The following is a 56214-nucleotide window of genomic DNA, read 5'->3' as shown; positions in this document are numbered from 1 at the left end:
TTCAGCGCTTCGGCGAGCATGACGATGATGCCGCTGGGCCCGCGCACGTAGGAGAGTTTGTAGATGTCCCCGTAGGTGGCCACGCCGCGCAGCGGGTGGCAGCCGTGCTTCGCGGCGATCTCCAGGGCTTTGTCGATGTTGTCCACGGAGAAGGCGACGCGGTGCATGCCGATTTCGTTGGGCAGCGTGGGGGCCGTCTCGATCGCATCGGGGTGGATGTATTCGAAGAGTTCCAGCTGGCCGTGGCCGTCCGGGGTCTGGAGCATCGCGATTTTGGCGTGGTTGCCGTCGAGGCCCACGGCGGTGTCAGTCCAGTCGCCGCTGACCGTATCCCGCCCCACCACCGTGAGGCCGAGATCGGTGAAGAAGGCGATGGTTTCTTCCAGGTCCCGGACGGCGATGCCCACGTTCTCAAGCTTGATGGTCATGGGTGCACGCTACCGAGGCGGGTGGCGCAGGGTCTAGGGGGCGGCAGTATGCGTTGACTTCCCCTTTCGCCGGATAAATGCCCCTGGCCGAACCGTTGATCCGGCGCAATCTGGCATTGTGCGCAGCAGGGGTGTTCATATGGGTGAGACCTACCGGGTAGAAGTCCCGCAGGGGCTCCCGATGATGACAAGGCTCGTTGACGACTCCCCGCCGACATGGTCTACACCGCCGGGATGGTGCAAACCACCGCATCCGTCGACGGAGAACCGCGCAGCTACACCCTCAGCGTCACGCAGGTTTGCCGCGGCGAGGACGGCCAATGGAAAGTCGCTCACCGACACGCAGACACGGTCGTTCCCTGACAGCGGCCCAGCTTACGGAACTATTCCTTGTCGCCATTTTGATTTGGCAAGTAGACGTGGTTCCCGCCAAGAATGCGCACGGGAACCCGAACTCCAGGCTCTTCCCTAGGTCAGGGACTGCCCACGCTGACTTGTTCGGTGTGGCCCTGAGCCTGTTGACGATTTAGGAACGGACGTAGGGCGACTCCGGGGGCGAAGGCGTTGGCTGTGAGTGGAAGAGTCAGAAGCAGGTCGGCCGCTACCATTGCGATCGCGAAACTCCATAACCCCATGAAGATTGCTATACCTGCATGGAACAGTGCCGCGAGTAGGAACAGGTACGGCCGCCATTGAGGTGGGGTCAGAAGGGTTATGGCGAGGGCGAATTCGAGCACTAGCACTGACCACGTCAAGAGGCTGACGCCGAAGGCGTTTTCAAGTAGAGGTCCGAGGAGGTCTCTTACGGGGTCCGAAAAGCCGAACACACCAGATGCGGTGTAGTAGAGGTTGTTGCCGGTCGCCCACTCGGTCTGACTCGTCTTCTCAATACAGGATTGAAGGTAGAGAACCGACATCTGGACTTTGATGCCCAGCACCGCGGCCAAAGCCCACCCCCTCCGCCACTTGGAACGGTCCGGGACTTCCTTGGCAGGGCTCCAATGGTTCAGCCGAGGGTCGGTGATGCAAAGAGGGATCAGGAGAAGAGTCAGCACAGCGGTGATCTGGTCTCCACCGTCAGGGACTGCAATCCCATTGAAAAGCGAAAAGGAGATCCAGTAGTGGAGAAAGGCAGTGACCTGTGGAACATAACCGGACATAACGATAACCAGCACCGCGCACGCCAGTAGCTTCGACCACGGTTCTGTTCCGAAGAGGCAAAACCAGTTAAGCGAGTTGACGCCCACACAGACAGGCTGCATGCCCAGCCCCCACAAGGGCTGGAAAAGGCTCGTAGAGGGAGTAGTGAGCAGCGTCAGAAAACTCGCAAAGGCCAGCAGGGAACGCACTAATCCAACGATCGGCGACCATAACGCCGGAGGTTGCCCAGACGGTTGAAGCCCAAAGTACGTCAGATGCACCTGGCCTCGATTCGAAGTACCCTATCGGCCTGATACCTGGCATCAGTAAGGTCCCTATAGGCCCACGGGGTGGGCACTACCTCTACGACGGTCAGGGAACCGCACAGCGTCGGCGCGTGTTTTTCGTTGCGGACTTCGACGGCTGGAGAATCTATCTCCAAGCAACCTTGAGTCGTAGGGCCACATTTCGACCACGTATCGGGCTCTATGGTGTTGACAATGTTCGCCAGCTCTACAGGCTGTGCGCGACCATATCTACTAAGGCCGAAGTAGTTTTCCGCCTTCACGGTTGGCATCTGCAGGAGTTCCCGGGCCTCCTCCTTTCCGGAGTAAACCAGCAAAAACGGATCTCGGGGGGACTTGGTGAAGAACCCCCAACCCTGCGGAATAACTTTGGAGACACCTTCTTTAACCCCGGCCATTCCGGGCGGATGAAATACCGAGTTGGGTGAGACAGCGAACATAGAGTACCCCAGGGACAACAGCACAATCACCGCGGGAACTACCGTGGCCGCGGAGATGAAGGGGCATTTCCGTCGAAGAGCAGGCAACATTGGTGGAGTTGACGAGGCTACTTAGCGAGGGCTTTGGTCAGCGCCGCGACGATATTTTCCGTTGAAGCGCGTTCGTCGGCCGTGGTGGCAGTCGTTTCAAGGCTCGACGGGCTGCTGACATTGACGGATACTGAGGCGTTGAACCAACCAACGGCATTTACGGCGCCGGCGACGTTTACGACACCCGCGTAGTTCACGACGACGGCGCCGCTCCAAACGGCTACTGCAGCGACCGCAAAGACCCACAAGCAGTTCCCGGATGCACCGCCATCAGCGCGGGCCATGGCCACTTGAGCGGGATATTTTTCCCTGACTACCCTAAGAACGTCCTGGCTGGTGGAGGCCAGAGCTGACTCAACTTTGTAGACGTCCCCGGAGGTGAGCTCCTTCTCGAGTTTCTTCAAATATCCGGGCTTAGAAGCTTCCAGCGCATCCGCAACTTGTCGGGCCATTGCGCGGATATCGGCCTCTTGGCTGCCGTTGTCCAAATATGCTCGAAAGGTCTCGCTCTGGACCTTCTGCCGCAGGTCGGCGGCACGATCACCGGTCGCGAACCAAATCGCTTCAAACAGCGACCGCGCGCTCTTCCCGTCGCTTTTTTGAACCGCGCCTTTGGTGAGCTCTTGCTGGTTCGACATCTGAGTGGCCTGCGCTGAAGCGGGAATACCCGTCAGCAACAGCCCGGATACGAGCGCAGCGCTGAGTGCTTTCTTCATTTTTCCCCCAATATTTATCTGTTTTCTGCTGATTTTTCAGGTGCGCGGCAAGCTCTCGTTAATGCGCGAGGCCACAGAGCCGGGGTTTGGCGCGGAAACGACCCAATTGCGAGTCGTTGTTTCCAACAAGACCGCGGGGCCTCCCACCAGTACACCCTTCGTGTTATTGCCCAAGGCCCGGATCCCGAACCCTTCCGACACTGACGTTGACGGGGCTTCGCGAGCTGTGAGAACACTGGAGAAGCTCAAGGTGGCCGCATAGAAAGGCTTGCACCGAATCACGAGACGGTCAGTTTCGACGTCGATCGTGACAGTCATGCTCATAACCAAATAAGTGAGGGCAACCATCCCGGCGACGATCGCCAACCCCGGCACGGGGATGTTACCCGCTACTGCCGAGATCAGCACCACAACGCAAGAGGCGCCAACTATGCCCCAAATGAGACGCTTCGTCTTACCAGAAAGCTTTGCTTCCGATACCAACATGATTCCCCCAATCACCTGAATGTGACAAGAGTAGTCATATGTCAACTAAAGTTACAAACTGCAGTCCAAGCTATGAAGTGTCCGTATGACCCATTTTTAGTGTGGTTCAAAGTTCCCGCCTGGGACTCGTCAACAGCGCCTCCGTCAGGTCCAGTCCGAGGAGAAGTCGAGCGGCGGCCACCAGCGGGTCCGTGAGTGCACGGGGAACCTGCGGCCGGTGACTTCGGTGGGAGTGATGCGGATCAGGTGGTCTTTGGGTCCCGGCAGCCACGGTTGGCGGTCCGGGTCGGCCAGCTCAACGGGCGCCTCGCCCTCCGGTACCTGACCGGGGATGCCCTTGACCACCACGCTCCACACCTCGGTGCTGTAGGTGCCCAGCCCATCCGTTTCGAAGGCGACAGGCGTGCTGCTGAGCAGGGCGTTGAGCTTCGCGCCGGGGGCCGTGCGGAACAGGATGGTGCGGTCCACGGGCACGAAATTGACCGGGAAGATCTCCGGAACCGCCCGGTTGATCACCGCCAGCCTGCCAATGTACGCGGACTCCAGGTATCGCCAGCACTCGTCCTCGGTGAGGGTCTCTGCTTGCGGCTGCTGCTGTGGGGTGGCCATGGCCGTGATTCTAGGCCGGGGAGCCGCAGCACAACAGGGCCTTGACGCCCCCAAACGCCAGCGGACCAGAAACCGATCAGCCGTTCCCGCCGGGCGGCCGGATAATCCTCCGCTGGGTGGCGGCAGCGATGGCCGCGGTCCGGTTGTCCACGCCGAGTTTGCCGTAGATGTGAACCAGGTGCGTCTTCACTGTCGCCTCGGAAATAAAGACCTGCTTGGCGATGGCCCGGTTGGACAGGCCGGTGGCCAGCAGTTCCAGCAGCTGCACCTCCCGCGGGGTCAGCGACGTGCCGGGGTTGCTGATCCGGTCCATCAGCAGCGCTGCGGCCCTCGGCGCGAGAACCGTGCCGCCGGCCGCAGCCTGCAGGACGGCCTGCCGCAGCTGTTCGGGCGGAGCGTCCTTCAGCATGTAGCCGCTCGCGCCGGCCTCCACAGCCGCGAGGATGTCCGCGTCGGTATCGTACGTGGTCAGGATCAGCACCGGCGGCGGGGCAGCCAGCTTCCGGATCTCGGCGGTGGCGGTGACCCCGTCCATCCCCTGCCCCATCTGAAGGTCCATGAGGACAACGTCCGGCGGCTCCCCCAGCGCGGACAGCCGGTCGAGTTCCTTCAACGCAGCCCGCCCGTCGGACGCCTCGGCGGCTATGGCGATCCCCTCGAAGCCCGACAGCATTGCCCGCAGCCCGGCCCGGACCACGGGATGGTCGTCCACCAGCAGGACCCGGACCTTGCCCGCGGACGTCACCGGTCCTCCAGCGGCAGCCGGATGGCCACCACGGTGCCCTCGCCGGGAGCGGATTCCAGCTCCAGCGAGCCGTTCAGGGCGGCCACGCGTTCCCGCAGCGAGCGCAGCCCAAACCCGCCATCGCCGCCTTGCGCGGCAGCTGCCGCAGCGTCCGGATCAAAGCCCGCGCCGTCGTCGTAAATGTCCATGGTCACCTCCGTGCCCAGGAAGGCCAGGGTCACGACGGCGGTGCGCGCCCCGGCGTGTTCGCGGACGTTGGCGAGGCTCGCCTGGGCCGCGCGCAGCAGGGTGACGCGGACCGGCTGGGGCAGGTCCAGCGGATCGCCGTCCACCTCCACCCGGCAGCGCAGCGGCAACCCGGCCGCTGCGGCGCCGGTCTCGGTGGCGGCGCACAGCCTGCGCAGTGCATCCACCAGGGTGCTCCCCTCCAGCTGCGGCGAGGACAGGCCGCGGACAAAGCTGCGGGCCTCGGCCAGGTTCTCCGCCGCCGTCCGCTGCACAAGGTCCAGCTGCGAGGCAGCCCCGGTGGTGTCGCCACCCGCCAGGGACTGTTCGGCCGCCCGGCCCAGCAGCACGATGCTGGACAGGCCCTGGGCCAGGGTGTCGTGGATTTCGCGGGCCAGCCGCTCCCGCTCCGCCAGCACGCCGGCCTCATGCTGGGACCGGGCCAGCTCCTCGCGGGTCCGGCGCAGCTCATCGGCCGCGCGCCGCTGGTTCAGCGCCTCGCGGTACAGGGCGGCGTAGGCCACGCCCGTGATCACGGCGAAAATGGCGCCGAGTGCGGGCCCCACGACGGCGGCAACGTGCGGAACGGGGGCACCGCTGGCTGCCCACTGGGAGGCGATCACCGCCCCTGTCATCAGCGCTATGGTCCGCAACGCCGCGCGCCGGGGCAACAGGTGCAGGTGCAGGAAGAAAATGGGGAACGCCAGCCAGGCGAAGTCGGCGCTGCCCGCCAGCAGGAAGGCCCACAGCCCCGTCACCAGCACCAGCCACAGGAGGGCGAAGCGGCGCGGATCCATGCTGGCCCGGCCCTCGGCATGGCGCTTCTCGAGAACCGTTCCGGCCAGGTACACCCCGGCGAGAACCACCGCCGTCCCTGCCCAGAGCCAGCGCAGCGGACCGCCAGTCATCAGGATCCGGACCAGGGCCACGCCCAGCAGCACTGCGAACCCCGCGTGGAGGGTGACACGCAGAACTTTCAGGATCGCTGCGGACGACGCATTCTCCACGGCGGCCAGCGGTCCCCGCGTCTGGCTACCGCCCGTTCGGTCCGGGGATGTCGTAGAGGGCGCGGCGGGCATTCCCCCAGCTTATGCCGGGGCTGCCGGTGGCGAATCAATCAAATGGTTGACTCCGGAATCCACCCCATGGCGGCCCGGGATCAACCGTCTCCGCGATGCCCCGGAAAGCGCCCGGCGGGAGAGTGGAATTACTCAATTCCACTCCTGCTGAGAGAAGAACAACGTGTTCCTGGCAATCCGCGATATCCGCTTCGCCAAAGGCCGGTTCGCCATGATGGGCGGCGTCGTAGCCCTGATCACTCTGCTGCTGGTGATGCTGACCGGCCTGACGGCTGGCCTGGCCGAGCAGTCCACGTCCGCCATCGGCAAGCTCGGCGGAGCCGCCGGGTCCAGGCCCGTTGACGCCGTCGCATTCGGCGCGCCGGGTACGGGCACCCCCAAGGCTTCGTACACGGAGAGTTCGGTGACCGCCGGGCAGGTGGAGCGATGGAAGGACCAGCCGGGGGTGTCCGCCGCCGAGCCGCTGGGCATCACGCAGACCCGGCTGCAGACCGCTGACGGTTCCGGGACGGCCAACGTGGCTGTTTTCGGGGTCCCGGCCGGCAGCCCGCTGGCGCCTGCTTCGGTGGCACCCGGGACGGCGGTGCTCGGCGCCTCGGTAGCGGACGCGCTCTCCGTGAAGCAGGGCGACACGGTAGGCATTGGCGGTGTGGAACTCGCCGTCGCCTCGGTGGTCCCGGACCAGTGGTATTCGCACACCAGTGTGGTGTGGACGGACCTTCCCCAGTGGTCCAGGGTGGCGCACGTGTCCGACGGCGGGCAGCTGGCCACGGTTGTTGCCGTCACCTTTGCGGACGGTGCCCACGTGGACGAAACGGCGGCCAACGCCGCGGCGGGCACGGCCAGCGAATCCCGCACCGGATCCTTCCAGGCCTTGGGATCGTACAAGAGCGAGAACGGGTCGCTGACCCTCATGCAGGCGTTCCTCTACGGCATCGCCGCGCTGGTGATCGTGGCGTTCCTGACCGTGTGGACCATCCAGCGGACCCGGGACATCGCCGTACTGAAGGCCATGGGGGCGCCGGCGTCCTACATCCTCCGCGACGCCATCGCCCAGGCCGCCATCGTTCTGGTGGCAGGGGCCGCCGCCGGCGGGGCCGTGGGTGTTGCCGCCGGGACGCTGGCCGCGCAGGCCGCCCCGTTCCTGCTGAACGCCGGCACCACGGTGCTTCCCGTCGTCGGGATCATCGCCCTGGGCCTTGCCGGTGCCGCCCTGGCCGTCCGACGCGCCACCCGCGTGGATGCCCTCCTGGCCCTCGGCGGCAACTGACAACCCCCATTTCCTGAAAGGAAACCCGATGTCTGCTTTCCCTACCTCCGCACCCCTGGACCTGGTTGACGTGACCCTCGAATACCCGGACGGCACCGGAACCACCACCGCCCTGGACCGGGTCAGCCTCACCGCGCACGCCGGGCAGCTGGTGTCACTCGTGGGCCCCTCGGGCTCCGGTAAATCCAGCCTCCTGGCCACCGCCGCCACCCTGGTCCGGCCCACCCGCGGGCAGGTTCTTATCGACGGCACGGACACCACCGGGCTCAAAGATAAGGAGCTGACGGCGCTGCGGCGCAGCAAGATCGGCATCATTTTCCAGCAGCCCAACCTGCTCCCCTCCCTGACCGCCGCGGAGCAGCTGATCATCACCGACCACCTGCGCGGCAAGCCAGCCCGGGCAGCCCGGGAGAGGGCCGCCGGACTGCTGGACGTCGTCGGGCTCTCCGCGAGCGCCGGGAAGCTGCCGCACCAGCTCTCCGGCGGCCAGCGCCAGCGCGTCAACATCGCCCGCGCGCTGATGGGCAGCCCCAAGGTGCTGCTGGTGGATGAGCCGACGGCGGCGCTGGACCATGAGCGCAGCGAGGCCATTGTCCGGCTGCTTCGCCGGGTCACCACGGAATTCTCGGTGGCCACGGTGATGGTCACGCACGATACCGAGTTCCTGCCGCTGACGGACGCCGTGGCCACCATGCGGGACGGATGGCTGGCGGCACCGGTCCTGGCCAGCGCCTGAGCGTGCGGCAACAACGCGAACAGCCCCGGCGGTATCAACTGCCGGGGCTGTTCGCGTCCCTGACGCGGCTGCTGGCTAACCCTTGGGGGTCACCTGCAGCCGGCCGAAGGAGACCTGCTTGCCGTCCTTGTCCAGGACCACCACATCATCGCGGCCGTTCTGGATCCCGGCCGGGAGGATGAACTCCGCGGTGTTGGCGGTGGTGGGGAAGAGCCAGCCGATCCGCTGGCTGCGCTTGTTGACGTAGACGTAGTACCACTGCCCGTAGTCGAGCCCCTCGAGCACCACCTTCTGGCCGTTCCGGTACTTGTCCTGCGTCTTCAGGTCGAACGGCGGCGTCTGGCCATCGAAGTCCTGGACCGTCAGCGCGGGTTCGGACTCCGGCTGGGCGGGCTGCAGGTTGAGCTGGATTGCGCCGCCGCTCACGGAAACGGCGGCGCGTTTGGTGCCGTTGTCCGCGGAAGCACTGAAACCTACTGCGTCCAGCTTCCCGGCAGCGATGTCCGCCGCTGTCAGCACGTAGTCCCGGGTGGCCGTCAGGCTGTTCCCGGCAGCGAGGACCTGTTCGCTGATGCCCGTGTCCGGGGCGGATACCCCGGTCAGGGGCACGTTGCCGGCGTTGCCCAGCGTATAGGTGTACGTGACGGAGTCGCCCGCGGAGGCGTACCGGTCGCCGTCGTTGTCTGTCCACTCAGCCGCAACAGTGCCCTCGAGCCGGGCATCGCGGACCTTGAGGTCAACCTCGCCGCCGTTCACGGCATAGGTCCGGGTGGTTTGGCCGGCGGCGCTGACGTCCCAGCTGGTGTCGGGGACGAAGAAACCCTGGGCTGCCTCATCAGCGGTGACGGTGTGGCGGGGCGTGGCGCAGGTGTAGGACTGTCCGGCGGGCAGGACGCTATAGCGGCAGTTGCCGGGGCCGTCCGGTACGAACGGGCTGAAGTTGCCGGCTGTGGGCACTACCTTCTCCACCAGCGGGCTGGTGTTGGCGACATCGAATTTGTAGGGGAACCCCTCGCCGGCCGTGTAGGGCTGGGTGGCGAGGTCCCGGCCGGCGTCGTTGCGGCTGCCCGTGATGGCGGCAGAAACCAGGCCGTCGCGCAGGGCGACGGCCGCTCCGGTGAACGCCACCGTCCTGGTGAGCGACGGCGTCGCGCTGGCCGTGATGCTGAAGGACGCCTGAGGCACGAAGTAGCCGCGGGCCAGGTCCTCGGCCGTCACCGTGTGCTTAGCCGTGGTGCAGGTATAACTGGCACCGGCGGCCAGGTTGTTGTACCGGCAGTTGGGGGCCGACGGCGGCAGGAACCCGGCGTCGAAGTTCCCGGAAAGGGGCACGGAGTTGGCGGTGACGTTGGCCGTGCTCTTGACGTTGAAGGTGTAGCTGAGCACGTCACCGGCCTTGTACGGGCTGGCGGCGACATCCCGGTCCGGCGCGGACCCGGTGATGGTGAGGCCCACCTGCGGTGCCACCGGAACGGTGGCGGTAAAGGTGGCCTGCGAAACCCGGCCGTCCGCCGTCGTGAAGGCGGCATTGAGGTTCTGCGGACCGCTCGCGTTCGCCGGGGCGGTCAGGTCAACGTTCACGGTGGCGGAGGCGCCGGGCGCGACATCGGGCACGGGGACCGTCGTGGCGGACCAGCCGCTGGGGGTGTAGACGGTGGCGGTGGCGCCGGATAGCGTGGCGGCTTCCTGGTTGGTGACGGTGACGGCCACCTGCTTGGTGGCGCCGGACGCGGTGGTGACTGCAGGGACGGAAAGCGGCGCGCAGGCGTAGTTCAGCCAGGCATCGTCGAAGGCGGCGAACGGCATGTTGTCCGTGTAGTTGCCCTCGTACAGGACGCCGAACCGGCCCTCGTCCAGGCGGGTCACGGTGGAATAGGCGGAGAAGCCGGAACGGATGGTGCGGACCCCGGGCCAGGTGTCGCCGTCGTCGCAGGACACGCGTGCGGAGACGTTTTCACGGCCGGTCTTCGAGTTGGCGTTGGTGAAGATGAGCTTCTTGGCATCAGCAGTGCCTTGCGCGGCGTTGGGGAACATCCGCGCGATGGCGCCGTTGTTGGCGGGGTCCGGCAGTTCGGTGTCCTGCGTGACCGGGCCGTAGGTGGCGCCGCCGTCGGTGGACACCGCAACCTTGCGGTAGCCCTGGTTGGCGTTGTCACGCGAGTTGAGGAGCACGCGCCCGTCGGAGAGTTCCACCGTCTTGTTTTCGTCCATCCGGTCGCCCACGTTGGCGCCCTTGTGCCACGTGGCGCCGTGGTCATCGGAGTAGACGCTGTAGGCCTGGATCCTGTTGCTGCCATCCGCCTGGCGGATGTCCCCGGCGTACTGCTGGATCAGGCGGCCCTTGTGCGGGCCGTATTTGAGCTGGATGCCCTCGCCGGAGGAAGCGAAGTTGGAGCGGACATCGCCGGGGGCCGGGCTGGTCTTGCTGGTGCCCGGCTTGGTGACGTCAGTGATGAGGCGCGGCTGGCTCCAGGTGAGGCCGCCATCGGAGGACTCAATGACCGCGGAGGAGATAACGGACCGGTCCGCGTCGTCGTTGCCGAACTGGCTGCCGCCGAACCCCTGGTCCTTGGAGTACACGAAGAACGCGAAGACCTTCCCGGCCTCGGCGTCCACAACGTAGGACGGATCGCTGTAGCCGTACTTCGGGGCGGCGGCGTCGCCCACATGCCCGGCGGCAATCACCTGCACCGGCCCCCAGGTCCGGCCACCGTCGGTGCTGCGGCGCTGCACGATGGAGTTGGGGTTGGGGGCATCGGCCGAGCTGCCGGGCCTGCCGTCCCAGGCCGCGAGGACCACGCCGTTGCCCAGGTAGGACAATGCCGGAATCCGGTAGAAGAAGTTACTGGCGGTCCTGTCCGCGGCCAGGTTGGCTTCCTGGAAAGCACCGGGAGGAGCGGTGGGGCTGTTGGACGGGATGGGTGCCGCCTGGGCGGGCAACCCGGTTCCGGCGAGCAGGGCCAGGGCGAGGGCGCCTGTGCCCGCAGCCTGCCCCATCGATCTTTTCCTGGTTCTTTTCAAGGTATTTCGCAAACCCATGTCCTTTCTGGACGCCGCGCTGCGGCTCGAATGGAGGTGACGCCGTCATGCTGAACTCATAATGTGATTCCTGCTACATACGACGTCCTACCACCTTAGGCATGGAAAGACCGGAAAGCTAGACTCAACATGTGACGTCCCATCTCCTTCCCCCAAACCCTTCGCCAATGCCTGCTGCCTTACCCGTGGCTGTACTTGCGGTTGAGCATGTCCTCGCCGTCCGGGGCCGCGGGGGCTACCGCCAGTACCGGATCCCGGCGCTCGCCGTTACATCCAGGGGCACAGTCCTGGCCGCCTACGACGGCAGGCCGAACCTCGATGACCTGCCCAGCCCTATCGATCTCCTGGTCCGGCGCAGCACCGATAGCGGGCAGACCTGGAGCGGCCAGGAGGTGGTGCGGAGCGGCACAGGCCTGGAGGGTTTCGGTGATCCGAGCCTGTTGGTGGACGCCGAAACCGGACGCGTCTTCCTCTTCCACGCGGCTGGAACGCGCGCGGGCTTCTTCGAATCAGCCACCGGAATGGCCCCGGACGACCCCACCATCCAGCACACCGACCTCAGCTGGTCCGACGACGACGGCGTCACCTGGCAGCACCGACGCCTCACCGCGGAACTGAAGGGCAGCTCCCCAGCCGGCAGGGACGTCACCGGCATCTTTGCCGCCGCCGGACAGGGCATCCAAATCCACGCCGGCCCCTTCACGGGCCGGCTGGTGCAGCAGTTCGTGCTCCTGTGCGGAGGCGAAATCATGGCCGCCTCCGCCTACAGCGACGACCACGGCGAGCGCTGGACACTGGGGGAATTCATCAGTGCCGGAACCCATGGCGCGGCGCCCAACGAGAACAAGGTGGTTGCCTTGGACGACGGCCGGCTGCTGCTCCACAGCCGGGCAACGCCCCGGCGCCTGGCCGCCACCTCCACGGACGGCGGCCACAGCTGGAGCCCGCTGGCACCCGTCGAGGACCTCCCGGATCCCAGCGACAACGGCTCACTGGCCCGCTTCGACGGGCTGCCGTCCGTCATGGATTACGCCGGCCCGGCAACGGACCAATGGCTGCTGGCCACCAACAACCGGGACACCGCGCTGCGCCGCAACACCGTCCTGAGCCTCTCGCCGGACAACGGCAGCACCTGGCCTGCCGGGCTGGTGCTCTGCCCGGGAAGCTCGGCGTACTCCACGGCCACCCGGTTGCCGGACGGCAACATCGGCGTCCTGTACGAACGCCAGGGCTACCGCGAAATCGTCTTCGCCTCCATTCCGGCCGCGCAGCTGACGGACCAGCTGGCAACGCAGCCGCACCCTCAGCCGTCCACCCCTGGGCCTGCAGCCGGGCTCACCTTCCACATGGAACTCCGGTCCATCACGCCGGGCCTCCCGGAGGTATGGCTGAACGCCGGGGAATTCCACGTCATGGCGGACGACGGCGGCGACTGGGGTGCGGCGTCCAAGGAGATCGGCCAGGGTTACTCCGCCGGGCAGGCCCAGGTGCTGGGCACGCGCGAGGCACAGGACCTCAACTACGGCCCCATCATCCCCGGCTACAAGGAAGGCGACATCCTCGCCTTCACGGGCAGGGCACGGAACGACGGCGGCGCAACAGTCACAGGGGTCAGGCTCGCCGGGCCTGGGGCCGCGGCTTTCCCGGCCCGGGACCTCCTGCCGGGCGAAGCGGCACTGTACTTCACGCCGTCGTACACCCTGACGGCGGAGGACGTGAAGCAGGAAGCCGTGGACATCACCTTCGCCGTGGAAGGAATCACCGGGAACACGGCATGGCGGCTGCAGAAACTCTTCCGGTTCACCATGGCCACCGGCGATGTCAGCGTGGAAGACGCGCCTCCGGTCAGCTCCCCTCGATAAGGGCGCACATCTGCCGCAGGCGGTCGACACGGTCCTGCACCGTCAGGCCCTCCCGCGGCAGGCCAACCTTGAAGCCGATGAACGGCCCCATACCGGCGGCCGCGAGGCACCACTGGATTCCGGCGCGGTTGAGCAGAGAGCCCGGCGGCGCCCCTTCCACCTCGACGGCGGGGAGGTGCGCGTCGATCCACGGGTAGCCGAACTCCGTGGCGTCCGGTGAGCAGCCGGAAAACATGACGCCCGCCAGGACGCCCGCCTCCCGGGCCAGCGCAATATGTTCGGCGGCAGTGTCCGGATTGCGGGTTTCGATGACCGACCGGGCCCAGTTGATGACAAGGCCCACCCGGCTGCCGACCTGCTCGACGAGAGAGCGGACCACCTCCACTTCCTCACCGAACGGCAGGAAGCCTTTCTCCGGCCTGCCTCCGGGCCGGGGCGCGTCGCAGTGTTCCACCAGCACCCGGGTGGTGCCCCAGTCCCACCCGAGGATCTCGCTCAGCGATGCCCGGAACATGGCCGCGTCGGCGCCGGGATGCGGCGCTGAATGCAGCTCGACGGCTTCCACCTGGCGCCCCTCGCCCTTGAGGCTGAGCACGTAGGCATGGAGGCCGGCCACGAATTCGAGGGCCTCGCGCCTGCCGCCGGCGTCCGGGGAGGCCAGCCCGAACGCAGCCGATGCGCCCAGCCGCTGCATGGTGCCGGGTATCGAGGTCACGACGGCGGCCCACTCCGCAGGTGCGCCGGCGGGCCAGGGGTTTCCGCCATGCGGGCCGTACGGAAGTTCCAGTCCCCTGACGGCCGGGACGGCCGCGAGCCCACGGAAGAACTCCTGCTGCGACCCGGCAGGCTGGGCCGGATAAGCGCCGACGATGAGTGACATTTCGAACTCCTTGGCTTGGGAAGCGGTCTGCAGGCAGGCGGTCCGGTGACAGTGAGATTCCGCACTTGACGTCCGGCTGTGATCACCCTTACAGTCATTCTACGAGCTAGGACATCCTACATCCGATCAACATCTTTTGAATGGTGAGGCACATGAACAACATCAAGAACCTGCCGCTGGTCAATGACGCCAGCCGCCGGAACTTCCTGAAGCTGGGCGGGGCCATGGGCCTGGCCGCAGCCTTCGCCGGCTCCCTCGCAGCCTGCGGCGGTCCCGCCGCCACCACCACGGGCGCCACGGAAAACACCTCGCCCGTCAACAAGGACCTCACCATCGAGGCCGGCATCTCCTACGCGCTGTCCACCGGGTTCGACCCCATCTCCTCCTCCGGCGCCACCCCGATGGCCGCCAACCTGCACGTGTTCGAAGGCCTCATCGAACTGCACCCGGCCACCCGTGAGCCGTACAACGCCCTGGCCGCCGCGGACCCCAAGAAGGTCAGCGACACCCAGTACCAGGTCACCCTCCGGGACGGCGCCGTCTTCCACGACGGCACACCGGTCACCGCCGAGGACGTGGTGTTCTCCTTTACCCGCGTGATGGACCCGGCCAACAAGTCGCTGTTCTCACAGTTCATCCCGTTCATCCAGGAGGTCAAGGCCCTGGACGCCAAGACCGTGGAGTTCACGCTCAAGTACGCGTTCCCCGGCTTCGGCCCGCGCATCTCCGTGGTGAAGGTGGTGCCCAAGGCGCTGACCAACTTCCCGTTCGGTTCCGATCAGCTGAAGTCCTTCGACGCGAAGCCCGTAGGCACCGGCCCGTACAAGCTCATCTCCGCCGTCAAGGACGACAAGATCGTCTTCGAAGCCAACCAGGCCTACAACGGCCCCATGCCGGCACTGGCCAAGGGCATGACCTGGCTGCTGCTCTCCGATGCCGCCGCCCGCGTCACCGCCATGCAGTCGGGCCGCGTCCAGGCCATCGAGGACGTCCCTTACCTGGACATGGAGGGCCTGAAGTCTGCAGCCACCGTTGAGTCCGTGCAGTCCTTCGGCCTGCTGTTCATGATGTTCAACTGCAATGCCGCACCCTTCAACAACAAGAAAGTCCGCCAGGCCCTCCACTACGGCCTGGACAAGGATTCCATCATCAAGAAGGCCCTGTTCGGCAACGCCAAGCCGGCCAGCTCCTACTTCCAGGAGGGCCACCCGGACTACGTCAAGGCCAAGAACGTCTACGGCTACGACGCCAAGAAGGCCGAGGACCTCCTCAAGGAAGCCGGCGTCACCAGCCTCGAGTTCGAGCTCCTCACCACTGACACCGCCTGGGTCAAGGACGTGGCACCCCTGATGCTCGAATCCTGGAACAAGATCCCCGGCGTCAAGGTCACCCTCAAGAACCTGCAGTCCGGCGCCCTGTACACGGACCGCGTGGCCAAGGGCGACTACAAGGTTGTTGCCGCACCCGGCGATCCCTCGGTGTTCGGCAACGACGCGGACCTGCTCCTGAGCTGGTTCTACGCCGGTGACACCTGGATGAAGAACCGCGCCTTCTGGGCCGACACCCCGGAGCGGGCGCAGCTGGTGGACCTCATGTCCAAGGCCGGCCGCGCATCCAAGGAAGACGCCAAGAAGCTGACCGGCGAGATCGTTGACCTGGTGTCCGAGGAAGTCCCGCTGTACCCGCTGTTCCACCGCCAGCTTCCCAGCGCCTGGGATTCCAAGAAACTGAGCGGCTTCAAGCCCCTCCCCACCACCGGAGTGTCCTTCGTTGGTGTGGGCCGCACCGCCTAGCCCTAACCACCGGAGACTACATTGAGCACCATATTGCGACTGCTGGGCCGACGGCTCGCAGCCCTGCCGCTGATGGTCCTGGGCATCACCCTGCTGGTGTTCCTGGTCCTGCAGGCAGCCCCCGGAGACCAGGCAAGCAGCGCCCTGGGCGAGGGCGCCAGCGAGGAAGCCAAGGAACAGTACCGCCAGGCGAACGGCCTGAACGATCCGCTGCTGCTGCAGTATGTGCGGTTCCTGGGCAGGCTCCTGCAGCTGGACCTCGGCGTCACCACGCCGCCGGCCAAGTCGGTGGCGAGCATGATCGGTTCGGCGTTCCCCCTGACGCTGCAGCTGACCTTCCTGGGCGTCATCATCGCCGTTGTAGTCTCCCTGGTCTTCGGCATCATCGGCGCCCTGTACCGGGACAAATGGCAGGACCAGCTGGTCCGCGTCTTCTCCATCGCCGCGGTGGCAACGCCGTCGTTCTGGCTGGGCATCCTCCTGATCCAGTGGTTCGCCCTGGGACCGGCAGCGATGTTCCCGTCCGGCGGCATTGCCACCCCGGAGTCCGGCTTCGGCGGCTGGCTCAACTCGATGGCGCTGCCCGCCCTGGCCCTCGGCATCCCGGTTTCGGCCTCGCTCATCCGGGTGGTCCGCACCTCCATGGTGGAAGAGCTGGACCGGGACTACGTCCGCACGGCCATCGGCAACGGCGTGCCGTACCGCGAGGTGGTCTCCAAGAACGTGCTCCGCAACGCACTCGTCACCCCGGTGACCGTGCTGGGACTGCGGATCGGCTACCTTCTGGGCGGCGCCGTCGTGATTGAAATGATCTTTGCCCTGCCCGGCATGGGCCAGCTGATCCTCAACGGCATCACCAACCTGGACGTGAACCTGGTGCAGGGCGTGGTGCTCACCATCTCCGTCACTTTCGTCCTGGTGAACATCGCCGTGGACCTGCTCTACCTGCTCATCAACCCCCGAATCAGGACCGTGTGACCCATGCGCAGCAAACTCGCTGAACGTCTGAGCGCCCCCGGGATCCGCCTGCAGGCCCTGCCCTGGGGCTCCCGGCTGGCCCTCGCCTTCCTGGTGGTGATCGCCTTCGCCGCCGTCTTCGCCCCGGTCCTGGCCCCGCACGATCCGCTGGAATCCTTCATGCCGGCCACTCCCCCGGGTGCCGAGCATTTCTTCGGCACCGACCGGCTGGGCCGCGACATCTTCTCCCGGCTGCTCTACGGCTCGCAGTCCTCGCTGATGATCGGCCTCGGCGCCGTGGCCCTGGCAGTCCTTGCCGGTGCGTTCCTCGGCTCGCTGGCGGCCACGTCCAGCAAGGCCGTTAACGAACTCATCATGCGCCTCATGGACATCCTGATGGCGTTCCCCGGCATCGCCCTGGCCGCGGTGCTCCTGGCGGCGTTCGGCAACTCGGTGCCCACCATCATCATTGCCATCGCCATCATCTACACCCCGCAGCTGGCCCGCGTGGTCCGCGCCAACGTGCTCTCGCAGTACGGCGAGGACTACGTCCGTGCCGAGCGCGTGATCGGTGCCGGCCGGTTCTACATCCTGGCCAAGCACATCGTCCGAAACACCGCAGCCCCCGTGCTGGTGTTCGCCACGGTGATGGTGGCCGACGCCATCATCCTGGAGGCCTCGCTGTCCTTCCTGGGCGCCGGCGTCCAGGACCCCGCCCCGTCCTGGGGCAACGTTATTTCCTACGGCCGCAACCTTGTCCTGTCCGGCGGCTGGTGGGCCACCACCTTCGCCGGCCTCACCATTCTCCTCACCGTCCTGGCGCTGAACATCCTCGCTGAGGGACTCACCGACGCCATGGTCAACCCCCGGCTGCGGCGCGCCCCGGTGGTGAAGGACGACGACGGTGCTGCCGCTTCGGTGGCCGGCGCCGCCGTCACCGGCTCCGCGGTGGACACGGAAGTGGCCACCTCGGTTGCCCAGCCGTCGGTCGTGGAACAGCACGAGCTCGACGGCGTCCTGCCGGCTTCGGGAACAACCCCCACCGAAGGCCGGCAGGACACCTCAGCGGTACTCACCGACGTCAGGACCGCTGCCAACCCGCACGCCCTGCTGGACCGCGAGCTGGAACTGCTCGCCGCCGTCGAGGCAACCCGCACGGACCGCCTCCCCCAGGTCCCCGCGGACGCCCGCACGGTCCTGGAGGTCAACAACCTGTCCATCCGGTTCCCCGGCCGGTTTGGCGAGACAGCCATCGTGGACAACGTCTCGTTCACCGTCCGCGAGGGCGAAACCATGGGCCTGGTGGGCGAATCCGGCTGCGGCAAGTCCATCACCTCGCTGGCCGTCATGGGCCTGCTGCCCAAGACCGCCCGGATCACCGGTTCCATCCGGTTCGACGGCAAGGAACTGCTGGACCCGGACACCAGCCACAGCAACGCCAAGGCCTACCAGGGCCTGCGTGGCGAGCAGATCGCCATGGTCTACCAGGACGCCCTCAGCTCGCTGAACCCGTCCATGAAGATCAAGGACCAGATGCTGCAGCTGACCCGGCGCGGCGGCCGGAAGACCCCCGCCGAGCTGCTGGAAATGGTGAAGCTCGATCCTGTCCGCACCCTTGCCAGCTATCCCCACGAGCTGTCCGGCGGGCAGCGGCAGCGCGTGCTGATCGCCATGGCGCTGTCCCGTTCACCCAAGATCGTGGTGGCGGATGAGCCCACCACCGCCCTGGACGTCACCGTGCAAAAACAGGTGGTGGACCTGCTCAACGAACTGCGCGAACAGCTTGGCTTCGCCATGGTGTTCGTCAGCCACGACCTCGCCCTGGTGGCATCGCTGGCGCACCGCATCACGGTCATGTACGCCGGCCAGGTGGTGGAATCCGCCCAGGCCTCCGAGCTGCTACAGAACCCGAAACACGAATACACCCGCGGTCTGCTCGGCGCCGTGCTCTCCATCGAGGCCGACGCCGCCCGCCTGCACCAGATCCCCGGCACGGTCCCTTCCCCTAACGATTTCGCCCCCGGGGACCGGTTCGCGCCGCGCTCCCTGCGCAGCGACGCCGACCCCAACCAGCAACTGGTCCTCACCGCCGTGGCTTCGGCAAACGGCGGGGATTCGGACCACTTCTGGGCCAGCCACCGCAAGGAGGACGCCAAGTGAGCGCATCCACCGGACAGCCCGTCATTGAGCTCAAGGACGTCAAGGTCCACCACCGTGCCCGCACCGGGGGCCTCTTCCGCCCCAACGTGGTCAAGGCCGTCAACGGCGTGGACTTCACCATCAGCCGCGGCGAAACCGTGGGCATCGTGGGTGAATCCGGCTGCGGCAAGTCCACCCTCGCCTCGGTACTGGTGGGCCTTCAGGCCCCGACGTCAGGGCAGGTCCTGTTCCACGGCAAGCCCGCCATCAAGCGGAACGCTGCGATGCGGAAAGAATTTGGCCGGTCCGTGTCCGTGGTGTTCCAGGACCCCGCCACCGCGCTGAATCCGCGCATGACCATCCAGGACATCCTCACGGACCCGCTGCAGGTGCACGGCATCGGCAACGCCGCCAGCCGGGCCGCCAAGGTCCGTGAACTGCTCGCGCTGGTAGGCCTGCCCGCCTCCGCGGCGGAAGTGACGCCGTCGCAGGTGTCCGGCGGCCAGCGGCAGCGCGTGGCCATCGCCCGGGCCCTGGCGCTGGATCCGGACATCATCGTGGCGGACGAGCCGACGTCGGCCCTGGACGTCTCCGTCCGCGCGCAGGTGCTGAACCTGCTCTCCGACCTCAAGGTGCGGCTGAACCTGGGGATGGTGTTCATCTCCCACGACATCCAGACCGTCCGCTACGTCTCCGACCGCATCTGCGTCATGTACTTCGGCGAGATCGTGGAGGAAGGCCCGGCCGCGCAGGTGTTCGACAACCCCAGCAACGACTACACCAAGAAGCTCCTCGGCGCGGCCCCCAGCCTGCTGCACACCTAGACCACCCATCCCCCCTTTTTACCAACCCAGTTATCGGAGTTTTCCCGTGTCTTCCCAGTTCTCCGGCGTCATCCCTCCCGTCGTCACCCCCCGCCACGCAGACGGCAGCATTGACACCGCGTCCCTGCAGAACCTCACCAGGCACCTGCTCGACGGCGGCGTGTCAGGTCTGTTCGTCCTCGGTTCCTCGGCCGAGGTGCCCTACATGACCAATGCCGAGCGCGACCTGGTGGTCAGCACCATCGCCGAGGCCAACGCCGCCGCCGGCGACCGTGCTGTTCCGCTGATCGTCGGCGCCAATGAGCAGACCACCAACCGGGTCATCGAGGAGGCCAGGCGCGTGATCGACCTCGGTGCAGACGCCATCGTGGTCACGTCCATGTACTACGCCATCGGCAACGCGGAGGAGACCGAAACCCACTTCCGCAGCATCCACACCGCCGTCAGCAAGCCGATCTTCGCCTATGACGTGCCCGTCCGCACCCACTTCAAGCTCCCCACGGACCTGCTGGTCCGGCTGGGCCGCGAAGGTGTCATCGCCGGCGTCAAGGACTCCTCCGGGGACGATGTCTCCTTCCGCCAGCTCCTCCTCGCGGCACGGGAGATCGACAACTTCGATATCTTCACCGGCCACGAAGTAGTGGTGGACGGCGCTCTCCTGGGCGGCGCCCAGGGCGTGGTCCCGGGCCTCGGCAACGTGGACCCGCGCGGCTACCGGAACCTCGTGGACGCCGCAGCCGCCGGCGACTGGGCCAAGGCCGCCGCCGAACAGGACCGCCTGGCCGACCTCTTCGAGATCGTCTACACCCCCAACGGCCGCGTCTCCGGCGGCGCGGCGGGCTTGGGCGCATTCAAGACCGCTCTGCAGGTCATGGGCGTCATCGAATCCAACACCATGAGCGCACCCATGCCGGCGCTGAACGAGGACGAAACCAAGGCTATCCGCGGCATCCTCGAACGCAACGGCCTGGTCTAGACGCCCCTATGTCCATGTACGCCATTGGTGTTGACCTGGGAGGCACCAAGACTGCTGCCGGGGTTGTTTCCGGTGACGGGGAGGTGCTGTTTTCGGGCACCATCCCCACGCTGAGCCGTGACGGTTCCGCCGCGATCCTCGACGCCACGGCCGGCCTTGTTGCCGGGCTTCGGGACAAAGCGGCCGACGCCGGAATCGCCGTTGGGCGGGTCGGCGTCGGATCCGCCGGGGTCATCGATGCAGCGCACGGCGTGGTGGTCTCGGCGACGGACGCCATCTCCGGCTGGGCCGGGACGGCACTCACCGCAGGCCTGGCCGCCCGGCTGGGCCTGCCGGCGTCGTCCGTCCTTGCGGTGAACGATGTGCACGCGCACGCCCTCGGCGAGGCGTGGACGGGCGCGGCTGCCGGGACCTCCAGCTCGCTGCTGGTGGCGTTCGGCACCGGCGTTGGCGGGAGCTTCGTCCCGGACGGCAAGCCCGTGCTGGGGCACCGCTACGCCGGCGGGCACGTGGGCCACTTCGCCTCCCCGTACGCGTGCTTCGACGGCACCCCGCTCCCCTGCGTCTGCGGCGGTGCCGGGCACGTCGAGGCCATCGCCTCCGGGCCGGCCATCCTCGAGTCCTACCGCCGCCTGGGCGGCTCATCCCCTGTGGCGGACACCCGCGCCGTGTTTGCGCTGGCCGACTCCGGTGATGGTGTTGCTGCCGGCGTGATCGGGATGGCCGCGGCTGCTGCCGGGCAGGCTGTGGGCGGGCTGGCGAACATTCTTGATCCCGAGGTGGTGCTGATATCCGGCGGTCTGGCCGACGCGGGCGAGCGCTGGTGGCAGCCCATGGAAACTGCGCTGCGCGCCGAACTTTTGCCCGCACTGACCGGCATTCCGGTGCGTCCCGCCGCGTTGGGCAACACGGCAGCCGTCGTTGGTGCCGCCAGACTTGTCCTTGAAACTGCCGTTTCCGCCCCCGCCGGATACTCTTCAGCCCAGACGTCCCGAAGGAACTGACCATGCTCCTGTCCCCCGATGCCCTCGAATCCCTGCGCGGGCGCCTGATCGTGTCCTGCCAGGCGTACCCGGGCGAGCCAATGCGCGATCCCCGGACCACCGCGCAGGTGGCGGCGTCGGCCGTGATTGGCGGGGCGGCTGCCGTGCGCGTCCAGGGCCTGGCGGATGTCCAGCACGCCCGCGCGGCCGTGGAGGTTCCGGTGATCGGGCTGTGGAAGGACGGGCACAGCGGCGTCTTCATCACCCCCACGCTCCGGCACGCGCTGGCCGTGGCCAACGCGGGGTCCCATGTTGTGGCCATCGACGGCACCCGCCGTGAACGCCCGGACGGGCTTACCCTGGCCCAGACGGTGGCGGGAGTCCATGCGGAATCGCATGCGCTGGTGATGGCCGACTGTGGATCGTTCGCGGATGCCGCTGCCGCCGTCGAGGCGGGCGCGGACCTGATCGGCACGACCCTGTCCGGCTACAGCGGTGAGCGGCCCAAAACACCGGGCCCCGACCTGGAGCTGCTGGCGGAGATTGCGGCTGCCGGATTTGACGTTCCGCTCATTGCCGAAGGCCGCATCCACACGCCTGCCCAGGCCCGCCAGGCGCTGGATGCCGGGGCATTCGCCGTGGTGGTGGGCACCGCCATCACGCACCCGGCCACCGTCACCGGCTGGTTCTCGGACGCCCTCAAGTGACCTCTCCCTACCTGCTGACGGGCACCCTCCTGACGGACGGCACCACGGTGGGGGACGCCGCCGTCGCGGTGGTGGACGGCAGGATTGCCTACGCCGGGCCGTGGGCGGGGCTGGACGTTGCGTCGCTGCCCGCGTTGGCTCACGTGGAGCTTCCGCCGGGGAGCATGCTCCTTCCCGGGCTGATTGACCTGCACTGCCATGGCGCCGCCGGCGGCGACTTCCCGGGTGGTGACCCCGGGGCAGCCCGGACTGCGGTGGATTTCCTCCACCGCAGCGGGACCACCACGCTGCTGGCCAGCCTGGTGACCGCACCCCGCGGCGAGCTGCTGCGAAGCATCGGGACCCTGCGGCGGCTGGCCGACGACGGCCTGATCGCGGGCATCCACGCCGAGGGGCCATTCCTGTCCCAGGCAAGGTGCGGCGCCCAGGATCCGCGGTTCCTGCGGGACCCTGACCTTCACTTCCTTGGCGAGCTGTTGGATGCGGCCAGCGGCCACCTCCGCACCATGACCTACGCCCCGGAACTGCCGGGTGCGGCGGAGCTGGTGCTGGAGCTGGCTTCGAACGGTGTGGCACCGTCGCTGGGCCACACCGACGCGGATACACGTACGACGGCGGATTCGCTCACCGAAGCGGCCCGCCTGCTGGCTGTTTCCGGTGCTGACCGTGCGCGTCCAACGGTGACGCACCTCTTCAACGGCATGCCGCCGCTGCACCACCGCAGCCCGGGACCGGTGGCCGCGTGCCTTCAGCTGGCCGCCGCCGGGCGCGTAGCGGTGGAACTGGTGGCCGACGGGGTACACCTGGATCCGGAGACGGTGCGGATGGTGTTTGGGCTGGTGGGTGCCGCGAATGTTGCCCTGGTGACCGATTCGATGGCGGCCACGGGGCTGCCCGACGGTGAGTATGACCTCGGCCCTGCGGGAGTGGTTGTCCGGGATGGGGAGGCGCGGCTGCGAAGCAACGGCGCCCTGGCCGGCGGCACTGCCACGCTGTTGGACGTGGTGCGCCGGACTGTCGGGGCAGGGGTGGACCCCGCTGACGCGGTCCTGTCTGCCACTGCGGTTCCGGCGGGCGTTCTGGGCCTCAGCGGCGAGGTGGGGAGCCTCCGCGCCGGGCTGCGCGCCGACGTCGTGGTGGTTGATCCGGACTTCCGTCTTGTCCGAGTGCTTCGCGGCGGAGAGGTCCTGGCGTAGTCCCCGGCTGTACTAAGAGGGGTGGCAAAACTACTCTGGTTTGCCAGTATTCGAGCGTGACCTCCTGGGAGACGTCCCCGTCTCCGGGGGTTTTGATGACGTAGGTGTGTGGGGCAAGGTCGTCCGTGCAGGCCTGCGCGGTGCGCGTTGCAAGGCCCAGCTTCAGGTGCCGGGAATTGAGGACCTCGATTGAGGACGGGTAGGCAGGACAGCTTGAACTGCCGCTGATCACAACGGCGAACTTCGTTCCGGATTCCAGCCAGCCCACTACAGGGACGGGCGAGGGAAACGACGGGTCCTGCGCCCAGGAACCGGGTTTCGCCGTGACCGCTTCCGCCGGAAGTCCGCCCCGGAAATCGGATTCAGCAACTGAAGCGGGCGCGGCAGAACATCCAGTGAGCAGCGCGGCCGCGCCTAAAACGACATACCCAAGTAAATTCCCCATATACAGAGGCTACGCATTCAGGGCCTGATTTTCCGGGGTTCTGGCATTACTCCGGAGACTTCTTGCCCACCTAATGGGACTGCTATTTTTCCCGTCGAGCCAGCAGGATTTCGTTGGCGGCATACGGCACAAGGGCAACAAGAGGAATCGCCACGCCTTGCCAGAAAGGGACCAGCGACAGCACCAGCGGCATGAAGGACGCGATGAATATCAGCGGGTGGACATATCGATACCATTTCATGATCAGTTCCATCATGCTGACTTTTTGTTTAGATGACCACAAGGCGCCCTGGCACGCACACCGGGAGTTGCCTACGAAATTGGTGCGAGTAGGGTCTCCGTATGCCATTAAAGGATGTATGCCTGGCCAGGCATTCCAGTTCCAGGCAGCGTACGGGAGGATGAAAATGAGAAGACGGCACTCAACAACGGAGCTTATTTCTGCAGCGTTCTTCCTGATCTGGGCCGCAATATTTCTCACATGGGAGCCAGTTGAGAATCTGCGACTCATCACTGGAATCGTTTTCGTGGTTGTTGGAGGCGCATTGATTCTGAAGAATCTCGCTGGGAGACGCCCCAGCAAATTGCGGCGTTCTGCGAGATAACTCGATGATGGCCTAAGTTGACAGTTACCGCAAGGAACCTAAGCTCAGCCCTTCATCCTGCTTGCCGAAGGTAGGGTTGCTGAGTGCTAGAGATCCGACCGAATTGCGAATGTTGCGACGTCGACATTGCTCCCTCTGCTGTGGCTTACATTTGCACATTTGAGTGCACCTGGTGTCCGGACTGCGTTGAACGGTTCCCGAATCGTTCTTGTCCAAACTGCGGAGGAGACCTTCAGCGACGCCCCACCCGGCCGGTTGCTGCCCTCATCAATAATTCAGCCAGCACTAAAAGGGTTGTATCTCCCGGTTGCCTCGAAAAGGTCACCGGGCTTTAGGGCTTTCGAGACCCGCTGAACCACCGGTTTATGCAGGGAAGGCGCTTTCGACGGCAGAAGATCCACTAGTCGGATTCACCTTGTCGATGGTCTCTCCAAAAGGCTGGCGTTTCCGGCCCCACTCACCCGCACGCGGTTACGCTGTCTTTCATGTCTCGAATTCTCATCACCGGCATGTCAGGGGCGGGAAAGACAACCCTGCTACATGAGCTGTCCCGGCGGGGCCATCGGACAGTCGACACCGATTACGACGGTTGGGTGCTTCCTGACGGAACATGGGACGAACCACGAATTTCTGCCCTCCTCGCGTCCAGTTCACCGCTAGTCGTTTCGGGGACGGTCGAGAACCAAGGACGCTTCTACGACTGCTTCTCCGCCGTCATTCTGCTCAGCGCGCCGCTGGAGGTCCTGCTCCAGCGGGTGTCGGGTCGTACGAACAATACCTATGGCCGCTCCGAAGCTGACCAGTCCGCGATCCGGCAATACGTCCTCGATGTCGAACCGCTGCTCCGGAGCGGCGCCACCCTCGAGCTCGATGCCCGCCGGCCAGTCGCGGACCTGGCTGACGACGTCGAACGCATTATGGCAGCGCCGGGTCACGCGTAGCCCAACTCGGCCCGCCGCCTCACCTTCGAAATTTGCGGCGGCTTCCGCCTAGTATCCGGCGACATGGGTGAGCGGTTGAGTGGGCCGCTCCGCTCCGTCCAGGGGCTGGATCAGCAGGTTCCGGTGCAGTGTCACCCATCCATCGCGTTCAAGCGGAAGGTGATCGAACTGGTCGGGGACAAAGACTACGGTCCTGTCATCCGGATCCTGCACTTCCACCAGGATGTCCCGGCCGTCACCGAGGCTGTTGCACGCTTCCCAGTAGTTGTATTGGTCGTCATACGGGTATTTCGCCACCAGGCACACGACTTCGGGCAGCGGGCCGGGCGCGGCGTAATAGTTCATCGACTCGTACGCGGCCAGGAACCTCGACTCGCGGATTTTGGCCTCCCCTGCTTCGTCCTGGATGGCGGGGACGGCATCCTGTTTGGTCAGCTGCCGCTCCAGGACGTGGACGGTTCCGGGGACGCCCATGACAAACCGCACGTAGACGAGCCCCAGAACCGCGCACGTACCGAGGCCGGCAAGGGCGGCGAATGTGATCATGAGTCTCCAGAACGGCGTCAACGGAACTGGCGGTTTCTGGCCGGTCATTGCCGTCCCCGGAAAAGGTTGTCGCTGATCTTCGTCCACCCGGCTGCCTGCAGCTCATTGGTGTCGTACTGGTCAGGAACGAGGGTCAGTTCGCGTCCTGCCTGGTCGCTCATGGTGACGATGGGGTCGTGAGCGGAAACCATGCCGGCGCACCCGGCCATCGGAGGCCCCTGCGCGTCACCTGCCTCAATCAGCAGGCAGATGATTTCCTCGCCATTCGCGTCCCTGGTGGCGACAAAGACTTTGGATCCTGACCTCGTCCCCAAGTACCGGGCCGATTCCGTGTCGATCCCGCCGTACAGGGCGTAATTCGCGGAAACCGCATCTTCGGCCGTGGCCGTCTTCTCCAGGACTTTCAGGGTGGGGCTGGTTTCCCACGGCCCGTACTGGAACACAGCCAGGCCGACGGCCAACACGGCGAGCCCGAGCCCCAGCCACCGGGCATTCCTGAACCGCGAAACGGCAAACGCCAACACCATGGCCGCCGCCAGAAATACAGCGATAATCAGGTAGTCAATAATGTTCAAGCGCTGCCCCCTCAGGCTGATTGATCTCCCTGCACGCTACACGCTGACCGGCAGGTCAGCCTTCACCCGTCCGATATCGTCCTCTAAAAGGCATTCATCGTAATGGGGGTAATTGTGCGGGAACTTGTCTACTACGTCGCAGTATCGGTTGACGGCTACATCGCGGCACCTGACGGATCATTCGACGTCTTCCCTGTCGAGGGCGACCACATGCAGGTGCTCTTCACTGAGTTCGCCGACGCCCTGCCCACCCATGTCCTCGGAGGGCTGGGCATTGAGGCGCCCAAGAACCGTTTCGACACCGTCATCCAGGGCTGGAACAGCTACAACGTCGGCCTCGCCTTGGGCATCGACAGCCCCTACGCCCACCTGCACGAGTACGTCGCCACCCGTAGCAGGACCAGCTCCAACCCGGCAGTCACGTTCACCAACGACGCCCTGGCCACCGTCCGAAGCCTCAAACAGGCGGAAGGGCTGGACATCTACCTCTGCGGCGGCGGCGCGCTGGCCGGGGCCCTGCTGCCCGAGATCGACAGGATCATCCTCAAACGCAACCCGGTTGTCCTCGGGGCAGGCATCCCGCTGTTCGGAAACACCGCCTTTGAGCCGTCCGGCTTCCAGCCCGTCAAGTCACGGACCTTCGAGTCCGGAGTGGTGATCGAGGAGTACGCACGCACCCCGCTGGGTGCCGCTGACGCGTCCTGAGTCAGACGACGACGGCGGCACCGGCCACCCGCACGGCCTCGCCGGTTCCGGGGGCCAGCTTGGCCGCGGCGGCTTCATCCGCCACCACAGTGACGTGCGCATGGCGCTGCAAAATTGACGCCGGGCAGTCGGCGGAGACGGGCCCCTGCAGCGCTGCCGCCAGAATCTCTGCCTTGTCCGCACCGCTGACTACCAGCAGCAGGTGCCGGGCTTCCATGATGGTGCCCAGCCCCTGGGTGATGCACTGTGTGGGGACATCGTCCGGCGACGCAAAGTACCGGGCATTGGCCTGCCGGGTGCGTTCGGTGAGCACCTCCACCCGCGTCCGCGAATCGAGGGCTGACCCCGGCTCGTTGAAAGCAATGTGTCCGTTGTGGCCGATGCCCAGGATCTGCACGTCAATGCCACCGGCCCGGGCTATGGCCGCGTCGTAATCCGCTGCCGCCTGCCGCGGGTCCGGAGCCCCGCCGTCGGGCACTGCAACGTTGGCCGGGTCCAGGCCCAGCCGGACGGTGACCTCACGGCGGATGACTTCGGCGTAGCTTTCGGGGTGCCCGGCGGGCAGGCCAACATACTCATCGAGGGCGAACCCGCGGACGGCGCCCATCTCCACGGAATGTTCCGCGAGCGCCTTGTAGATGGGCAGCGGCGAGCCGCCCGTCGCTAGCCCTAGGACAGCGTCGGGCTTGCTGCGGACCACGGCGGCCAGGATCCCGGCGGCGACGGAACCGGTGGCGGAGGCGGTTGGCACTACGAAAATTTCCATGGCAAAGGCACTCTCTACGGGGCACGGAACATCGGAACAGGGCATGGCGCAGCCAGAGGAAGGGCTCAGCCACAGGAAAGGGGCGCCGCAAACTGCGGCGGGAGGGGAGTCGTAGAATCCGGCGGGGCCGGGAGCAGCTAGGCTGCCGCGACGTCCTTGAGCTTGAGTCGGATGCCATCGAAGTGCCGCTGCAGCCGCTCGGAGGCCAGGGCCTTGTCGCGGGCTTCCACGGCTTCGTAGATCTCCCAGTGGATCCGGGCCTGCTCTTCGAGGTTGACCGGCCCGGAGCCCAGGGCTTCGTGGATCTGCCGGTAGACCTGCCAGAACACGTCCATGAGGTTGATCAGCAGCTCATTGTTCAGGGGCGCGTAGAGCCGGCGGTGGAACTCGGCGTCGTGCTCCACCAGGGACTCGCCCTTGGCGGCAGCGTCCTCCATGGCCTGCATGGTGGACCGCAGGTCGGCGAGGTGTTCGTCCGTCAGGAGGTCGATGGCGGACCCCACCAGGCCGGACTCAAGCGCCTGCCGCACGTCGATGAGCTCCATGGCTTCTTCGCCCTTGTGGCGCAGCGACAGCCTGCCGCGGAACGTGAGCCCGGAGACCAGTGCGCTGAAGTTGTTGGGGGCCACGAACATGCCGAAGCCGTGGCGGATTTCGATGACACCCAGGGCCTGCAGGACCTTCAGGGATTCCCGCACGGTGTTGCGGCCAACCCCCAGCTCGGCGGAGAGTTCGCTTTCGGTGGGCAGCGCATCGCCCACGTCCAGGCCACGCTCCAGGATGAGTTCCATGATGCGGGTCTGCAGCGCCTGGGAGCGGATTTGGGCACTGAACCTGGCTGACGATACCGCCGCGGGTGTTGCTGTCACGTCATCTCCTTCGGCCACACTCCGTGGCGGCCTTCATCTCGAATCAGTGTACAGGACATGGGACGTCCTTTGTCTTGCGGCGTCACCTTTTCTTCCGGGAACGCTATCCGCCCACATGGTGAATGGTAAAGGCGGTCAGGAAGCCCACGGAGGCCGTGAGCCCCGTCAGGTTGTGGTGCTCCTCGAAGGCCTCCGGGATCATGGTGTCCGCCAGCATGGCCAAAATCCCGCCGGCGGCCACGGACGTTATGAACGCCACCAGCTCCTCCGGCGCGTTTTCCAGCAGCGTGTATCCCATAAGTGCTGCGATGCCACTGAGGATCGCAATCCCGCCCCACAGCCCAAAGACGTACCCGGCGCTCCGGCCGGCTTTCTTCATGCCGGCTGTTCCGGACAGCCCTTCGGGAACATTGGAGATGAAGACGGCAGCCATCATGGCCGGGCTCACCGCCCCGCCGGCAAGCATGGTCACGCCCAGCACCACGGACTCGGGCACGCCGTCCAGCAGCGCCCCGACGGCGATGGCCGTCCCGCTGCCCGGATCGTCCTTTTCGGAAGGCTGCTGGCCGCCCGACCTCTTCCGATGCTTGGCGCCCGCCCGGGCCAGCAGCATGTTGGCGCCCACGTACACCACGGCACCGGCCAGGAAGCCTGCCACGGTGGGCCAGAGACCGCCGCCCTGGACGGCCTCGTCCACCAGTTCGAATGCCAGGGCGGAGATCAGCACGCCGGCACCGAAGGACATGATCGAGGACACCAGCTTGGACGGCAGCGACCACCGCCAGGACAGTGCTGCGCCCAGGACCAGGGCGGCACCGGCGATGGTCCCCCACATCAGGGCCTGCAGCCAAACGGGCATGTTTCCCACTTTCCGGCTCCCCCAGCGGGAGCCATGTCCCACAAGGCGTACCCCCGGGGACGGTTCTTAAGCAACAGCTCCTATGCAAACATGCGCGCCGAAGGCACGTCCCGCACGCAGAATTGATGCGATCTTGACCCAAACCTTACTGACCGCTGCAGTTGCGGGTCCACGCTGGACGAAGAAGGGCAAACCAGCTTGGGGAGCAGGAAGTCATGGGAAACGAAACAGCATATGACAAGGACGTCATCGCGGTGGGCGGGGTCCTCACGGACCAGCACCCGCTCGACTTCCACACCCTGGGGCTGGCCGGCTGCATTGACCGGTTGACCGGGCCCCTCCGCCAGCGCGGGACCGCGGTCCGCTGGGATACTCCGCACTGGGGCATTGAGATCCCGGCGGACTGTGCGTCCCTGCTGTACCAGTCGGCACGCGAAGTGATCAGCAACGCCTACAAGTACTCGGACGCCACCGAACTCAGCGTGCAGCTTGCGGTGGTGGACCACAGGATCCGGATGAAAGTGGCCGACGACGGCACGGGCTTTGATTGCGGCCGCGCCAACCGGGGGCGGCGCCACGGCTACGGCCTCCGCCTCATGGCGGTTGCGGTTGAGGAAGCGGGCGGCTCCGTGGACATCGATTCCCGCCCCGGCCACGGCACCTCGGTGACGGTGACCCTGCCGTTGGACTGACTAAGCCCAGGCCGGCACAAGAGGCCGCAAAAGACTCGAAGGCCCGCCGTCGCTGGGACGGCGGGCCTTCGTATGTCCAAAGGGGCGTCCCAACAAATCCTTCGGAAACGATCCTTTAACTTCGGGGAACTAACGGGACAGCTTGTCCGCGTCCGGCTCCAGGTCGCCGATGTGGCCGGGGGCGTTGGCGGCCAGCACCCGGGCAACAAAGGCGCTGTACTCCTCAATGTAGTGGCGCAGGAACTTGGCGGTGCCCTCATCCCTGAGCTCGCCGTCGTCGTCGAAGGCATCCGGCTTGTACTGGATGTAGGCCTCCGGCGCGTTCAGCTGCGGCGCGTCCAGGAAGCTGAGCACGCTGCGCATGGAGGACTGCATCACCGCCGTGCCGATGCTGCCCGGCGAGGCGCCGATGATGCCGGTGGGTTTGCGGGCGAAGGAGTTGGTTCCCCAGGGGCGCGAACCCCAGTCGATGGCATTCTTCAGCGCGCCCGGGATGGACCTGTTGTATTCGGGCGAGACAAACAGGATGCCGTCGGACGATTCGATGGCTTCCTTCAGGGCGCGGCCCTCGGCGGGGAAGTCGGCGTCGTAGTCGTAGCTGTAGAGCGGGAGGTCCCGGATGGGGATCTCCGAGAACTGCAGATCTTCGGGGGCCAGCTTGATCAGTGCGTTGGCGAGGACCCTGTTGATGGAGCCGGTTGCCAGGCTCCCTACGAAGTAGCCGATCTTGAACGGTGCCATGAGTGTTCCTTCCGGTGGCCTGCCCGGGCCGGCCACGTGCTGTCCTGGATTGCCTTTCCTTGGAAAACTGCCGTCCCCTGGACAGGACCAGCGGCGGCGGTGGTGCTCAGTGCACCCCCAGTCCAGCACAGAAGGCCGGCCCCGGCCAGAGGTTCCCGCACACGCCATTGACACGCAGCAGGCAACGGCGCTCAATGATCAGTACCGCCGCCACCGAGCCGCGGCACCAGCAAAGGAGCAGGCAGCGATGACCGAAAATCCATTGCGCGACGAGCGAGTCCACCCGGAGTCTCCGGCGGAGGGCGATCCGGACGCGGATCCCTCGGACGACGTCAGGGCCCATTCCCAGGACCCCGCGGAAGGGCCCGACGTGCCGGACGAGCCGCACCCGGAGTCCTGATCCCGGCGCTGAAAGGCCCCCGCAATTTCCGGCCACCCCTTGCCACCCCGCACCCCGCGCAGTAGGTTTGAAACCATTCAAGAAAGCGCTTTCCCTTGCAATGGCCGGGGTTTATTCTGCGCGCCACAAACCAGCGGGAACGGACAACATGACGGACAGTACCCTCATCAGGTGGATCGACGGCGAAGCACCAGCAGGGACCAGCAGCGGAACCACTTGGGGGATGCCCTTCCCCCGCGGCACCGTCCACGGACCGGACGCGTTGACAGTGACGGACGCCGGCGGTGCCCGCGTTCCCAGCCAGGCCTGGCCCCTGGCCACTTGGCCTGACGGCTCGCTGAAGTGGGCCGGGATCGCGCTTCCGGCAACGGATTCGCCGTCGGCCAGCTACCAGGTAAGGCACGACGCCGGCAACGCACCTTCGGAAGGCAACGCGCCGCCGTCGGGCGTTCAGGAAGACCAGGGCGTTCCGGAAGCTATGGGCGGCACCCGCGTCAGCGTCACCGAAAGCCGCGGCTCCCTCACCGTGGACACCGGCGCCCTGCAGATGGTGATCAGCCGCAGCGGCTCCACGCTGTTCACCAGCCTCACGCGCGACGGCCGGACCGTGGCACGCGACGCACGCCTGGTGAGCCTTCTCCAGGACGGCATCCCGGAAGAGGCGGGCACCGCCAGCCGCCGGCAGTTCACCGGCGAGGTCACCGCCGTGGAGCTTGAACAGGACGGGCCGGTGCGCGCCGTGGTCCGGCTGGAAGGCCGCCACCGCCAGGACAACGCCGGCAGCGGGGGACGCAACTGGCTGCCGTTCGTGGTCCGTTTCTACTTCTATGCCAACGCCCGCAGTGTGCGGATGGTGCATTCCTTTATCTGGGACGGCGACGCGGACAGCGACTTCCTGGCCGGCCTGGGCGTCCGTTTCACCGTGCCGCTGGAAGCCGAGCTGCACAACCGGCAAATCCGGATCGCCGGGGCCGACGGCGGCTTCCTCACCGAGGCGGTCCGCGGGCTCACCGGCCTGCGCCGGGATCCGAGTGCGGACGTGCGCGCCGCCCAGATCGCCGGACGCGCCACCCCCTCCCCGGACACCTGGAACCCCGAAGTCTCCGAACGCCTGCACCTGATCCCTTCCTGGGGCGACTACACGCTGACCCAACTCAGCGCGGACGGCTTCGAGCTGCGCAAACGGACAGCACCGGGCCACGGCTGGGTGGGCATCTCCGGCGGGACCCGCTCGGCAGGTTTCTGCTCCCTGAGCGATACGCGCGGCGGTTTGGGCATCGGCATCAAGGACTTCTGGCAGTCCCACCCGGGGCAGCTGGACATCCGCGGCGCCGCCGGAACCGACGCCACAGTAACAGCCTGGCTCTACTCCCCCGAGTCCCAGCCCATGGACCTGCGGTTCTACCACGACGGCCTGGGCCAGGACACGTTCGAAGAACAGCTCGAAGGCTTGGAAATCACGTACGAGGACTACGAACCAGGCTTCGGGAACCCCACCGGGATAGCCCGCACACATGAGTTAACTCTGTTCGCCTACGACGCCACACCGTCCACCGAAAGCCTCGCCGCCGACGCCGCTGCAGCATCCTCACCAGCGCTGCTCCAGGCCACCCCGGAGTACCTGCACTCGGTGCGCGTGTTCGGCGACTGGGACCCGGTGGACCGGGGCACCCCCGCGCGGGCACGGCTCGAGGACCACCTCGACTTCCTTTTCGATTTCTACGCCGGCCAGGTGGAACAGCGGCGCTGGTACGGGTTCTGGAACTTCGGCGACGTAATGCACACCTACGACTTCGACCGGCACGTGTGGCGGTACGACGTGGGCGGCTACGCCTGGGACAACTCGGAACTCTCCCCCGACCTCTGGCTCTGGTACTCCTACCTGCGCTCCGGCCGGGCGGACATCTTCCGCTTCGCCGAGGCCATGACCCGGCACACCGGCGAGGTGGACGTCTACCACCTGGGCCCGTGGAAGGGCCTGGGGTCCCGGCACAACGTGCAGCACTGGGGCTGCAGCGCCAAGCAGCTGCGCATCAGCACGCCGGCCTACCGCCGTTTCTACTACTACCTCACGGCGGACGAGCGCACCGGCGACCTGCTGACCGAGCTGGTGGACAGCGACCAGAACTTCCTGGGCCTGGACCCCGTCCGCAAGGTCCGCCCGGACGCCGACACCTACCGGCCCAACCGCGGCGCCCTGGGCGTGGGGCTGGGCACCGACTGGGGCTCACTCGCCGCCACCTGGCTCACCGACTGGGAGCGCACCGGCAACCCCCGCTCCCGCGACCGGCTGCTGGGAACCATGGCGGATATTGGCGCCCTCAAATACGGCTTCCTCACCGGCGAAGCGCTGTATGACCTGGACAAGGGCCGCTTCGATACCGGCCGGGAGATGATCTCCGTATCCCATCTCAGCGCCGTGTTCGGCCTGGTGGAAATCTGCAGCGAGCTGGTGGACCTGGTGGATGATCCGGAGTTCGAGCGGGCCTGGCTGCAGTACTGCCGGCTGTTCCTGGGCACCAAGGAAGAGCAGGTGGCTGAGGTGGGTGAGCCGCTGTCCGGCATCTACCTCACCCAGGCGCACAGCCGTTTGAGCGCTTATGCGGCGGCGCGTTTGCAGGATCGTGACCTGGCAGCCCGCGCCTGGGAGAGCTTCAGCGAGGGCGGCGAGCACCTGAACCACGAATCCGCGTTCACGCTGCGGACCATCGAGCCGCCCCATGTGCTCCTGCCGGTGGACGAAGCACCCACGGTTTCCACCAACGACACCGCGCAGTTCGGCCTGGCCGTCATCCAGAACCTGACGCTGATCGGCCAGCACCTGCGCTGATACGCGATCCCTCGAACCAACCCGCGACGGCGGCGCCCGGACCTTTCATCCAAGGCCGCGCGCCGCCGTCGTCCGTCTTCCCCACGCCGCCCTTCAAAGGCGCTCAAAATAACGCCCACATAACGGCCTTTTCGTGCCGCCAGATGTTACCCAGTCGAGGCCCGGAGCGGGTTTACACCGCCTTTCAGGGCGCCATAGGGTGCTTCACCTAAACAAGGTTCAGGAGGACCTTGGGAAGGGAAACGAGCACCATGAAAAGCAAATTTGCCGCCGTGGTCCTGGCTGCCGCGAGCTTGGCTGCGGCCCTGCTGGTGGGCAGCCCCGTGGCGGCCAACGCAGCGGACAAGCCGCTGATCGGCCTTACCTTCGACGACGGCCCGTCAGTCCAGCGCACGGCCTTCGTCCTCGACGTCCTCAAGCAGAAGGGGGTCAAGGCCACCTTCTTCCTCCAGGGCAACCATGCACAGCAGTACCCCGACCTCGTCCGCCGGATCAAGGCCGAGGGGCACGTGATCGGCAACCATTCGTGGGATCACGCCAACTTCCCGGAACTGAGCCAGACCAGGCAGCGGCAGGAGGTTGACCGCACCAACGCCGCGATTTCGGCCATTACCGGCGCAACGCCCGAGCTGATGCGCTTCCCGTTCGGCAACAGCACGTCCTACTCGCTGAACTACATCAGGAGCATCGGCATGAGCGGCGGCATCCAGTGGCGCTGGCATGTGGGCCAGCCCGGCGATTTCGAATGCCCTGGTGCGGCCGGCGTGCAGAAGTACGTCCTGGATGAAGCGGCACCCGGTGCGATCATCCTGCTTCACGACGGCAACGATGTCCTGTCCTGCCCCGCGTCGCAGTGGTCCTACCTGGCCCGGACCATCGACACCCTGCGGGCACGGGGTTACGACTTTGGCGTGGTGGCACCTTCCGCGACAGCCAGCCCGCTGAACGAGGGGTCGTACGGGGTGGTGGTGGCGCCCTGACCGAAGCCGCCGCCTGACCCTGGCGCCGCCGCCGTCCGCTTCTCCTGGCACTCCACCGCCCAAAATCAGGGGTGGAAACCTGCTCTTCCGGAAGGTAACTTGGTAAGCATGCTGATGATTTCTACGGATCAATCGGCTTCCGGTAACAGAGCAAAGGAGACGTTATGAGCACGAAGGTGGAAAAGCGCATTCTGGTGAACGTTCCGGTGAGCACGGCCTACAACCAGTGGACCCAGTTCGAGGAGTTCCCGCACTTCATGGGCGGCATCAAGAGCGTCACCCAACTCAGTGACGACCGGCTGGAATGGGTGGCCGAGATCGGCGGCATCCGCCGGCAGTGGGAGGCCAAGATCCTTGAGCAGGTGCCGGACCGCAAGGTTTCCTGGGCCGCCACGGAGGGCGCAACCAACGCCGGAGCCGTCGAATTCGAGGATGTGGGCGGCGGCCAGACCTCCCTCCGGCTGACGCTCGAGTACGAACCCGAAGGCGTGGTGGAGAAGATCGGCGACAAGCTGCATGTTGTGGACCGCCAGGCCGAGTCCGACCTGCAGAAGTTCAAGGAATTCATCGAGGACGAGCGTTACGCGAGCGGAGCCTGGCGCGGCAGCGTCAACCCCGGCGCATCGATGGGTACGCCCGGCGTTGAGCACGCCGGCACCTCCCGCGGTGACTCCGGCAAGGCAGGCGTCTCAGGCAAGGTGGCAGCCGGCGTCGGCGTAGCCGCAGTGGCCGGCGCTGCAGCGGCCATGGCTGCCAGCGGCAACAAGGACACCGCGGTGGGCGCCGACGAAACGGTCACCCCCGTGGCTCCCGGCGAGCCCGTCACCGTCACGCCGATTCCCACGGACACGACCACCGACACCACCGGCAGCGGCGCAGGGGTTACAGGCAGCGGCGCCGGCATAACAGGCACGACGGCGGCAGCCGGCTCCACCGGCACGGTCGCCGACGGATCGGTCGCCGACCTCGGCGATGACAGGATCGGCCACCCGTTCGACCAGACCAACGGCCTGGTGGGCACCGCGGGAGAATCCGACGAAACGCGAGAAGGCGATGAATTCAGCGCCGGCGAACGCCGCGAGGATGAGCGCCGCCCCGACGGTGGCCTGCCCCCGGTAGGCGGCAACCTCGGCCAGCACTGACCGACGCCGCGCCCCGGCTGACGGCCCGCCCAAGGCGGGTGCCGTCGTCGTACGCCGCACTTAGAAACAGAAGCACCGCCCGCCTCTTCCCGAGGCGGGCGGTGCTTTGCTGTCCAGCGGTTTGCTACTTCGTCTTGCCTGCGTAGAAGACGGACGGCGCGGCTGGCGTCTCCATGCCCTCGCCGATGAAGAAGCTCGGGTGCGGCGGCTGGTTGTAGCCCACGGTCTCGCGCGCCACTCCGGTCCGGTACATCGGATCGTGCATCAGCGTGCGGAGCCGGACCTCGGTGGGCGAGGTGCTGGTGTAGATCCGCAGTTCGGTGCTGTCGGTGGACGGGAAGACCAGTTCCTCGCGCCAGTCGCCCAGCAGGTCGGCCTGGAGCGACGGGTTGCCCTTGGTGTGGTTGTTGGTGCGGGCGCCGGTGGCGGTCAGCAACCGGTCGCTGGTTTCGGTCTCCCAGTTCCACTTGGAGATGGTGGGTACGCCCATGCCTGCTTCGGCGTCGAACTCGTGGTCCACGATTTCGCGCAGCAGGTCGCCGTCCCACCAGGCCATGAAGTTGGCGGCCGGAATCTTGTCTGAGATCCGCTCGCCCTTGGCGGACATCAGGAAGCCAACCGGCGAATTCCAGGCAGCGTCGCCGCCCACGGCCCAGCTTTCGGAGCCGGGGAACCGGGGATCGATGTCGCCCGTGGCGCCGCGGCCGGTGTCCTTGATGGCGGGGATGCTCCACAGCACTTCGCCGGTGGCGGCATCGCGGAAGGTGGCGCCGCGGTTGCCGCTCTGGCTCATGCTCTCGTGTACTGCGAAGGTTTCCAGGCCGGGCCGTGACGGGTCCAGGTCGCCGGTGTGGATGGCGTCGCCGTGGCCCAGCTTGGTGTTGTAGAGGGGCTTGCCGTCGTCGTCAATGGTCATGGAACCGAAGACGAACTCGTCCTTGCCGTCCTGGTCCACGTCCGCCACGGACAGGTTGTGGTTGCCCTGGCCCTTGTATTCGGCACCGGCGATGTCCGAGTCGAAGGTCCAGCGCTTCACCAGCCTGCCGTCCACCAGGTCATAGGTGACCAGGACGGTGCGGGTGTAGTAGCCGCGGCTGAACATCAGGGACGGCTTTTCGCCGTCGAGGTAGGCGACGCCGGCCAGGAACCGGTCCACGCGGTTGCCGTAGCCGTCGCCCCAGGCTGAGACGTTGCCGCGCGGCGGGTCGTAGGGAACGGTGTCCATGATGGTGCCCGTTGCGCCGTTGAAGACCGTCAGGAACTCCGGGCCGGACAGGACGTATCCGGCGCTGTTGCGGTAGTCCGCCGCAGCGTCGCCGATGACGGTACCGGCGGCGTCTGTGGTGCCGTCTGCTGTCTTGAACGACACCTCGGCCTTGCCGTCGCCGTCGAAGTCGTAGGCCAGCATCTGGGTGTAGTGCGCGCCGGCGCGGATGTTCTTGCCAAGGTCAATGCGCCAGAGCTTGGTGCCATCCATCTTGTAGGCATCGACGTAGACGTTGCCCGTGAAGCCGGACTTGGAGTTGTCCTGGGCGTTGGACGGGTTCCAGAGCTGGATGATCTCGTAGGTGCCGTCGCCGTCCAGGTCTGCCACCGTGGAGTCGTTGGCGCTGTAGGTGTAGGGCTTGCCGTCCTTGCTGACGCCGTCCGCCGGCTTGTCCAGCTTGATGGCCAGGTAGTTCTGCGCCAGCGGGGTGAACTCGGCGCTGAGCTTGTCCTGCCCGTTGCCGTTGCCCACGGTCTTGATGACGTACTTGGACTGGGCCGTTCCGTCGGGGTCAACGAAGGTGGTGGTATCCCGGATGGGCTCCTTGGTGATCTGCTTGCCGTCACGCAGCACCTGGAAGCCCACGCTGTCCTTGTCCAGGCCGAGCATGCGCCAGCCCAGGGTGACGCCCTGGTCCGTCAGCACGGCCACGGGCGCGCGGTCCAGGTTCTCCACCTGGCGCTTGAGGGCCGGCTTTGCGGCCTGGCCCGGCGCTGTGGACTGATCTGCCTGGGCCAGCGGAACTCCGGTAAAGGCGAGTGCCGCGGCAGTGAGGGACGCCGCCGCTGCGGCCAGTGGTGCTGCTTTCCAGGCCCTGCCGGCCCGGGATTTGGGGGAACACTGCGAGTGGTAAACCAAAAGAACATCTCCTTTGATGCGGCGGCAGCTGAGTCTGCCGCTCAACATTTTGGAACGTTTCAACCGTGCGGAAGCGCACCACTATGTAGGGGTGGGCTGGGGGTCCGCGTCGGATGGAAAACGCTTTCTGCCCTTCTGGTTTATCAAGGGATGACAAAGCTGGTCAAGGGTTTGACCGTTAATGATTGGGAGAAATTGTTCCGTTACGTTCCTTCTCCCCCGCAACGCGCGCTCACTTTTGGCGGCTATTCCCCAAACGCCCGCTCACTTTTGGCGGCTATTCCCCACACGCCCGCTCACTTTTGGCGGCTATTCCCCACACGCCCGCTCACTTTTGGCGGCTATTCCCCACACGCCCGCTCACTTTTGGCGGCTATTCCCCACACGCCCGCTCACTTTCGGCGGCTTTCACGGCAACGCCCGCTCACTGTTGGCGGCTTTCACGGAAATGCCCGCTCACCTCTGCTCCAGATGGAGGAAGGTGAGCGGGCGTTTCCCAAATCTGCCGCACCGTGTGGGCGTCGCGGGCCCCGCCGCAGACGGGCGGGCACCGGGCGCCTACCGGATGCCGCGGAGTTTCACGCCGGCAGCGAGTGCAACGAGGCTGATGATGGCCACTACGGCCAGGTAGTAGCCCGGCGCCACGGCCTGCCCCGTCTGCTGCACCAGGAACGCGGCAATCATTGGCGTGAATCCGCCGAAGGCCACCACGGCCGTGTTGTAGCTGAAGGACAACCCTGTTGCGCGGGTCCTGACGTCGAAGGAATCCGACATGACGGAGGGCAGCGCGCCGAAATAGGCCGCCTTGAGCAGGCCAAGAATGGTCATCACCAGTGCCAGCACCAGGAAGGACTTCGCGCTGATGACCCACATGAAGAGAGGTACGACGGCGAGCAGCAGGACCACCACGGTGGGCACCATGATGTTGAGCCGGCCGTACTTGTCCGAGAGGTGCCCCACCACCGGTGTTCCGAAGGTCAGGATGACGCCGGTAATGATCAGCGAGGTGAACGAGATACCCGGCTCGAGCCCCAGTTCCTTGATGGCGAAGGTTGGCATGTACTGCAGGATGAAGTTGAGCGCCGTGGATACCGCCAGCGCACCACCGGCCAGCAGTATTCCCGTCTTCTGCGTGGCGAACACGTCCCGGATGGGGGAATGCTTCTGCTCCGCAGCGCCCCGCTGGACGGGCACTTCCTTCATCTCCCTGCGGATCAGGAATCCGGCCGGTCCCACCAGCAATCCGAAGAGGAAGGGAATCCGCCAGCCCCATTCGGTCATCTGCGCATCGGTCAGGACCGTTGTCAGGACGGCGACAAAGATCGCTGCGATCAGGCTTCCCAGCCCCTGGCTGGCGAACTGGAAGCTGCCCAGGAAGCCTTTGCGTTTGCCGTTCTGGGCGATGAGGTAGGCGGTGGCGGCGCCGAACTCGCCACCGGCGGAGAAGCCCTGGATTAGCCGCGCCAGGACAATGCCGATGGGGGCCAGGATCCCGATGGTGCCGTAGTTCGGCATGAAGGCCAGCAACGCGGTGCCCAGGACCATCAGCCGGATGGTGACAGTCAGGCCTTTCTTCAGCCCATGGCGGTCCGCGAACGAGCCCAGCACCAGTCCGCCCAAAGGACGGATGAGGTAGGAGACGCCGAACACGGCAAACGCCTGGATGAGTTCGACGCCGGGATCACTGCTGGGGAAGAAGTTCCGGCCGATGTAGATGGCCAGCAGGGCGTAGATGGCAATGTCGAACCATTCGAGGGCGTTACCGATGGTGGCGGCAACGATCCCCCGGGTGGCCGCCCGGGAATCGGGCGCTGCGACCGGCGCATCGTCGGCAGCGCGGGCCGTGGGCTGGTTCTTTTGCTGGGGCATGGTCATGGAAACTCCAGGGTTCAGGATACGGAGCTGACGGTCAGGGAGGGCTGGTCCGCGCCGGTGGACGCGGGGCTGTGTGAATTGGCGAGGTCGAAGAACAGGCCGCTGGCGATCTGCAGGCCTTCCCGGGCCACCTCCACCAGGAGGTGTTCGTCCGGGGCATGCTGCTGGCACCCCGGGTGGGAGTGCGGGATCCAGAGGGTTGGAAGGCCCAGGGCATCTGCGAAGACGTAGCTGGGAAGCGAGCCGCCGATGTTGGGCAGGACGGTGGCCTCGCGGCCGGTGCTTGCTGCCAGTGAGTTTGCGGCCCAGGCCACCCAGGGATTGTCCGGATCGATGCGGCTGGCGGCGAACGAGGTGCCCATCTTTAGCTCCACCATGCCGAAACCCGCCGAGTCCAGGTGCTTGCGGATGGCCGCTTCAAGGTTGTCCACGTCCGTGCCCGGCACGAACCGCAACTGCAGTGCGGCCCGCGCGGTCCCGGGAATGGCGTTGACGGGCTTGTCCGGGTTGCCCGCTCCCAGTGCCAGTACCTCGAGGGTGTTCCAGGCGTAGAGGCGCTCGGCCGGGCTGAGGGTCCGGTCTCCCCAGGCCGGGTCCGTCCGGGGGTCGCCGGGATTCGGCAGCAGGTCCAGTACGTCCAGCGCAGCGGCGACGGAGTCCGGGATACCGGCCGGAAGCAGTTCGGGCAGCTGGATGGTGCCGTGCCCGTCAACCAGGGACGCGACGGCGGCCGCCACCGTGGTGGCCGGGTTCCGCAGGAGCCCGCCCCAGTTTCCTGAGTGGTACGAGCCGGCGCGCAGATCGGCAATCAGTTCGAAGCTGACGCCGCCGCGTGCACCCAGGAAGACCGTGGGGCTTTCGGCGGCGAGGCGGGGGCCGTCGGAGCCGATAAAGACGTCGGCCCGGAGCAGGTCGTGGTGTTCGGCCGCAAAGTCGGCGAGGTCCGGGGAACCGATCTCCTCCGCCCCTTCCAGCAGGAACACCAGGTTGAAGCCGAGGCGGCCCTGCTGTTCGAGCAGCAGCCGGAGCGAGACGATGTTGATCCAGTGCTGGCCTTTATTGTCGGCGGCGCCGCGGCCGTACCAGCGGTCACCCTCGTCGCTGAGCGCCCAGGGGCTGCGGCCCGCACTCCACTCTCCGGCCTGGCCGTCGGTGACATCGGCGTGGCCGTAGCAAAGAACGGTGGGCAACTCTGGATCCTCGTGCCGGGTGGCCACCAGGAAGGAGTTGGCGCCGCCCCGCCAGGCGTCGAACCGGTTTACGGTGCAGCCCATCTCGCGGAACGCGGGCTCAACAACATCATCAAGGTATGACTTCAGTGCAACGCGTCCCTGCGGGCTGAAACTTTCCGTCGGGTAGGAGACCAGCCGGGCCAAATCCTCCCGGAAGCGGCCGGAGTCCACAAACTCCGCTGCTGTGGCCAATAGTCCCGTGCGTTCCTGCATTCGGTTGTTCCTTTGCTCGTATGGCGTGAGTCCAAAGTTAGGTGCCCCGGGAGCAAACAACCAGTATCGTTTTGTCGATGAGCGTTGACTTGAATGCAAACCTCTGGGTCGGACCGCGAGGATGAACATGCTGACTCCGGCGCTGCTGTACTTCGACGCCGTTGCGCAGGAAGGCACGCTCACCGAGGCCGCAACAAAGCTGCACGTGTCCGCGTCCGCCATCAGCCGCCAGATCAACAAGCTGGAAACCTCGCTGGGCATGCCGCTGTTCCACCGGCATGCCCGGGGCGTGGAACTGACGGAGGCGGGAAGGCTCCTGCTGGCTTACGTGCGGCGGGCAGAGGCGGAAGGTGCCGCGGTCCGGGAGGAACTGCTGGTCTCCATGCAGCGGAAGACGAGGACCCTGCGGGTGGCCTGCGCGGAAGGCTTCGCCAGGGTGTGGGTCCCCTCGGCGATCGCCGGCCTCAGCCGCCAGCATGACGACGTCGAGTTCCATCTCGACGTCGTCTCCTCCTCCGAAGGGACCCGCCGCGTGGCGGAGGGCGAGGCCGACGTCGCCGTGGTGTTCTCGCTGGGCCCGCAGTCGAAGGTGACCGTGGAACACTCCACGCCAACCCCTGTGGCCTTCGCGCTGGTGTCCCCGGACCACCCGCTCGCCGCGCAGCAGACCACCACCCTGAAGGACCTGTGCCGCTACAAGCTGGCGGTCACGGCGCCCGGTTCAAGCCAGCGGGAGTTGTTCGACCTCGCCATGCAGATCGAGGGCCTCACCCCGTCGATCACGCTGCAGTCGGACCACATCAACCCGGTGATCCAGTTTGCCCGGTCCGGCGTTGGCGTTTCGCTGGTGGGCGGCCTCTCCCTGGACCGGCGGGACCGCGAGGAACTGGTGGCGGTTCATCTGGACCATCCGGTGTTGCGGCAACGGCACGGGCAGATCCAGACCATGACCGGCCGTGCCCAGCCCGCCATCCTCACCGCGTTCGTGGATGCGCTCATCGACGCTCTGGAGCTGCTCGCCTGACCACGGCGCCAGTGAGCGCGCGTCGGCGAAAAAGCCGCCACAAGTGAGCGCGCGTCGGAGGGGGGCTACTTGGGGTGGGCCACCGCTTCGAGGAGGGGCAGCGTCCGGGTGGGCATGACCTCCACCAGGGACATTGCCGTGCTGGTGCGTACGACGCCGGCGATCGCCAGCATCGCGTTGGTCACCCGGTGCAGGTCGGCCGGGTCCTTCGCCGCCACTTTCGCGAGCAGGTCCGCGTCGCCGGTGGTGGCGTGCATCTCGATGATTTCCGGAACCGTCCGCAGCGCCGCCGTGGCTTCGTCGCTGGCGGACTGGCTGATGGAGATCGAGATGAACGCGATCAGCGGCAACCCCAGGGCCTCGGTGCGGACCCGCTGGCTGAACGGCGCCAGGCTGCCGTCGTTCACCAGCCGCCGCAACCTCGCGTGGACGGTATTGCGGGCCACGCCCAGCGACCGGGACAGCGAAAGGACTGTGGCCTGCGGGTCCCGGTCGAGTGTGAGGAGGATCTCTGCGTCAAGAGCGTCGATGCGGTGCATAGTGAGCATTTTGCCACCAACCGGCGCCATAACGGCGGTTTCTGTCCTGCCGGAATCGGCTGTGTTGCGCAAACGCCCGAATTTGCCCCACGATGCTGGCATGACCAGCACCCTTCCCGAAGCGGCCGCTCCCGCGCTCCGCGCCGCCGTCGCACAGCTTCCCGCGTACGTTGCCGGCAAGAGCGCCGAGTCCGAACTGACCGCCGCCCTGGCCTCCAACGAGAGCCACTTCGCTCCGCTGCCCTCCGTCGTCGACGTCGTGGCGGCCGAGGCCTCCCGAATGCACCGGTACCCGAATATGGGCGTGGTGGATGCACGTGAGGCAATCGCCGGGCACGTGGGCGTCACCGCGGATGAAATCGCCGCGGGCCCCGGCAGTTCCGGCGTGCTGCAGCAGATCATTTCCGCCGTGTGCGATGCCGGTGATGAAGTGGTCTTCGCGTGGCGTTCCTTCGAGGCCTACCCTATCCTGGTCACGGTGGCCGGCGCCCGGCCGGTGCCGGTCCCGCTGCTGGACACCGAGCACCACGATCTCCCCGCCATGGCTGCGGCCATCACGGACCGCACCCGCCTGGTGATCCTCTGCTCGCCCAACAACCCCACCGGGGTGTCCATCGAAGCGGACCAACTGGAGGAGTTCCTGCAGGCAGTGCCGCCGCACGTCCTGGTGGTGCTGGACGAGGCGTATGTCGAATACCAGCGCGGCACCGGCCTGGACTCGCTGGCGTTCTACCGCCGGTACCCAAACCTGTGCATCCTGCGCACCTTCTCCAAGGCCTACGGACTGGCGGGGCTGCGGATCGGCTACGCCATTGCCCGCCCGTCAGTGGCGGACGGCCTGCGCCGCACGGCCATCCCGTTCGGAGTGAACCGGATGGCCCAGGCCGCCGCCATTGCTTCCCTGGCAGCCACGGACGAGCTTGCCGCCCGCACCGACGCCGTGGCGGAAGAACGCACCCGCGTGATCGAAAGCCTCCGGGAGTCCGGCTGGGACGTCCCGGACAGCCAGGCCAATTTTTACTGGCTCCGCACCTCCGACGAATTGCGCGGGCAGCTCCTGGACGCGCTGTCCGCGGCCGACATCCTGGCCCGCGGCTATGCCGGCGACGGTGTTCGGATCAGCCTCGCGGACCGGGCAACGAACGATCGCGTGCTCGCTGTCCTCGCCCACCGGGAACGGTTCGGCGCCCAGTGAACACCTCAACCCTTCGCACGCCAACGCCGGCGGCCCCGGCCCCGGCTGACGCAACGCCCCAGCAAGGCATGACGACGGCGGGACCCGCCGTGCCGCCGTCGGCCGTCCGCCATTCAGTGGTGGAGGACGTCCTGGGCATCCTGACGGGAACGTTCGCCGCGTCGCTTGGCCTGTTCCTACTCAAATCCAGCGAGGCCGTGACCGGCGGTACCGCGGGGCTGGCCCTGCTGCTCAGTTACACCGTTCCATTGCCGTTCGGAGTCATTTTCACGGCGGTCAACCTGCCGTTCTTCGGCCTCGCCATCTGGAAGAAGGGCTGGAATTTCGCCCTCCGCACCGGGGCGGCCATTGCGCTGGTCTCGGTGATGGCCAGCCTGCATCCGTGGGCTTTCGGGTCCCTGGAGCTGGACCCTGCCTACGGCGTTGCAGCCGGGAACCTGCTGGCCGGCGTGGGACTGCTGATCCTGTTCCGGCACAAGTCCAGCCTGGGCGGCTTCAACATCCTGGCGCTGCTGCTGCAGGACAAGCTGAAATGGCGGGCCGGGTATGTGCAGATGGTGCTGGACGTGGCCATCGTGCTGGCGGCGCTGGCCCTCGTGTCCCCGCTGATGGTGCTCCTCTCCGCCGCCGGCGCCACCCTGCTGAACCTCATCCTGGCGCTGAATCACCGGCCGGGGCGGTACCTGGGAAAGTAGCTGCTTCCCCGCCGTTTTATTCCCGAAGGTTGCCTGAAATAACTTTGTGGGTGCCGCTGTTGCCGCCGATATGACAACAATCGGAATCATCGGTGCAGGACACATTGGAAGCCAGGTTGCCCGGAAGGCGGTGGAGCTGGGCTACGACGTAGTCATCAGCAACTCGCGCGGACCGGAAACCCTCACGGACCTCGTGGCAGAGCTTGGCCCGAAGGCACGGGCCGCCACCGCAGCTGAGGCCGCCGCAGCAGGCGACTTCGCCGTGGTCACGGTGCCACTGAAGAACTACAAGGACGTTCCGGCGGAGCCGCTGGCAGGCAAGATCGTCATCGATACCAACAACTACTACTGGGAGCGCGACGGCCGCGTCCCGGCGCTGGACAACGGTGAAGCCACCACCTCCGGCCTGCTGCAGGAACACCTGCCCCAGTCAAAGGTGGCCAAGGGCTTCAACCACATCATGGCCAAGGACATCACCACGGACGGCACCCCGGCAGGCACGGACAACCGCCGCGCCCTGGCCACCGCCAGCGACTACCCGGAGGCCGCCGAACTGGTCACGAACCTGTACAACGAATTCGGCTTCGATACCGTCAATGCCGGTCCGCTGGAGGAAAGCTGGCGGGTTGAGCGCGACCGGCCCGCCTACGTGAAGCGGCAGAACGCCGCCGAACTCAAGGACAACCTGGCGAAGGCACCCCGCACCGTCTAAGCACTATCTGGCCCGTGCTGGCCCCAGCTGGCTGGCAGCAGCCGTCGCAAAACCCGGTTTTAGCGACGGTTTGCTGCCAGCCAGGGCCTTGTCAGTCCTCGTCCTGATCGTGGCTGCTGTCCTGATCCTGGCTGCGGGCAGGGACCAGCACCACTTCATACTGCGTGGGTGGCGGCATCTTGTTGAACTTCGCGTTGACCGCGGCGAGCGTATCGCCGAACCTGGCGACGGTGGTGGGGACGTCAAAGTTCTTGCTGGTGATCTCTTCCTTGAGCTTGCCGGATGAGAGATCGCCGGACAGCTTGATGCGGGCGATCTTGTTCTGCTGGTTCTGGACGGCCCACAGGGTGCGGCCCTTCACCAGGATGCCGTCAACGTAGGGCAGTGCCGGAGTGTCGATCTTCGCGGTGTCGCCGGTCCCGGGATCCACGGTGTAGACGGCCTCGTTGAAGGTATGGGCAACGATCAGGACTTTCCCGCCCTTGGCCGACGCAATGCCGTTGAGGCCGAACTGGTTTGCCGGATCAGACAGGGCGAGCGACGGATCATTGAGGGTCCTCGTCTCCATCTTTCCCAGCTTTCCTGAGCGGCTGACGGGGACGAAATACAGCTCCGGGCGCTTGGAGTTGGTGAACCACGCGCCGTCTTTGGTGACGGTGACGTCGTTGATGAAGCCCGGCGCCAGGTCAACGGCGCCGGCGTCCTTGCCGGTCTTCGCGTTATAGACGAAGGCCTTGCCGGTACCGCCGCCCGCTACGAAGAGCAGGTTGGTGCGCTCGTCATACTTGAGTCCCACAGCCATCCGGGGGTTTGAGTCGAAGGTGGAGACATCGATGAAACGCTCAGCTTTCCCGTCACGGATGTCGCCTTTGAAAATGTCACCGGTCATCAGCTCGCCGGCATAGAAAGTAGTCCCGCGGCCCTCGGCAATGCCCTCGGCGGAATTGGCGCCGTCGAGCACTATGACGTCGCGGAAAGGCGTCGAGGCCGAGGCGGGGACGGCGGATGGCGCAAGCAGCGCGAAGAGGGCGATGAGTCCTGCGGCGGTGCGGCGATGTGCTGTTCGGCGCATGCTGGATCCTTAGTTGGCGGGTGATGCGCGGGGCCAACCTGCGGCAGCTCCGCACGATGGTCTAGTAATTTTAAGCGCCCGCGGCATGCCCGCCAAGGCATCGAAGCCCCCATTCTGCTTACAATCGAACCCTCAATCGACTACTGAGGGATCCATGAAGAAACTCGCCACAGTCCTGTTCGCCGCAGGCCTCCTTGCCTCCGCCACGGCCTGCTCCGCTTCCCACCAGCTTTCCACCACCGAAACCTGCGAGCGTATTCAGTCCGTTGTCTCGAACCCCGCCAACGGTGCCGGCAAGACGGGCATGAACCGCCTGGCCAACCAGATCCGCCCCATCCACGCGGTCGCCTCGGATGACCTCAAGCCCGCGCTGCAGTCCATCCTGGAGTACACGGATGAGCAGGCGAAGGAAACCCCGGACGAGGCCAAGCTGGCCGAACTCCAGTCCGGTTACGAGCAGGCGAGCGGCACCTACAGCCGCTTCTGCAGCTAACCAGCGCGGCGGTTAACTACGCGGCGGATCCGGCCGCCTACAACGTGGCCGGATCCGTGTTGGCCCCGCACAGGAGCACGGCCACGCGTTCGCCCGGTCCCGGCACATATGCGCCGGACAGCAGGGCGGCGTAGGCAGCCGCGGCACCGTGCTCCACCACGATGCGGTAGCCGTTCCAGAGCGCGCTCCGGGCGGCGACGATGTCCGCATCCGTCACCAGGACGCTTTCGACGCCGGTGCGGACCGCCACCGCGAAGCCGATGGCACCAACGCTGCGGGCACCCAGCGAGTCCGCCGCGACACCGGAAACGGCAACGTCCACCGGGATCCCCGCACGCAGCGCAGCATGCAGGGTGGGTGCGCCTTCCGGTTCCACTGCCACCACTTTGGCGCGCCCTTCCACGGCCGCGGCAATGCCGGCCATCAGTCCCCCACCGCCCACGGCCACCAGGACCGTGTCCACACCGGGCACCTGGTCCAGCAGTTCCAATCCCACCGTTCCCGCGCCTGCAGCGATCTCCGGCTGGTCATAGGCGTGGCAGTACACAGCGCCGGTCTCGGCAGCATGCGCCACCGCTGCCTCGTAAGCCACTGCGTATTCCGCACCGCCCTGCACGACGACGGCACCGATGTCCCTGAGCTTCGCGACCTTGACGGCGGGGGCCGCTTCGGGGACGAAGACCGTCGCAGGCACGCCGAGCCGGGCGGCCGCGTAGGCGTTTGCCAGGCCGGCATTGCCTCCGGAAGCCACCACGATGCCCGCCGGGGTCAGCTCCCCGCGTTCCTGGCTGGCCAGTATCCGGTTCAGGGCACCGCGTGCCTTGAAAGTTCCGGTGTGCTGCAGGAATTCGCACTTGAACCAGACCGGGCCCGGGTACTGGCCGCGGTCTGCCTCCAGCACGGGCGTCAGCCGGGTGAGGCCGGCAGTCCGCTGGGCGGCCTCGTCCACATCTGTACGGCTGATCATCCTAGACGTCGTCGTCCCAGGTTCCGGGATCCTTCAGCGCTTCCTCAGGCTTGCGCTCCTGCCCGCCGTCCGCAGGGGCCGCGGCCTCGCTGCCGGCAGCCTCGCCGCTTCCCACGTACGACGCCGGCACGGTCCCGGCAGCGTGGGCCTGCTGCTCTTCCCGGATGTTGGCGGCGTGGGGCTGCTCCGGGTGCTGGCCGCTTTGCGGGGCCTCGGTGACCTGTTCCGCGTTGTCCCGGGCTTCGTCCGGGTCGCCGGGTCCACGGAGGTCCGCGGTGTTGCGGGGCTCATCGTTCGGTGAGCTCATGATCCTGCCTTCCGTTGTTGCTGGCTGGTCCTGCGGGCGGTTCCGGGGAAGCACGCCGCGAGTTCCAGCCTACTTTCTGCCGCGCTTCCTGTGAGTTCGGCCTCAACCGGGACGTTGGCCGGCCGGCCCGCGTTGTAGGAAGTGGCGGAAGGAGGCCACATGATCATCGTTCTCACCGGCATCGACGGTTCGGGCAAGTCGACGGCGGCCCGCGCCCTGGTGCAGGCTGTCCGGGCACGCGGCGGCAAGGCAATGCTGCTGAGCAACCATGCGGGCCGGCGCACCATGTCCATTCTGGCTGCCCGGTGGGGCGTGCAATTGCCGCCCAGGGCCGCGGATACCGTCGAAACACTCCTGCGGGTCTCCAACGTGCTGGTTTCCCATCTCCGGGCCCGCTGCTTCGATGGCGTGGTGGTCATGGACCGCCACCTCCACTGCCAGCTTGCCCTGCGCACCACCAAGGGACTGCCGCGCGGCCGCTTCCTGCCCTGGCTGCTCGCGGCACTTCCCCAGCCTGCCGCCGTCGTACACCTGGACCTGGAGCCGGCCGAAGCGCACCGCCGGATCGCGGCGCGCGGGACCGATTCCGAAACCCTTGCGGACCTGTCCGCTTTCCGGGATGCCTACGCGGGGCTGCCGGAATTCGGCAGCTTCGTCCAGGTGGATGCCACCCTTCCCACCGCTGAACTGGCACAACGCGTGCTGCAGGCTGCGGACACGCTTGCCGGCGGTCCGGGCGACTCCGGGAAGGGCGCAGCAGTCACAAACTGAATTTAAGCATTTCGCATTGTGGAAATGGATTTTCCCCTTGCGGAATTGCTGTGACCGGGGTTACTTTTGCCTTAAGCCCCGGGCGTCCCCGGGCTGTTCCCGAATCGAAGAGGCAAAGGTCAATGAAGATCCCCAACCCTGAGGCACTGAAGGCGAGTTCGGTGCCCGCGAAGAGGAAGCCGCTGTATAAGTCGCTCTTCTTCCAGATTCTGATCGCCGTCGTGGCAGGTGTCCTCATAGGGCATTTCTGGCCGGACCTCGGATCACAGCTGAGGCCGCTCGGAGATGGCTTCATCAAACTCATCAAGATGATCATCGCGCCGCTGATCTTCCTGGTGATCGTCACCGGCATTTCGGCCGTAGGCGACGTCAAGGCGGTTGGAAGGGTTGGGGTCAAGGCCCTGGTCTATTTCACGGCGGCCACCCTGTTCGCGCTGCTCTTCGGCCTGATCGTGGGAAACCTGGTCCAGCCCGGCGCGGGACTGAACATTGACCCGGCCACCCTGTCGCAGGCTGACCTGGACGCCAAAACCGGCTCTGCCGCCCCCAAGGACGCAGCATCCTTCATCCTGGATGTCATTCCAGCCAGCGTGATCGGGGCTTTCGCCAGCAACAGCCTCCTGCAGGTCCTGTTCTTCTCGGTGTTCTTCGGCGCAGCCATTGTGGTCATCGGCCGGGAACGGTGCATGCCGGTCATCAGCTTGATGGAAACCGTCCTCGAACTGATCTTCAAGATCATGTCCTGGATCATGAAGGTGGCACCCATCGGTGCCTTCGGCGCCATGGCCTTCATCATCGGCCAGTACGGCCTCAGCACGCTCAGCACCTACGCCGTGCTGATCGCCGCCTGCTACGGTGCCGCCGTCGTCTTCATTGGTCTGCTCTTCGCAGTCGCCTGGATCACTGCGCGCGTGCCGCTGTGGCAGTTCCTCAAGTACACCCGGGAGGAATTCCTCCTGGCCCTGGGCACCGCCTCCACCGAGGCCGTCATGCCCCGGATCATGACCAAGCTGACCAACGCCGGCTGCTCCCGTGCCACCACCGGCCTGGTGGTACCGACGGGCTACTCCTTCAACCTCGACGGCGCAGCCATCTACCTCTCGATTTCGCTGCTCTTCCTGGCGCAAGCCTTCGGCCACAACCTGGACCTCGGCCAGCAGCTCGCCGCACTGGGCGTCCTGCTGCTCACGTCCAAGGGCATGGCGGGCGTCCCGGGCTCGTCCTTCCTGGCGCTCTCGGCCACGGCCGCCGCGCTGGGGATCTTCCCGGTGGCCGGTGTGGCGCTCCTGCTCGGTGCGGACCGGCTGATGGACTCCATGCGCGTGGTGGTCAACCTGCTCGGCAACTGCGTAGCCACCTTCGTGGTCTCCAAGTGGGAAGGCCAGTTTGACCGCAGCGTCATGGTCCGGGCATTCAAGGGCGAGATCACCAACCACGACTCCGCCGTGATGCTCGGCAAGGAAGACGACTTCCAGGACCAGGAACTGCAGCGGATCAGCGAGGGCCAGGCGCCGTCACCCAAGTTCCGCGGCGGCCCCAACCCCGGCGACATTCCGCGGTTCCAGATGAGCAAGTCAACCCGCGCCGGCACGGACAGCAGCCCGGACTGAGCATTGCCAACCCGGCCGCTCTCTCAGCGGCCGCCCCATCGTGAACGAAGCAGGCGGGCGGGACCATCAGGTCCGGCCCGCCTGCTTCATGTGCGCATCGTCCCGTCCCGCTATCGCGCCACCGGATGCCGCCACGCGCCGCTGGCTTTCCCCTGGTGCCCCAGGCTCCGGGAGATGGCGAGGGCCGAGGCACGCACCAGCGGCACCATTTCATGCGCCTGGGTGGCGGCATCGGGCACCACGATGGACAGCGCCGCCACAACGTCGCCGCCGGCGCCCCGGATGGGTGCCGCCACGGATACCGTCTGCGACGGATGGGTACGCCTCACGACAGCGGCGCCCGCCTGCTTGACCTCGGCCAGCAGGGCACGCAGGTCCTTGGCGGGGACCCTGCCCGGCCCGAGGTCCTCCGCTTCCGTCTGCGCCAGCAGTTCTGCCTGCACGTCCGGGGCGGCGTAGGCCAGGAGGACCTGCCCGACGGCGGTGGTGGACAGGGGCATCCGGCCACCTACCCTGTACGCGACTTCGGTGGCGGTGCGCGAGGAGAGCCTGTCGATCAGGACAGCCTCATGGCCTTCGCGAACGGCAAGAAGCACGTGATGGCGGGTCACTTCGTAAAGATCCTCAAGGTAGGGCAGGGCGATCTGCCGGACGCCGTGGCCGCGGGGCGACAGCGACGCAATCTCCCACAGCCGCACTCCCACCACATAGCGCCCGTCCTCCAGCTTTTCCAAGGCTCCCCATTCCGTCAGGTGGCGCACCATGCGCAGGGCGGTGGCGGGCGCCAGGTCCGCGAGGCGGGACAGCTCGGACAGGTTGAGGGCCCTCCGCTGTTCGGTGAACTGGGCCAGCAGGCTGAGCGCGCGGACCACCACGGGCTGCCCGGGAACCCCCGGCACGGACCCCGCCGCATTGCGTGCTCCCGCCACGCGGCCTCCCCTCACCCTTGTTTGACGCCCTTACCTTCTTCAAGGCTCTACTTTGTGGCCCGCGACACAAAGTGCATTTTCACTCAGTGAAAAGTACGATTTCGGCGATGCCCACCGGCGGGCATGCTGATGGACGACCCGCCGGGGACTGCCTGGCGTCTTATCCGATTGGAATCAACGATGAACTCCAATGCCCCCAGGAAATCCCTGGCCGTCATCTTTGTGCTGTGCTGGCTTGGCCTGCTCGCGGACGGCTACGACCTCTACGTCTACGGCGCCACCCTCCCAGGCCTGATCGGACATCCGCCGTTCAACGTCACGCCCGCCGCCGCTGGTGCCGTCGGTTCCATTGCGCTGGTGGGGATGCTGCTTGGCTCCCTGATCGTCGGCACACTGACGGACCGGCTGGGCCGGCGCCGCATCTTTGTCAGCGCCCTTGCCCTCTTCTCGCTGGCCATGCTGGCCTGCGCCGCGGCGCCCAGCTGGGAGCTTTTTGCGGTGTTCCGCTTCGTTGCCTGCTTCGGCGTGGGCGGCTTGCTCCCGACGGCGGTGGCCCTCACCAACGAGTTCGCCCCGCCCGGCAAGAAATCGCTGGTGCTCGGCGCCGTGCTGACGGGCCCGGCCGTGGGGACCGTGGTGGCATCCCTCAGTTCGCTGGCCCTCCTGGAGGGAAGCGGTTTCCGCCCGGTGTACGCCATCGGCGCTGCCGGCCTGCTGATCGTCCCGTTCGCCTGGTTCCTGCTGCCGGAATCGCCGTCGTTCCTCCGCACCCAGCTCCGCACCGCCGAGGCGGACAGGCTCGAAGCCGCATACGGGCTGCCCGGCAGCGCCGCCCCCATCCCGTCCGTCGTCCCTTCCGCCAGGATCTCGCCCACGCGTGCCCTGTTCGCCGAGGGGACGGCCCGGACCACCGTCCTGTTGTGGGCCATCACCGTCCTGAGCCTGCTGACGATCTTCGGCGTCAGCACCTGGCTCCCGCAGATCATGCGGACGGCCGGTTTCGGCGTCGGCTCTTCCGTGTCCTTCCTGCTGGCCTACTCGGTGGGCGCCGTCGTCGGCACCGTGCTTGCGTCCATCGCCAGCCAGAGGTTCGGGCCACGGCCGCTGGTGATCGTCGGCTTCGTGAGCGCGGCGACGGCCCTGCTGCTGATGTCCACCAACCCGCCGGCCGCCCTCATGACGGTACTTGCCGCCGTCGCAGGTTTTGGCGGACTGGGAACACAGAACATGATCAACGACTTCATTGCCCAGTACTACCCTGCCGCTACGCGAGCCACCGGCCTGGGTTGGGCTTTGGCCGTGGGCCGTCTTGGCGCTATTGCCGGGCCCACCTACGGCGCGTTGCTGGTGGGCTTTGGCGGCGGAGTGCCCGTGGCCGCCATGGCATTCGCGGCACCCGCGCTGATCGGCGCCGTGCTGATGCTCGCCCTGCGCACCCGGGCTGCGCGGCGTCCTGCAGTCGCGGCCGACGCGGAACTGGTGGCCTGACACATTGACGCAGGGACGCGAGGTCCCCTGAGCTGAACCCAGAGATGCCCCGGCCGGTAACCGGCCGGGGCATCCTGCTGTGGAATAATCCGCTGCGGGAGGCCAGACGACGTGAACAATGAACTGATCCTGCGCGGGCGTGTGGTCACCGGACGCCTGGACATCGCCGATGGTGTGGTGGCTGTGGACGGCCGCCGCATCACGTACGCGGGTCCGGCGTCGGGCTTCCCCGGAGAGTCCCTGCCTGCCTCCGATCCCGCTGCCGCAGCACGCATCCTCCTCCCCGGGCTGGTGGACCTGCATTGCCACGGCGCGCATGGAAACGACTTTTCGGAAGGATCTGTGGACGGCGCCCGGGCCGCCGCGCGCTACCTCCACAGCCGGGGAACCACAACACTGCTGGCCAGCCTGGTGACGGGGTCGCCCCGGGACCTGCTGCGCAATCTGAGTGCGCTGCGGATTGTGGCTGGCGAAGGTCTCACTGCCGGGTCCCACCTTGAGGGGCCCTTCCTGGCTCCGTCCCAGTGCGGCGCCCACCACCCCGGGTTGCTGCTGGAACCAGACACCGCCCTGATGGAGCAACTGTTGGAAAGCGCCGGGACATCACTTGCCTCCATGACGCTCGCCGCAGAGCTTCCGGGCGCATCCGCGCTCTTGGATCTGCTGGCCTCCCGCGGGGTGATCCCATCGCTGGGGCACACGGCCGCCGGGCATTCCACTGCCGCGGCTTTCCTTGACCGGGCAGCCTTGGAACTTCGCGGTTCGTCCAACGGCAAGGGCAGGCTTCGGCCCACAGTGACGCATCTGTTCAATGCCATGCCGCCGCTGCACCACCGGTCCCCCGGCCCCGTTGCAGCAAGCCTCAGTGCCGCCCGCGCCGGGCTGGCAGTGGTGGAACTGATCGGCGACGGCGTCCACCTGGCCCCCGAGACCATCAAGCTGGTATTCGACCTTGTGGGTGCCGGCAACGTCGCACTCGTCACCGATTCGATGGCCGCGACGGGACTGCACGACGGCGGCTACCGGCTTGGGAGCCTGGCGGTCACCGTTGAGCAGGGCGTGGCACGGGTGGACGCCACGGGTGCCATCGCCGGCGGTACGGCCACGCTGCTGGATGTGGTGAGGGTTTCCGTGGCCGCCGGGGTCCCGCTGCAGGATGCGGTGCTGGCGGCGAGCAGTGTTCCGGCCGCAGTCCTCGGCCTGCCTTCCGAGGTGGGCGACCTTGCCGCCGGGATGCTTGCCGACGTTGTGGTGGTTGATAGCGGGCTTGCGCTCACAGGGGTGCTCCGGCACGGCGAATGGGTCACCCCGCTCGCGTGAGGGTGCTGGGCGGCTGGTTCTGCTGCGTTGCCAGCTTCACTGCGTTGCTGGTGAGAATCCGAAAATGAGTTAGAGATGAGTTAAAGCAGCCGCTGAATGTCAGACCCTCGCGCGATGATGCCTTGATGGGAAACGCAGTCATTGGAGCAGCATCGATGGAGGGTCTTCGGGCCTCTGTCGCGGGCCTCGACGCGCTGTTCCTGGGTGAGTTCGAGCTGGACCGGGCTGACCCTGACACCGTGGCCCGTGAAGCAATCGATGTGTTGGAGCGGAGGTCGGAGCTTCGGCTGCAGCGGCTGGCGTTCTGGAGCAGGCTGGAGGCCCAGGTAGCTGCGGGTAAAGCCCGGGACGCTGCGGAGTTCGCGGAGTTTCAGGAGGCGATGACACCGCCGGACGCCACGGACACCGAGAAAGCTTTTGTGGAGATGTCCACGACGGCGGAGATCGCCGGGGTCCTGACGCTCAGCCCGGGCGCCGCTACGGCGTTCATCAGCCAGTCCCGCAAAGTCTGTGCGATGCCGGCGGTCGCGGCCGCACTGGCGGCGGGTGCGGTGTCGTGGCGGCATGCGGTGGTTGTGGCCGAGGAAGCCGACTGTCTCGCCCCCGAGAATGCTGAGGCGTTGGTGGCGCATTTCTTCGACCCGGACGCCCCGAACCCGGCCCGCGGATCGGCGCCGGGTGACCTGGTGCCGCACCTGTTCCGCCGGAAAGTCCGGACCTGGCGCGAACGCAGCTACCCCGCCTCAGTCCAGGAACGGCACGTCAGGTGTGTGGCGGAGCGGCGGATGGAATACCGCCCCGACGCCGACGGGATGGCAACAATTACCCTGATCCTGCCCGGGGACACCGCCTGCGCCATCTGGAACAAGACCACAGCCATCGCCCGCGGCCTCCAAGGCCCCGGCGAAACCCGCACCCTTACCCAG

Annotated in this window: 53 protein-coding genes (1 of these 53 only partly in view); 29 read left to right on the top strand and 24 right to left on the bottom strand. The window is 66.5% G+C overall.

Translation table 11 applies throughout. From position 1 onward, the window contains the following. The 7 genes from AC1DBN_RS18950 to AC1DBN_RS18920 all read right to left on the bottom strand — a co-directional run. Nucleotides 1-428, bottom strand: partial view of a VOC family protein gene (locus tag AC1DBN_RS18950; protein ID WP_091723295.1) — the 5' portion only. Its footprint begins 10 nt before the window's first position; the window shows 428 of its 438 coding nt (coding positions 1-428); the start codon lies at nucleotides 426-428; its stop codon lies off the left edge, out of view. 473 nt (nucleotides 429-901) lie between these two features. Next, on the bottom strand, nucleotides 902-1849 hold the full coding sequence (locus AC1DBN_RS18945) for a sporulation-delaying protein SdpB family protein (RefSeq protein WP_091723296.1): 948 nt from the start codon (nucleotides 1847-1849) through the stop codon (nucleotides 902-904). Continuing rightward, nucleotides 1840-2403: an SdpA family antimicrobial peptide system protein gene (locus AC1DBN_RS18940; RefSeq protein WP_091723298.1), complete on the bottom strand. Its 564-nt coding sequence runs from the start codon at nucleotides 2401-2403 to the stop codon at nucleotides 1840-1842. The genes AC1DBN_RS18945 and AC1DBN_RS18940 overlap by 10 nt, the downstream gene beginning before the upstream one ends. A gap of 17 nt (nucleotides 2404-2420) precedes the next feature. Then, nucleotides 2421-3119 (bottom strand): sporulation delaying protein family toxin, encoded by a 699-nt coding sequence (locus AC1DBN_RS18935; protein ID WP_091723299.1) that lies wholly within the window; start codon nucleotides 3117-3119, stop codon nucleotides 2421-2423. Between the two features lie 630 nt (nucleotides 3120-3749). Then, nucleotides 3750-4214 carry a pyridoxamine 5'-phosphate oxidase family protein gene (locus tag AC1DBN_RS18930; protein ID WP_091723302.1) on the bottom strand — a complete coding sequence of 155 codons (465 nt, stop codon included), beginning with the start codon at nucleotides 4212-4214 and terminating at the stop codon, nucleotides 3750-3752. A gap of 76 nt (nucleotides 4215-4290) precedes the next feature. After that, nucleotides 4291-4959 (bottom strand): response regulator, encoded by a 669-nt coding sequence (locus tag AC1DBN_RS18925; protein ID WP_091723304.1) that lies wholly within the window; start codon nucleotides 4957-4959, stop codon nucleotides 4291-4293. Continuing rightward, a complete protein-coding gene (locus AC1DBN_RS18920) occupies nucleotides 4956-6263 on the bottom strand; it encodes a sensor histidine kinase (protein ID WP_477723900.1) in 1308 nt (435 codons plus the stop codon). The genes AC1DBN_RS18925 and AC1DBN_RS18920 overlap by 4 nt, the downstream gene beginning before the upstream one ends. A 163-nt stretch (nucleotides 6264-6426) precedes the next feature. On the opposite strand from AC1DBN_RS18920, the gene AC1DBN_RS18915 reads away from it, so the two are divergent. After that, entirely contained in the window at nucleotides 6427-7533 is a 1107-nt protein-coding gene (locus tag AC1DBN_RS18915) for an ABC transporter permease (RefSeq protein WP_091723306.1), read from the top strand. 28 nt (nucleotides 7534-7561) lie between these two features. Continuing rightward, nucleotides 7562-8269, top strand: coding sequence for an ABC transporter ATP-binding protein (locus AC1DBN_RS18910; RefSeq protein ID WP_091723307.1), 708 nt, complete (start codon nucleotides 7562-7564; stop codon nucleotides 8267-8269). Between the two features lie 75 nt (nucleotides 8270-8344). Here the strand turns inward: AC1DBN_RS18910 and AC1DBN_RS18905 are convergent, their stop codons facing one another. After that, on the bottom strand, nucleotides 8345-11266 hold the full coding sequence (locus tag AC1DBN_RS18905; protein WP_477723899.1) for an exo-alpha-sialidase: 2922 nt from the start codon (nucleotides 11264-11266) through the stop codon (nucleotides 8345-8347). Between the two features lie 209 nt (nucleotides 11267-11475). Between AC1DBN_RS18905 and AC1DBN_RS18900 the strand changes: the two genes are divergently transcribed. Further along, nucleotides 11476-13170, top strand: coding sequence for a sialidase family protein (locus AC1DBN_RS18900; protein WP_477723898.1), 1695 nt, complete (start codon nucleotides 11476-11478; stop codon nucleotides 13168-13170). Here AC1DBN_RS18900 and AC1DBN_RS18895 read toward each other — a convergent pair. Beyond that, nucleotides 13154-14050, bottom strand: a complete 897-nt coding sequence (locus tag AC1DBN_RS18895) for a DUF4862 family protein (protein ID WP_477723897.1) — start codon at nucleotides 14048-14050, stop codon at nucleotides 13154-13156. The genes AC1DBN_RS18900 and AC1DBN_RS18895 overlap by 17 nt on opposite strands. A 140-nt stretch (nucleotides 14051-14190) precedes the next feature. Here AC1DBN_RS18895 and AC1DBN_RS18890 point away from each other — a divergent pair, with 140 nt between their 5' ends. The 8 genes from AC1DBN_RS18890 to AC1DBN_RS18855 are packed head-to-tail and all read left to right on the top strand — an operon-like array spanning nucleotide 14191 to nucleotide 23625. Then, on the top strand, nucleotides 14191-15843 hold the full coding sequence (locus tag AC1DBN_RS18890; RefSeq protein WP_091723314.1) for an ABC transporter substrate-binding protein: 1653 nt from the start codon (nucleotides 14191-14193) through the stop codon (nucleotides 15841-15843). 21 nt (nucleotides 15844-15864) lie between these two features. After that, a complete protein-coding gene (locus AC1DBN_RS18885) occupies nucleotides 15865-16821 on the top strand; it encodes an ABC transporter permease (protein ID WP_091723315.1) in 957 nt (318 codons plus the stop codon). 3 nt (nucleotides 16822-16824) lie between these two features. Then, nucleotides 16825-18960 (top strand): dipeptide/oligopeptide/nickel ABC transporter permease/ATP-binding protein, encoded by a 2136-nt coding sequence (locus AC1DBN_RS18880; RefSeq protein WP_477723896.1) that lies wholly within the window; start codon nucleotides 16825-16827, stop codon nucleotides 18958-18960. Further along, a complete protein-coding gene (locus tag AC1DBN_RS18875; protein WP_091723318.1) occupies nucleotides 18957-19763 on the top strand; it encodes an ATP-binding cassette domain-containing protein in 807 nt (268 codons plus the stop codon). The genes AC1DBN_RS18880 and AC1DBN_RS18875 overlap by 4 nt, the downstream gene beginning before the upstream one ends. A gap of 46 nt (nucleotides 19764-19809) precedes the next feature. Next, nucleotides 19810-20739: a dihydrodipicolinate synthase family protein gene (locus AC1DBN_RS18870; protein WP_314215834.1), complete on the top strand. Its 930-nt coding sequence runs from the start codon at nucleotides 19810-19812 to the stop codon at nucleotides 20737-20739. A gap of 14 nt (nucleotides 20740-20753) precedes the next feature. Beyond that, nucleotides 20754-21743: an ROK family protein gene (locus tag AC1DBN_RS18865; protein ID WP_477723911.1), complete on the top strand. Its 990-nt coding sequence runs from the start codon at nucleotides 20754-20756 to the stop codon at nucleotides 21741-21743. 2 nt (nucleotides 21744-21745) lie between these two features. Beyond that, nucleotides 21746-22429 carry an N-acetylmannosamine-6-phosphate 2-epimerase gene (locus tag AC1DBN_RS18860; protein ID WP_091723321.1) on the top strand — a complete coding sequence of 228 codons (684 nt, stop codon included), beginning with the start codon at nucleotides 21746-21748 and terminating at the stop codon, nucleotides 22427-22429. Further along, nucleotides 22426-23625 (top strand): N-acetylglucosamine-6-phosphate deacetylase, encoded by a 1200-nt coding sequence (locus AC1DBN_RS18855; RefSeq protein WP_477723895.1) that lies wholly within the window; start codon nucleotides 22426-22428, stop codon nucleotides 23623-23625. Before AC1DBN_RS18860 ends, AC1DBN_RS18855 begins: the two co-directional genes overlap by 4 nt. A 527-nt stretch (nucleotides 23626-24152) precedes the next feature. Here the strand turns inward: AC1DBN_RS18855 and AC1DBN_RS18850 are convergent. Beyond that, a complete protein-coding gene (locus AC1DBN_RS18850) occupies nucleotides 24153-24326 on the bottom strand; it encodes a hypothetical protein (protein WP_157693511.1) in 174 nt (57 codons plus the stop codon). A gap of 432 nt (nucleotides 24327-24758) precedes the next feature. Between AC1DBN_RS18850 and AC1DBN_RS18845 the strand changes: the two genes are divergently transcribed. Together AC1DBN_RS18845 and AC1DBN_RS18840 are read left to right on the top strand one after the other, a co-directional pair. Continuing rightward, entirely contained in the window at nucleotides 24759-25010 is a 252-nt protein-coding gene (locus AC1DBN_RS18845) for a DUF1272 domain-containing protein (protein WP_091723324.1), read from the top strand. 150 nt (nucleotides 25011-25160) lie between these two features. After that, a complete protein-coding gene (locus tag AC1DBN_RS18840) occupies nucleotides 25161-25616 on the top strand; it encodes an AAA family ATPase (protein WP_091723326.1) in 456 nt (151 codons plus the stop codon). A 48-nt stretch (nucleotides 25617-25664) separates the two neighbouring features. Here the strand turns inward: AC1DBN_RS18840 and AC1DBN_RS18835 are convergent, their stop codons facing one another. Both AC1DBN_RS18835 and AC1DBN_RS18830 read right to left on the bottom strand, forming a co-directional pair. Beyond that, entirely contained in the window at nucleotides 25665-26162 is a 498-nt protein-coding gene (locus tag AC1DBN_RS18835; protein WP_091723327.1) for a hypothetical protein, read from the bottom strand. Nucleotides 26163-26206: 44 nt separating this feature from the next. Beyond that, complete coding sequence (locus AC1DBN_RS18830; protein ID WP_477723894.1) at nucleotides 26207-26737, bottom strand: hypothetical protein; 531 nt, start codon at nucleotides 26735-26737, stop codon at nucleotides 26207-26209. Nucleotides 26738-26839: 102 nt separating this feature from the next. On the opposite strand from AC1DBN_RS18830, the gene AC1DBN_RS18825 reads away from it, so the two are divergent. Further along, nucleotides 26840-27442, top strand: a complete 603-nt coding sequence (locus AC1DBN_RS18825; RefSeq protein WP_322788301.1) for a dihydrofolate reductase family protein — start codon at nucleotides 26840-26842, stop codon at nucleotides 27440-27442. 1 nt (nucleotide 27443) lies between these two features. Here AC1DBN_RS18825 and AC1DBN_RS18820 read toward each other — a convergent pair whose 3' ends face one another. The 3 genes from AC1DBN_RS18820 to AC1DBN_RS18810 all read right to left on the bottom strand — a co-directional run bounded on the left by AC1DBN_RS18820 (nucleotide 27444) and on the right by AC1DBN_RS18810 (nucleotide 29936). Next, the gene (locus AC1DBN_RS18820; protein WP_091723331.1) at nucleotides 27444-28208 is read right to left on the bottom strand and encodes a glucosamine-6-phosphate deaminase; all 765 of its coding nucleotides are present in this window, start codon (nucleotides 28206-28208) and stop codon (nucleotides 27444-27446) included. Between the two features lie 137 nt (nucleotides 28209-28345). Continuing rightward, nucleotides 28346-29077, bottom strand: coding sequence for a FadR/GntR family transcriptional regulator (locus AC1DBN_RS18815; protein ID WP_015938557.1), 732 nt, complete (start codon nucleotides 29075-29077; stop codon nucleotides 28346-28348). Between the two features lie 103 nt (nucleotides 29078-29180). After that, on the bottom strand, nucleotides 29181-29936 hold the full coding sequence (locus AC1DBN_RS18810; RefSeq protein ID WP_477723893.1) for a ZIP family metal transporter: 756 nt from the start codon (nucleotides 29934-29936) through the stop codon (nucleotides 29181-29183). A 215-nt stretch (nucleotides 29937-30151) separates the two neighbouring features. Here AC1DBN_RS18810 and AC1DBN_RS18805 point away from each other — a divergent pair, with 215 nt between their 5' ends. Beyond that, nucleotides 30152-30628 (top strand): sensor histidine kinase, encoded by a 477-nt coding sequence (locus AC1DBN_RS18805; protein WP_477723892.1) that lies wholly within the window; start codon nucleotides 30152-30154, stop codon nucleotides 30626-30628. Nucleotides 30629-30757: 129 nt separating this feature from the next. On the opposite strand, the gene AC1DBN_RS18800 is transcribed toward AC1DBN_RS18805, so the two are convergent. Continuing rightward, nucleotides 30758-31369, bottom strand: a complete 612-nt coding sequence (locus AC1DBN_RS18800) for an NADPH-dependent FMN reductase (RefSeq protein WP_091723336.1) — start codon at nucleotides 31367-31369, stop codon at nucleotides 30758-30760. A 247-nt stretch (nucleotides 31370-31616) separates the two neighbouring features. Between AC1DBN_RS18800 and AC1DBN_RS18795 the strand changes: the two genes are divergently transcribed. The 4 genes from AC1DBN_RS18795 to AC1DBN_RS18780 all read left to right on the top strand — a co-directional run bounded on the left by AC1DBN_RS18795 (nucleotide 31617) and on the right by AC1DBN_RS18780 (nucleotide 36721). Then, a complete protein-coding gene (locus AC1DBN_RS18795; RefSeq protein WP_477723891.1) occupies nucleotides 31617-31769 on the top strand; it encodes a hypothetical protein in 153 nt (50 codons plus the stop codon). A gap of 148 nt (nucleotides 31770-31917) precedes the next feature. Continuing rightward, complete coding sequence (locus AC1DBN_RS18790; RefSeq protein WP_477723890.1) at nucleotides 31918-34599, top strand: exo-rhamnogalacturonan lyase family protein; 2682 nt, start codon at nucleotides 31918-31920, stop codon at nucleotides 34597-34599. A 251-nt stretch (nucleotides 34600-34850) separates the two neighbouring features. Further along, nucleotides 34851-35579: a polysaccharide deacetylase family protein gene (locus tag AC1DBN_RS18785; protein WP_477723889.1), complete on the top strand. Its 729-nt coding sequence runs from the start codon at nucleotides 34851-34853 to the stop codon at nucleotides 35577-35579. 164 nt (nucleotides 35580-35743) lie between these two features. Further along, complete coding sequence (locus AC1DBN_RS18780) at nucleotides 35744-36721, top strand: SRPBCC family protein (protein WP_477723888.1); 978 nt, start codon at nucleotides 35744-35746, stop codon at nucleotides 36719-36721. A gap of 124 nt (nucleotides 36722-36845) precedes the next feature. Here the strand turns inward: AC1DBN_RS18780 and AC1DBN_RS18775 are convergent, their stop codons facing one another. From AC1DBN_RS18775 to AC1DBN_RS18765, 3 genes are all read right to left on the bottom strand, one after another. Further along, complete coding sequence (locus AC1DBN_RS18775; protein ID WP_477723887.1) at nucleotides 36846-38846, bottom strand: rhamnogalacturonan lyase; 2001 nt, start codon at nucleotides 38844-38846, stop codon at nucleotides 36846-36848. Between the two features lie 558 nt (nucleotides 38847-39404). Continuing rightward, nucleotides 39405-40721, bottom strand: a complete 1317-nt coding sequence (locus AC1DBN_RS18770) for an MFS transporter (protein ID WP_091723343.1) — start codon at nucleotides 40719-40721, stop codon at nucleotides 39405-39407. 14 nt (nucleotides 40722-40735) lie between these two features. Continuing rightward, complete coding sequence (locus tag AC1DBN_RS18765; RefSeq protein WP_091723345.1) at nucleotides 40736-42166, bottom strand: M20 family metallopeptidase; 1431 nt, start codon at nucleotides 42164-42166, stop codon at nucleotides 40736-40738. 127 nt (nucleotides 42167-42293) lie between these two features. On the opposite strand from AC1DBN_RS18765, the gene AC1DBN_RS18760 reads away from it, so the two are divergent. Then, complete coding sequence (locus AC1DBN_RS18760) at nucleotides 42294-43190, top strand: LysR family transcriptional regulator (RefSeq protein ID WP_172830011.1); 897 nt, start codon at nucleotides 42294-42296, stop codon at nucleotides 43188-43190. Nucleotides 43191-43255: 65 nt separating this feature from the next. Here AC1DBN_RS18760 and AC1DBN_RS18755 read toward each other — a convergent pair whose 3' ends face one another. After that, entirely contained in the window at nucleotides 43256-43738 is a 483-nt protein-coding gene (locus AC1DBN_RS18755) for an Lrp/AsnC family transcriptional regulator (RefSeq protein WP_091724195.1), read from the bottom strand. Between the two features lie 91 nt (nucleotides 43739-43829). Between AC1DBN_RS18755 and hisC the strand changes: the two genes are divergently transcribed. From hisC to AC1DBN_RS18740, 3 genes are all read left to right on the top strand, one after another. After that, nucleotides 43830-44924: a histidinol-phosphate transaminase gene (gene hisC, locus AC1DBN_RS18750; RefSeq protein WP_091723349.1), complete on the top strand. Its 1095-nt coding sequence runs from the start codon at nucleotides 43830-43832 to the stop codon at nucleotides 44922-44924. A gap of 68 nt (nucleotides 44925-44992) precedes the next feature. Further along, nucleotides 44993-45619 carry a YitT family protein gene (locus tag AC1DBN_RS18745; protein ID WP_172830071.1) on the top strand — a complete coding sequence of 209 codons (627 nt, stop codon included), beginning with the start codon at nucleotides 44993-44995 and terminating at the stop codon, nucleotides 45617-45619. A 70-nt stretch (nucleotides 45620-45689) separates the two neighbouring features. Beyond that, nucleotides 45690-46331: an NADPH-dependent F420 reductase gene (locus AC1DBN_RS18740; RefSeq protein WP_091724198.1), complete on the top strand. Its 642-nt coding sequence runs from the start codon at nucleotides 45690-45692 to the stop codon at nucleotides 46329-46331. A gap of 91 nt (nucleotides 46332-46422) precedes the next feature. Here AC1DBN_RS18740 and AC1DBN_RS18735 read toward each other — a convergent pair whose 3' ends face one another. Beyond that, on the bottom strand, nucleotides 46423-47403 hold the full coding sequence (locus tag AC1DBN_RS18735; protein WP_091723352.1) for an NHL repeat-containing protein: 981 nt from the start codon (nucleotides 47401-47403) through the stop codon (nucleotides 46423-46425). 154 nt (nucleotides 47404-47557) lie between these two features. Here AC1DBN_RS18735 and AC1DBN_RS18730 point away from each other — a divergent pair, with 154 nt between their 5' ends. Then, nucleotides 47558-47896 (top strand): hypothetical protein, encoded by a 339-nt coding sequence (locus AC1DBN_RS18730; RefSeq protein ID WP_045731153.1) that lies wholly within the window; start codon nucleotides 47558-47560, stop codon nucleotides 47894-47896. A 37-nt stretch (nucleotides 47897-47933) separates the two neighbouring features. Here AC1DBN_RS18730 and AC1DBN_RS18725 read toward each other — a convergent pair whose 3' ends face one another. Continuing rightward, the gene (locus tag AC1DBN_RS18725) at nucleotides 47934-48863 is read right to left on the bottom strand and encodes a threonine/serine dehydratase (protein WP_091723354.1); all 930 of its coding nucleotides are present in this window, start codon (nucleotides 48861-48863) and stop codon (nucleotides 47934-47936) included. Nucleotide 48864: 1 nt separating this feature from the next. Further along, nucleotides 48865-49170: a hypothetical protein gene (locus AC1DBN_RS18720; protein WP_477723886.1), complete on the bottom strand. Its 306-nt coding sequence runs from the start codon at nucleotides 49168-49170 to the stop codon at nucleotides 48865-48867. A gap of 159 nt (nucleotides 49171-49329) precedes the next feature. Here AC1DBN_RS18720 and AC1DBN_RS18715 point away from each other — a divergent pair, with 159 nt between their 5' ends. Next, nucleotides 49330-49941: a nucleoside/nucleotide kinase family protein gene (locus tag AC1DBN_RS18715; protein WP_314215802.1), complete on the top strand. Its 612-nt coding sequence runs from the start codon at nucleotides 49330-49332 to the stop codon at nucleotides 49939-49941. A gap of 122 nt (nucleotides 49942-50063) precedes the next feature. Continuing rightward, complete coding sequence (locus AC1DBN_RS18710; protein ID WP_314215801.1) at nucleotides 50064-51551, top strand: cation:dicarboxylate symporter family transporter; 1488 nt, start codon at nucleotides 50064-50066, stop codon at nucleotides 51549-51551. 110 nt (nucleotides 51552-51661) lie between these two features. On the opposite strand, the gene AC1DBN_RS18705 is transcribed toward AC1DBN_RS18710, so the two are convergent. Next, a complete protein-coding gene (locus AC1DBN_RS18705) occupies nucleotides 51662-52480 on the bottom strand; it encodes an IclR family transcriptional regulator (RefSeq protein WP_314215799.1) in 819 nt (272 codons plus the stop codon). Between the two features lie 180 nt (nucleotides 52481-52660). On the opposite strand from AC1DBN_RS18705, the gene AC1DBN_RS18700 reads away from it, so the two are divergent. From AC1DBN_RS18700 to AC1DBN_RS18690, 3 genes are all read left to right on the top strand, one after another. Continuing rightward, entirely contained in the window at nucleotides 52661-53968 is a 1308-nt protein-coding gene (locus AC1DBN_RS18700; RefSeq protein ID WP_314215798.1) for an MFS transporter, read from the top strand. Between the two features lie 111 nt (nucleotides 53969-54079). Beyond that, nucleotides 54080-55288: an N-acetylglucosamine-6-phosphate deacetylase gene (locus AC1DBN_RS18695; RefSeq protein ID WP_477723885.1), complete on the top strand. Its 1209-nt coding sequence runs from the start codon at nucleotides 54080-54082 to the stop codon at nucleotides 55286-55288. Nucleotides 55289-55413: 125 nt separating this feature from the next. Further along, nucleotides 55414-56214, top strand: an 801-nt coding sequence (locus tag AC1DBN_RS18690) for a DUF222 domain-containing protein (RefSeq protein ID WP_477723884.1), incomplete at its 3' end; no start/stop codon positions are given.

The sequence above is a fragment of the Pseudarthrobacter sp. 10T415 genome (assembly GCF_056394175.1).
The sequence above is the reverse complement of the archived record's forward strand: the minus strand, read 5'-3'. Positions and strand labels throughout refer to the sequence as shown.

What these genes read in the sequence shown, in the direction of transcription:
- AC1DBN_RS18940 (WP_091723298.1), bottom strand. Translation starts at nt 2,403, where the DNA reads ATGTTGCCTGCTCTTCGACGGAAATGCCCCTTCATCTCCGCGGCCACG.
- AC1DBN_RS18935 (WP_091723299.1), bottom strand. Translation starts at nt 3,119, where the DNA reads ATGAAGAAAGCACTCAGCGCTGCGCTCGTATCCGGGCTGTTGCTGACG.
- AC1DBN_RS18930 (WP_091723302.1), bottom strand. Translation starts at nt 4,214, where the DNA reads ATGGCCACCCCACAGCAGCAGCCGCAAGCAGAGACCCTCACCGAGGAC.
- AC1DBN_RS18920 (WP_477723900.1), bottom strand. Translation starts at nt 6,263, where the DNA reads ATGCCCGCCGCGCCCTCTACGACATCCCCGGACCGAACGGGCGGTAGC.
- AC1DBN_RS18910 (WP_091723307.1), top strand. Translation starts at nt 7,562, where the DNA reads ATGTCTGCTTTCCCTACCTCCGCACCCCTGGACCTGGTTGACGTGACC.
- AC1DBN_RS18905 (WP_477723899.1), bottom strand. Translation starts at nt 11,266, where the DNA reads ATGGGGCAGGCTGCGGGCACAGGCGCCCTCGCCCTGGCCCTGCTCGCC.
- AC1DBN_RS18900 (WP_477723898.1), top strand. Translation starts at nt 11,476, where the DNA reads ATGCCTGCTGCCTTACCCGTGGCTGTACTTGCGGTTGAGCATGTCCTC.
- AC1DBN_RS18895 (WP_477723897.1), bottom strand. Translation starts at nt 14,050, where the DNA reads ATGTCACTCATCGTCGGCGCTTATCCGGCCCAGCCTGCCGGGTCGCAG.
- AC1DBN_RS18890 (WP_091723314.1), top strand. Translation starts at nt 14,191, where the DNA reads ATGGTGAGGCACATGAACAACATCAAGAACCTGCCGCTGGTCAATGAC.
- AC1DBN_RS18880 (WP_477723896.1), top strand. Translation starts at nt 16,825, where the DNA reads ATGCGCAGCAAACTCGCTGAACGTCTGAGCGCCCCCGGGATCCGCCTG.
- AC1DBN_RS18865 (WP_477723911.1), top strand. Translation starts at nt 20,754, where the DNA reads ATGTACGCCATTGGTGTTGACCTGGGAGGCACCAAGACTGCTGCCGGG.
- AC1DBN_RS18860 (WP_091723321.1), top strand. Translation starts at nt 21,746, where the DNA reads ATGCTCCTGTCCCCCGATGCCCTCGAATCCCTGCGCGGGCGCCTGATC.
- AC1DBN_RS18850 (WP_157693511.1), bottom strand. Translation starts at nt 24,326, where the DNA reads ATGATGGAACTGATCATGAAATGGTATCGATATGTCCACCCGCTGATA.
- AC1DBN_RS18840 (WP_091723326.1), top strand. Translation starts at nt 25,161, where the DNA reads ATGTCTCGAATTCTCATCACCGGCATGTCAGGGGCGGGAAAGACAACC.
- AC1DBN_RS18835 (WP_091723327.1), bottom strand. Translation starts at nt 26,162, where the DNA reads ATGATCACATTCGCCGCCCTTGCCGGCCTCGGTACGTGCGCGGTTCTG.
- AC1DBN_RS18825 (WP_322788301.1), top strand. Translation starts at nt 26,840, where the DNA reads ATGGGGGTAATTGTGCGGGAACTTGTCTACTACGTCGCAGTATCGGTT.
- AC1DBN_RS18820 (WP_091723331.1), bottom strand. Translation starts at nt 28,208, where the DNA reads ATGGAAATTTTCGTAGTGCCAACCGCCTCCGCCACCGGTTCCGTCGCC.
- AC1DBN_RS18810 (WP_477723893.1), bottom strand. Translation starts at nt 29,936, where the DNA reads ATGCCCGTTTGGCTGCAGGCCCTGATGTGGGGGACCATCGCCGGTGCC.
- AC1DBN_RS18805 (WP_477723892.1), top strand. Translation starts at nt 30,152, where the DNA reads ATGGGAAACGAAACAGCATATGACAAGGACGTCATCGCGGTGGGCGGG.
- AC1DBN_RS18800 (WP_091723336.1), bottom strand. Translation starts at nt 31,369, where the DNA reads ATGGCACCGTTCAAGATCGGCTACTTCGTAGGGAGCCTGGCAACCGGC.
- AC1DBN_RS18795 (WP_477723891.1), top strand. Translation starts at nt 31,617, where the DNA reads ATGACCGAAAATCCATTGCGCGACGAGCGAGTCCACCCGGAGTCTCCG.
- AC1DBN_RS18790 (WP_477723890.1), top strand. Translation starts at nt 31,918, where the DNA reads ATGACGGACAGTACCCTCATCAGGTGGATCGACGGCGAAGCACCAGCA.
- AC1DBN_RS18785 (WP_477723889.1), top strand. Translation starts at nt 34,851, where the DNA reads ATGAAAAGCAAATTTGCCGCCGTGGTCCTGGCTGCCGCGAGCTTGGCT.
- AC1DBN_RS18780 (WP_477723888.1), top strand. Translation starts at nt 35,744, where the DNA reads ATGAGCACGAAGGTGGAAAAGCGCATTCTGGTGAACGTTCCGGTGAGC.
- AC1DBN_RS18770 (WP_091723343.1), bottom strand. Translation starts at nt 40,721, where the DNA reads ATGACCATGCCCCAGCAAAAGAACCAGCCCACGGCCCGCGCTGCCGAC.
- AC1DBN_RS18765 (WP_091723345.1), bottom strand. Translation starts at nt 42,166, where the DNA reads ATGCAGGAACGCACGGGACTATTGGCCACAGCAGCGGAGTTTGTGGAC.
- AC1DBN_RS18760 (WP_172830011.1), top strand. Translation starts at nt 42,294, where the DNA reads ATGCTGACTCCGGCGCTGCTGTACTTCGACGCCGTTGCGCAGGAAGGC.
- AC1DBN_RS18755 (WP_091724195.1), bottom strand. Translation starts at nt 43,738, where the DNA reads ATGCTCACTATGCACCGCATCGACGCTCTTGACGCAGAGATCCTCCTC.
- hisC (WP_091723349.1), top strand. Translation starts at nt 43,830, where the DNA reads ATGACCAGCACCCTTCCCGAAGCGGCCGCTCCCGCGCTCCGCGCCGCC.
- AC1DBN_RS18745 (WP_172830071.1), top strand. Translation starts at nt 44,993, where the DNA reads ATGACGACGGCGGGACCCGCCGTGCCGCCGTCGGCCGTCCGCCATTCA.
- AC1DBN_RS18740 (WP_091724198.1), top strand. Translation starts at nt 45,690, where the DNA reads ATGACAACAATCGGAATCATCGGTGCAGGACACATTGGAAGCCAGGTT.
- AC1DBN_RS18735 (WP_091723352.1), bottom strand. Translation starts at nt 47,403, where the DNA reads ATGCGCCGAACAGCACATCGCCGCACCGCCGCAGGACTCATCGCCCTC.
- AC1DBN_RS18730 (WP_045731153.1), top strand. Translation starts at nt 47,558, where the DNA reads ATGAAGAAACTCGCCACAGTCCTGTTCGCCGCAGGCCTCCTTGCCTCC.
- AC1DBN_RS18725 (WP_091723354.1), bottom strand. Translation starts at nt 48,863, where the DNA reads ATGATCAGCCGTACAGATGTGGACGAGGCCGCCCAGCGGACTGCCGGC.
- AC1DBN_RS18720 (WP_477723886.1), bottom strand. Translation starts at nt 49,170, where the DNA reads ATGAGCTCACCGAACGATGAGCCCCGCAACACCGCGGACCTCCGTGGA.
- AC1DBN_RS18715 (WP_314215802.1), top strand. Translation starts at nt 49,330, where the DNA reads ATGATCATCGTTCTCACCGGCATCGACGGTTCGGGCAAGTCGACGGCG.
- AC1DBN_RS18710 (WP_314215801.1), top strand. Translation starts at nt 50,064, where the DNA reads ATGAAGATCCCCAACCCTGAGGCACTGAAGGCGAGTTCGGTGCCCGCG.
- AC1DBN_RS18700 (WP_314215798.1), top strand. Translation starts at nt 52,661, where the DNA reads ATGAACTCCAATGCCCCCAGGAAATCCCTGGCCGTCATCTTTGTGCTG.